This is a genomic window from Mycobacterium basiliense (genome assembly GCF_900292015.1).
Taxonomy (GTDB): domain Bacteria; phylum Actinomycetota; class Actinomycetes; order Mycobacteriales; family Mycobacteriaceae; genus Mycobacterium; species Mycobacterium basiliense.
This window is the reverse complement of record NZ_LR130759.1, coordinates 3,625,246-3,682,916: the sequence shown is the minus strand read 5'-3', so window position 1 is coordinate 3,682,916 and position 57,671 is coordinate 3,625,246. Positions and strand designations below refer to the sequence as shown.

The following is a 57,671-nucleotide window of genomic DNA, read 5'->3' as shown; positions in this document are numbered from 1 at the left end:
AAGCGCATTTCGGCGGCGTAGCTCACGGTCTGTTCGACGGTTAGTCGCGGGTGTATGCGGTTGTCGAGCGGTACGACGCCAATGCGAGATCGCATCGATTCGGGCTCGGCCGCCACGTCATGACCATCGACGGTCAGCACGCCCGAGGTGTGCGGTCGAGTGCCGGCGAGCATTCCGATCAGCGCCCGGTTGCGGGTGTGCGATGGCCCAACAATGGCGATCAACGAGCCCGGACGTGCGGTGAAGGAGACGTCGCAAATCAGTTCGCACCCTTCGACGGCGAGCCCCAGCTCATAGGCCGCTACCCCGATGGTGCGGGCGCCGGGTTTCAGCGGCAGTCGGTTGGTCCATGGTGCTAGCTCGCCCGAACCGGTGTCGGGGCGAGCGGGGAGCAGCTTTCGGGTCGCGTCGGTCATGCGCTCGACCAGGCCGCGGGCCTTGGGCTGCGCCTGCGCTGGTGACTGCGGCGGTCCTGCCGGTGTGGCCGGCCGCATTGGCCCGCGGGCGGGCGGAGAGCCGCTGGGCGGCAACCGGATTGGCCGGGTAGCCCGGTCGAATGTCGAGCGTGGCGGTGGCGGGATCCGTTGAGTCGCTTCGGTGCGCATCCCTTGTGCGGCCGAACCGGTGTGGATGTGCTGGGTGGCTGACTCCGTTGGACTCGTGTGCGGGGTGCGTTCCACCGGGTGCGACGACGGGTACGCCGGGCCGGCCGGCGAATGGGTGGGCGGCGGCGGACCGGTGGCGGCGCCGGTCTGGAAGGTGAGTCGTGGTCCGTTGTGGGGGTCACCGATGGTGATGGTCTGACCGTCGCGGATGTCGACCGCGGACACCCGGGCTCCGTCGACGAAGATGCCGCTACGCCCGCGGTCGATGACCACCCAGTGGGTTCCGATGAATCGCAGCAACAGATCCGAGACGGGCCACCGCGCATCCCCGGGGTGATCCAAGCGGACATCGTATTGGCTGCCGTAGCCCACACTCAGGTCGCGGCCCGGGGCAAAGATGTACCGCATCGACCCGGCCCACACGGTCAACGGGAAGCCGTTCGGTGTCAAGCTGCCTCGGTCCGCACGGTCGCCACCTTTCGTTATCGACCTGGATCGACCTGGACCCATCCGGTCTGCAGACCGATCGATATCGAACTAACCGTCTACCACGTGGATGGGTCTATTCATCCAGAATGCACCGCTTCGGGTCACAGTGTGCGTCCCGGTGTCGCGGCCGCATTGTCGAGAAGGCGGCGCAGCACCTCGACCGCGTCGGCCAGGACCTTTCGATCCGTTGGCTCGAGCCGGGCCAGTTGCGGTTCGATCGCCGCGGCACGGTCGGCGCGCACCGCGGTCAGTGTGCGCACTCCTTCGGGGGTGATGCGGATGCGTACCGCACGAGCATCCCCAGGGTCGACGGTTCGGACCACCAGTCCGGCCTCTTCGAGTCGCCGCACCTGGGTGGTCATCGTCGGTTGAGAACAGTGATCGACCGCGGCCAGGTCGCCGATGCGGGCTTCGCCGTGGGCTTCGATGGTTGCCAGCAGCCGGGCTTGGGCCGACGGCAGTGGCATCTGGATGCGCTGCGTCGCCAACCGGTTGAGCCGCGCGACCACGCCGAGCAGGTCCGCCCCCAGACCGTGCGCGACCTCGCTGTGGTTAGCGGCGGCGGATGCACTCATGCGTCCATCGTTGCATAGCTTTGCTATGCGAGACTAATCGTGCGCGCGCACAGGCAGATCCGGCCGACAGCTGTGTGCTGCCCCGCCTCCGGGGGCTCGGGCCTGGCAGAATCGATGAAATGACCGTCCCGGGCCCTGCCGTTTCGCGAAATTCGCGACGCGGCGGGCCGTTGCGGCCGGGTGAATTGGCGCAGGCTTCGGTGATGGCTGCGCTGTGCGCGGTGACGGCAATCATCTCCGTCGTCGTGCCGTTTGCCGCAGGTCTGGCGTTGTTGGGTACGGTGCCGACGGGGCTACTGGCCTACCGCTACCGCCTGCGCGTGCTGGTTGCCGCCACGGTTGCCGCCGGCGTGATCGCCTTTCTGATCGCGGGCATGGGCGGGTTTATGGGCGTGGTCCACAGCGCCTATATCGGCGGGCTCACCGGAATCGTGAAGCGCAAGGGCCGGGGCACGCCGACGGTCGTCGTCTGTTCGCTGATCGCCGGATTGATCTTCGGGGCGGCGATGGTCGCCATGCTGGCCGTGCTGGCCCGCCTTCGACACCTGATTTTCGACGTGATGACCGCCAATGTGGAGGGGCTCGCTTCCTTCATGACCCGGATTCACCTGCACGACACCGGCGAAGAAATGAAGCGGTATTTCGCCGAAGGGTTGCACTATTGGCCGTGGGTGATGCTGGGTTACTTCACGTTTGGGATCATGGTCGTCTCGCTGATCGGGTGGTGGGCGTTGTCGCGGCTGTTGGAGCGGCTGCGCGGCGTGCCCGATGTGCACAAATTGGATGCGCCGGCCGGCGACACGGTGGGCCCGATCGGGCCGGTTCCGGTGCGATTGGACAAGGTGCGTTTCCGTTACCCGGGTGCCGCTCAAGATGCGTTACGGGAGGTCAGTCTCGACGTGCGCGTCGGTGAACACGTGGCGATCACCGGGGCCAACGGATCCGGGAAGACCACGTTAATGCTGGTCTTGGCGGGCCGGGAGCCGACGTCGGGCACGGTGGATCGACCGGGCGCGGTGGGTCTGGGCAAGCTGGGCGGCACGGCGGTGGTCCTACAACATCCGGAAAGCCAGGTGTTGGGTACCCGGGTGGCCGACGATGTGGTGTGGGGTCTGCCGCCGGGCACCAAGATCGACGTCGACCGGTTGCTGGCCGAGGTGGGCCTCGACGCGCTCGCCGAACGAGAGACCGGAAGCCTGTCCGGCGGTGAGCTGCAACGTCTGGCGCTGGCAGCGGCATTGGCCAGGGAGCCGGCGATGCTGATTGCCGACGAAGTCACCACCATGGTTGACCAGCAGGGCCGCGACGCCCTGCTGCGCGTGCTCTCCGGTCTGACGAAACGACACCGCACCGCTCTCGTCCACATCACGCACTACAACAACGAGGCCGATTCCGCCGATCGCACACTCGATCTCAGCGAATCCCCGGACAACGCCGACATGGTCGAGACCGTGGCAGCACCGGTGCCCGCCGCCGCGGTGGGGCACGGCGGGCGCAGGCCGGCGCTCGAACTCGTCGGGGTGGGCCACGAATACAACATCGGCACTCCCTGGGCCAAGACCGCCCTGCGAGATGTCAATTTTGTGGTGGAGCAGGGTGACGGGGTGCTGATCCACGGAGGCAACGGTTCGGGCAAGTCCACACTTGCGTGGATCATGGCCGGGCTTACGGTGCCCACCACCGGCAGCTGCCTGCTCGACGGGCGACCCACCCACGACCAGGTTGGGGCGGTGGCGTTGTCGTTTCAGGCCGCGCGCCTGCAGTTGATGCGGAGCCGGGTGGACCTCGAAGTTGCCTCCGCGGCCGGCTTTTCACCCAAGGATGAAGACCGGGTGGCTGCGGCGCTGGGGGTGGTGGGACTGGATTCCACCCTGGCCAAGCGGAGCATCGATCAGCTCAGCGGTGGTCAGATGCGGCGCGTGGTGCTGGCCGGGTTGCTGGCCTGTTCGCCCCGGGCGTTGATCCTCGATGAACCGCTAGCGGGTTTGGATGCCGCCAGCCAGCGTGGTCTGCTGCGCCTGCTCGAGGACCTGCGCCGGGAGCAGGGTCTGACGGTGGTGGTCATTTCACACGACTTTGCCGGAATGGACGAGCTGTGTCCGCGCACCCTGCATCTGCGCGATGGGGTGATGGCGCCGGCGTCGACATCGATGGCAGGAGGGGGTGCCTGATGAGCACCACCGCCACTGCGGCCCAGCGCGGGCCCAAGCGCCCATCGCGACCGGTTGTCCTGCTGGTCCCGGTACCGGGTACTTCGGCCATGCACGACTTGTGGGCGGGCACCAAACTGCTGGTGGTCTTTGGCATTTCGGTACTGCTGACCTTCTATCCGGGATGGGCAACGATCGGGTTGATGGCGGCCCTGGTGCTGACCGCTGCCTGGATTGCCCACATTCCGCGCGGTGCGGTGCCGTCGGTGCCCCGCTGGTTGTGGATCGTCTTAGCCATTGGAGGCTGCACGGCCGCGCTAGCCGGAGGCACTCCGATGATCTCGCTGGGCGGGGTCGAAATCGGACTGGGTGGAACACTGCACTTCTTGCGGATCACGGCACTGTCTATCGTGTTGCTGGCGTTGGGGGCGATGGTTTCCTGGACCACCAATGTGGCCGAAATAGGTCCTGCGGTAGCGATTTTGGGCCGCCCACTGCGAGTGCTGCGGATCCCGGTGGATGAGTGGGCGGTGGCCTTGGCGCTTGCCCTGCGTGCCTTCCCGATGCTGATCGATGAATTTCAGGTGCTCTATGCGGCCCGGCGCATGCGGCCCAAGCGGATACCGACAACCCGCAGGGCTCGTCGGCAGCGGCGTGCGATCGAGGTGATCGATCTGCTGGCCGCCGCCATTACCGTGACACTGCGGCGCGCTGACGAGATGGGTGACGCCATCACCGCTCGTGGCGGCACCGGGCAGCTGTCGGCCCACCCGACGCGGCCCAAGCTGGGGGACTGGGTAACGCTTGCCATCACCGCCGTGGTCGGCGGCGCGGCGGTGGCGATCGAGACGCTGCTGCTCGCCGCCTAGGGTTGCGGCCGCATGCGGTCGATCAGGTTCGACAACACCACGACGCTCTCACTGCGTTCGATATCGGCGCTGGAGCGGATGCGTTCGAGCGCCGTTTCCAGGTGTCGCATGTCGTGGGCCAACACATGCAGGATGGCGTCGGAGGTGCCGGTCACCGTTGCCGCACTGACCACCTCGGGAATATCCACCCACGCCGCCTGCAGCTGATCGGGCGCGATCCTGCCGTGGCAGAAGACCTGAACGTAGGCCTCGGTGTACCAACCGAGCGCGTTACGGTCGACGACTGTGGTGAAGCCCTTGATCACGCCCGTGTCGAGCATCCGGTCGACGCGGCGCTTCACCGCTGGTGCGGACAAATTCACTTTCTGGCCGATCTCGGCGAAGGTGGCCCGGGCATGTTCGGCCAGCTCGAAGAGAATGCGCTCGTCGGTTTCATCCAGGTGGTCCATCACCGCCTCCTTCTGGGCCGCGCAATAAATCGCTATTGATAAGAACATAGCGCAATACATTGATGGTAGATACGCAATGAACGTCGTTTGATTGTGCAGCGAAGGCCAAATATCGTTGGTTTATGACCGATTACTATGTCGCTGCGGACCGTTCGCAGTCGGGCGCGCCGGCATGGCAACAGGCCACGCAGTCCACTCGGGTATCCAGCCCCCGACGCTATGCGATGACCCGACCGGCCTTCTTCGCCGTCGAGTACGCGATCAATCCCTGGATGGATACCGCTACGCCGGTCGACCTTGGGTTGGCCCAGGCTCAGTGGGAGAACCTGCGTCAGACCTACCTTCGGTTGGGCCACCGGGTGGATCTCGTCGAGCCCGCGCCGGGCTTGCCGGACATGGTCTATGCGGCCAACGGCGGGTTCATCGCCGACGACGTCGCTATCGTCGCCCGCTTCAGATACGCCGAACGAGCCGGCGAGTCCAAGTCGTATGCACGCTGGATGTCCGATCAGGGATATCGGCCCCTATCCACTCGCCACGTCAACGAGGGGCAAGGTGATCTGCTCAAGGTCGGCGAAATGGTGCTGGCGGGTTACGGTTTCCGCACCGATCAGCGTGCGCACGCCGAGATCGCGGCCGCGCTGCGGATGCCAGTGGTGTCTCTCGAGTTGATCGATCCGCGCTTCTACCACCTCGACACCGTGCTGGCTGTTCTCGACGATCGCACGATCGCCTACTACCCCCCGGCTTTCAGCGCCGCAGCCCAAGAGCAGTTGCACGCGCTGTTTCCCGACGCGATCCTGGTCAGTAGCGCTGACGCGTATGTGTTCGGGCTCAACGCTGTGTCCGACGGGCGCAACGTGGTGCTGCCGGCCGCGGCGACGGGTTTTGCGCTGCAGCTGCGGAAGGCCGGTTTCGAGCCGATCAGCGTCGATCTATCCGAGCTACTCAAAGGTGGAGGTTCCGTTAAGTGCTGCACGCTGGAGGTACATAAATGACGATTCTGGACGCTCCTACTTCGGTAACGGTTGCTGAAACCGACACCTCCATCGCCTTGGTCGAAAGGCATGCCGCGCATAACTATTCACCGTTGCCCGTGGTCGCGGCCAGCGCCGAGGGAGCGTGGATCACCGATGTCGACGGCCGCAGTTACCTGGATTGTCTGTCCGCATACTCGGCGGTCAACTTCGGCCATCGCAACCCCGAGATCATCGCAACCGCTCATGCCCAACTCGACACCGTCACCCTGGTGAGCCGGGCTTTCCACTCCGATCGACTCGGGCCGTTCTGCGCGGCACTGGCCGATCTGTGTGGAAAAGACATGGTGCTGCCAATGAACTCGGGCGCCGAAGCCGTGGAGAGTGGTCTGAAGGTAGCCCGCAAATGGGGAGCCGAGGTCAAGGGAGTCCCCGAAGGTCAGGCCAACATCATCGTGGCCGACAACAATTTTCATGGACGTACCATCAGCATCGTCAGCTTCTCGTCCGATCCCGTCGCGCGCGGTGGCTTCGGGCCGTTCACGCCGGGATTTCGTTCCGTGCCATTCGGCGACACCGCCGCGCTTGCCCGGGCCATAGACGACAACACCGTCGCGGTATTGCTGGAACCGATTCAAGGCGAGGCGGGCATTATCGTTCCACCCGATGACTACCTGCCCGACGTTCGCGCGCTGTGTTGGGAACACAACGTGCTGATGATCGCCGACGAAATTCAGTCCGGGCTGGCCCGAACCGGTTATACGTTCGCCTGCGACCACTGGGACGTCGTGCCCGACATTTTCCTGCTGGGCAAAGCGCTCGGCGGCGGCGTGGTTCCGCTGTCGGCGGTGGTCGCCGACCGTGACGTGCTGGGTGTGCTGCGCCCCGGCGAACATGGCTCGACGTTTGGTGGCAACCCGCTGGCCACGGCAATCGGTGCCACGGTGGTGTCGATGCTAGCGCGCGGTGAATTCCAGGCCCGTTCGACCGAATTGGGTGCGCATCTGCATCAGCGGTTGGCCGGGCTGATCGGCGACGGCGTGCTGGAAGTGCGGGGCCTCGGGCTCTGGGCCGGCGTCGATATCGACCCGTCGCTGGGCACCGGCAAGGACATCAGCCTCCGGCTGGCCGATCGCGGTGTCCTGGTCAAGGATACTCACGGCTCGACCTTGCGGTTCGCGCCACCGATTGTGATCACCGACCAGGAAATCGACTGGGCTGTGCACCAATTCGCCACCGTACTACGGGAAGCAGGTTCATAATCAGCCTGACCCCGCACCAGGAGGCGCAATTGCCGGCTACTTCGGTCAGTCTGAGAGAACAGATGCTACGGCGCCGCCCGGTGGGCGGCGTTCCTGTCGCAGAAGGGGAGGCGGGCAGCCTCAAACGAAGTTTTGGCACCTTCGAGCTGACCATGTTCGGGGTCGGGTCCACGGTTGGCACTGGAATCTTCTTCGTGCTGTCCGAGGCCGTGCCCCAAGCGGGTCCCGCGGTGATCGTTTCGTTCGTCATCGCCGGTATTGCCGCGGGGCTTGCGGCAATCTGTTATGCCGAATTGGCGTCGGCGGTGCCCGTTTCGGGTTCGTCGTATTCGTATGCCTATGCCACGCTCGGGGAGGCGGTTGCGATGTGCGTGGCGGCGTGTCTGTTGCTGGAATACGGCGTGGCCACCGCGGCAGTGGCGGTCGGCTGGAGCGGATACGTCAACAAGCTGTTGCGCAATGTATTCGGATTCGAGCTACCGAGTGCGGTGTCGCAGGCGCCGTGGGATGTGCAGCCGGATCAGCCACATGGGTATGTGAATTTGCCGGCGGTCATCCTGATCGGTCTGTGCGCGCTGCTGTTGATCCGCGGCGTTAGCGAATCCGCGCGGGTCAACGCGGTCATGGTGCTGATCAAACTCGGTGTGCTGGGCATGTTCGTGATCCTGGCGCTCAGCGCTTATGACACCGATCATTTCAAGGACTTCGCGCCGTTCGGCGTGGCCGGCGTCGGTGCGGCGGCCGGCACCATATTCTTTTCGTTCATAGGTCTCGATGCGGTGTCGACCGCGGGTGAGGAGGTTAACAACCCGCAGCAGACCGTGCCGCGCGCACTGATCGCGGCGTTGTTTGTCGTCACCGGCGTGTACGTGCTTGTTGCGTTCGCCGCACTGGGCACTCAGCCATGGCAGGTTTTTCAGGGCCAGCAAGAGGCCGGCCTGGCCACCATCCTGGACAACGTCACGCACACCGGTTGGGCCAGCACCGTTCTGGCGGCCGGTGCGGTGATCTCGATCTTTACCGTCACGCTGGTCACGATGTACGGCCAGACGCGCATCCTGTTCGCGATGGGCCGAGACGGCCTGTTACCGGTGCGGTTTGCGACGGTCAATCCGCGCACCCAGACCCCGGTGCGCAACACGGTGATCGTCGCGATCGCGGCGGCAATGTTGGCCGCCGTGGTGCCGCTGAACCGGTTGGCGGACATGGTGTCGATCGGCACCCTGACCGCGTTCATCGTGGTGTCGGTTGGGGTGATCATCTTGCGGGTGCGCGCGCCGGAACTGCCCCGAGGGTTCTGGGTGCCAGGCTATCCGGTCACACCGGTGCTGGCTGTGCTGGCCTGCGGGTACCTGCTGTACAGCCTGCATTGGTACACCTGGATCGCGTTTGCCGGTTGGGTGGCCGCCGCGTTGTTGTTCTACCTGCTGTGGGGACGCCATCACAGCAAGCTCAATGACGGGGCGCTGCTCGACGAGCCGCCCCGGGAGGCGCTGTGACCGTCGTCGTTGGGTACGTGGCCGGCCGGGTGGGTCCCTCGGCCTTGCATCTGGCCGCTCGTGCGGCGCGGACACTCAACACATCGCTGACGGTGGCGACCGTCGCGGCAAAGCCGTGGCTGACGCCGTCGCTGGCGCGCACCGACTACCAGCAGTGGGCTGATCGGCTGGCCGCCGACTCGGAGAAGGAGGCGCACCGCTACCTGCGCACCCTCGCCGATGGGGTCGAGGTCACCTACCGCCATCGCGAGCACCGCTCGGTGTCGGGGGGGCTGATTGAAATGGTCGAGGAAGCGGGCGCGGAGATGCTGGTGCTGGGCTCGTTTCCGAACGGCCGGCGCGCTCGGGTATTGATCGGCTCAACCGCCGACTGGCTGTTGCATTCCTCACCGGTGCCGGTGGCGATCAGCCCCCGCCAGTACCATTCCCGCGCCGATCGACTGACCAGGATCACCTGCGGGTACGCGGCTACCGCGGACTCGATCGAGGTGGTGCGGCGCTGTTCGGAGCTGGCCGAACAGTACGACGTGCCGTTGCGAGTGGTCACCTTCGCGGTTCGCGGCCGGACGATGTACCCACCGGAGGTGGGGCTGCACGCCGAATCGTGGGTGCTGGAGGCGTGGGCGGCCCAAGCTCGAGAGCTGCTGGAAAAGCTACGTAGTGACGGTGTGGTAAGCAAAGACGTTGTGCTGCAGGTGGTTACCGGCAACGGCTGGCAACAGGCGCTGGACGTCACCGATTGGCAGGACGGCGAGATCTTGGCATTGGGCACCTCCCCGCGTGGTGAAATCGCCAGGGTATTCCTGGGTTCCAGTAGCGGCAAGATCATTCGCCACAGCCCGGTGCCGGTGCTGGTGCTGCCCGGCTAGCCGCGGCTAGCGTTGTGCCGCGGCATTGGCCGCGGCCTGGGCCTGTCGCAGCGTGGTCGCCACGTCGCCGCGGCCGAGAAACATTTCGTCGAAGTAGGGTTTGAGGGCGTCGTTGCCGGCGGCGAACCCCGCACCTCCCGGTGCTGGAATCCGCGGCCCCTTGAGCACCGCGAAGAACGGTGTGACATCAACACCTTTGGCATTCCAATAGGCGAAGTAGACGGGTTGGGCGGAGAGCACCGCGGGGATGGCCGCACCGCTGCGACCCAGGTATGCGTTGCCTTCGGTGCTGCCCATCCAGGTAAGGACCTGACGTACCGCGTCCGGATGTCGGGTAGCCGAATTGCCTGCCGCAGCAATGCCGTTGGTGACGCTAACCCGGCCCACGGGTCCGATCGGCAGCATCGCCACACCCCAGTGGAAGGTGGCATCGCGCGCCACCGGCGCCAGGCTGTAGGTGCCGGATTGAAACAGCGCCATTTTGCCGGCCAGAAATTGGTTGCGCGAGAAATCACCGTTGTCGTTGGTGTCTGCTGCGGGAGGGGAAACATTGTCGTCGTTGATCAGGCTGACCAGGTAGCGGAAGGCATCGACGGCGGGTGCATTGTCGAAGGCGAACTCGCTGTCACGCATGAAGACACCTCCCGCCGAGCCGATGTAGTTGAGATAGATGCCCTGCGGGTCATTGGCGGCGTTGTAGCCCCACTGACGCACTCGGCGCGCGTCGAAACCCGAGGCGTCAGCGGTATGTCCGTCGGTGTCGACGGTAAGGCGGGCTAGCAGGGGGCGCAGCGTGTCACCGGCGCCGGGGCTCCAGCGCACGGTGTCCAGCTCGGCGGGATCAACACCGGCCTGCGCCAACAGGTCGGCGTTGTAGAACACGGCAATGCCGGCGTCGGTGAGCTGCGGTACGCCCCACAGCGTGCCGTTGCGGGTGAACTGGTCCACCACGGCCGGTTCCCAGTCGCCGGAAGCGATGCTGTTGTCGATCTTGAGCAACCGACCGCTGTCGGCGTAGGGGGCCAGGTAGGCGTTGGACAACCAGAAGATGTCATCGGCGCTGCCACCGGCCACGTCGGTGCGCAGGGTGTCGAAGTAGGTCGAATAGGACACCAGGTTGGTGTGCACCTCGACGTTGGGGTGGGTACGGCTGAACGCGTCGAACGAATGTCGATATGCCGCCGCGATGGGCTCGGCCCACAGACGCACCGTCACCACGGTCTTGGCGCCAACGGGTGCGCCGGAACGGTCCAGCATGACCGCCGTAGCGGCCAGCAGGGCGGCGACGAGGATGAACGCCGCAGCGACCAAGGTGGAAAAACGCGGCCTGGTCATGTTGCGCACCCAGATTGCAAGCGCATCAGTCATTTGAGTCCCGAGACGACGATCGAAGACACGATGTGCCGCTGGGCCGCGACGAAAAGAACGATCAGCGGCAGGATTGCGACCGTCGTGGCCGCCATCACCAGCGTCCACTGGGAGTTGAACCGCGACTGCAGGTCGGCCGTGGCCACCGTCAACACCCGCCACTTGTGGCCGCTGGTGATTACCAACGGCCACATGAAGTTGTTCCACTGCGAGACCACGGTGATCAGCGTCATGGCCGCCAGCACCGGGCGGCTAGAGGGCAGCACCACATGCACCAACACGTCGAGTGTGTTCGCACCGTCGAGCCGCGCGGCGTTGATCAAATCGTTGGGGATGAGGCGGAAGTGCTCGCGCAGCAAGAAGATCGCATAGGGTGACCCGAATAGGAAAGGCAACACCAACGCCCAGAATGTGTTCCGCAGGCCCAGCTGGGCCATCATCAGATACAGCGGCACCACCGTGACCGTCGCCGGCACCATCAACGTCGCGATGTAGACCCAAAACAATCCCTCACGACCGGGAAAGTCCAGTCGGGCAAACGCGTAGGCGGCCAGCACCGAAAAGGTCATCTGGCCGAGCAGAATCACCGCCGTCATCAATGCGGTCACCATCGCCGCGCGGCCGAACCCGGCGCCGGCCAGATCGGCGTAGTTGGACAACGTCGGCGGGTGCGGCAGCTGTAGCGGCGTGCCCGTCGCGAATTGGTGTGCGGAGGTGAACGAGGTCAGCAACCCGAGCAAAAACGGGAGCAACGTGATCACCGCACCCAACAACAGGCCGGCGTAGATCGCCACGTGCGGCAGGGCGCGGCTAGGTGAGGTCATAGCTGATCCGTCGTCGGAAGTACATGTGCTGGACGAAGGTGACTCCGACCAGAATGACGAACAGCACCACGGCCATGACCGATGCCCGCCCGATTGCCGCCGAACCGAACGCCTCGGCGTAGATTTGGTGGGCCACCAGGTCGGTGCTGCCCTCCGGGCCGCCGCCGGTAAGCGCATACACAATATCGAAAATCTGTGCGGTGCTGACGATTCCGGTGACCAAGACAAAAAAGGTTGTCGGTCTCAGCATGGGCAGCGTGATCCGCCAGAAGCGCTGCCAGGTGGTGGCGCCGTCGGTGCGTGCCGCGGAGTGAATGTCGTCGGGGATGGCCAGCAAGCCGGCCAGAAATGACAGCGAGACGTAGCCGACGTTGGTCCAGACGACCACGGCAGCAACCAGCGGTAGGGCAAGATCGGGATCGGTGAGCCATTCGATCCGGCGCCCCAGTAGCGTGCTGACGGCACCGTCGGTGGGCGCCAGGATCCAGCGCCACATCACCGCGATCGCCAGTGGGGCGCAGATCCAAGGCAGTACATAGAGGGTGCGAAAAAAGTTGGTGCCCGGAAGGCGCCGGGCCAGCATAATCGCCGCGAGCAATCCCAGCACCGTTTGCGCTGGAACGACGATTGCCACAAAGATCGCCGTGACCACCAGCGAGTTACCGAAATCGGAGTCAGCGAGCACCGATCGCCAATTGGCCAGGCCGACGTAATGCAGCGGGCCGAGCAGGTCCCAGCGGTACAGGCTGAGCCAGATGACCACCAGAATCGGCAGCAACAAGAAGGCGAGCACGCCGAACAGGCTGGGCGCCAGTAAGGCATATGCCAGCGCGGTGGTCCGACGTGGCGTGGCGCGCATGAATGTATTAAACGCGGTCGCTACGGTTGGAGCCGTGACACCGAACCGGGGAATCGATGCCGACTTCCTGGACCTGCCGCGCCACGCTTTAGCCGACGCCGCGCTGTCGGCTGCCGCCGCGGCCGGGGCCAGCCATGCCGACCTGCGGATTCACCGCATCAGCACCGAGCTCATCCAGCTGCGCGACGGGGAACTGGAGACCGCGATCGTCAGCTGCGATCTCGGCTTGGCGGTGCGGGTGATTGTCGACGGCACCTGGGGGTTCGCCGCTCACTCCGAGTTGGCCCCGTCGGTGGCCGCCGAGACCGCGCGTCGTGCGGTACACGTGGCCACCACGTTGGCGCCGCTGAACACCGAGCGTGTCGTGCTGGCCGCCGAACCGGTTTACCCCGACGCCACCTGGGTGTCCAGCTATCAGATTGACCCGTTCGGCCTGCCGGCCACCGAGAAGATCGCCGTGCTGGAGGAGTACTCGCGGCGCCTGCTGGCCGCCGACGGCGTCGACCACGCCTCGGCCAGCCTGAACGCGGTCAAAGAACAGACGTTCTACGCCGACACCTACGGATCGTCGATCACTCAGCAGCGGGTGCGGTTGTATCCGGCGCTTCAGGCGGTGACCGTCGACGCCGCGGCCGGCAACTTCGATTCGATGCGCACCCTGGCGCCGCCGATGGCCCGCGGCTGGGAAATGGTGGCCGGTGACGACATCTGGAACTGGACCGACGAGCTTGCGCAGCTGCCGTCGCTGCTGGCCGAAAAGATCAAAGCTCCCAGCGTGACTGCGGGGCCCACCGACCTGGTGATCGATCCGACCAACCTCTGGCTGACGATCCACGAATCCATTGGCCATGCGACCGAATACGACCGGGCGATCGGATACGAATCGGCCTACGCCGGTACCTCGTTCGCCACGCCCGATCTGCTCGGTACCCTGCGCTACGGGTCGCCGGTGATGAACGTGACCGCCGACCGCACCGTTGAATTCGGCCTGGCCAGTATCGGTTACGACGATGAAGGGGTGGCCGCGCAACGCTGGGATCTGGTGCGTGATGGGGTGTTTGTCGGTTATCAACTTGACCGGGTGTTCGCGCCGCGGCTCGGCCAGGCGCGCTCCAACGGGTGCTCGTATGCCGACTCGGCCTTTCATGTGCCGATCCAGCGGATGGCCAATGTGTCATTGCAGCCCGGAACAGACGAGCTCAGCACGGCCGATCTGATCGGCCGAGTCGCCGACGGCATTTACATTGTCGGCGACAAGTCATGGTCAATTGACATGCAGCGGTATAACTTTCAGTTCACCGGCCAGCGCTTCTACCGCATCAAAGACGGTCGGCTGGACGGTCAGCTGCGCGATGTCGCATATCAGGCCACCACCACTGATTTCTGGAATTCCATGGAAGCGGTGGGCGGTCCGTCGACCTGGCGGCTGGGCGGCGCGATCAACTGCGGCAAAGCCCAGCCTGGCCAGGCGGCCGCGGTCAGTCACGGTTGTCCTTCAGCGCTGTTCCGTGGCGTCAACGTGCTCAATACCCGTACCGAGGGCGGCCGATGATCAATCCACAGCACGTCGTCAACATCGTCTTGGATCAGGCGGCGCAGCGCGGCCGCGCCGACGAGACCATGGTGCTGGTCGTCGACCGAACCGAGGCGACGCTGCGCTGGGCGGGCAATTCGATGACCACCAACGGGCTATCGACCAGCCGCCGGGTGACGGTTATTTCGATTGTGCGCAAAGGTGATAGCGCGTTCGTCGGTGCGGTGGAGTCCGGTGAAGTGGACCCGTCGGTGCTGCCCGATCTGGTGGCGGCATCCCAGGACGCGGCCCGTTCGGCGCCCGAGGCCGGCGATGCGGCACCGCTGCTGGCCGACGCCGGGATGCCCGTCGATTGGGAGGCACCGGTGCCGGGCACCGGTCCGGAGGTGTTCGCCGATGTCGCGGCCTCGCTGAGTCGAAAGTTCCGGGGTGCCGACCGGCTGTACGGCTACGCCCACCACAGCATTTCGACGACATTTCTGGCGTCGTCAACGGGCTTGCGGCGGCGTTTTACCCAGCCCACCGGGGCGGTGGAAGTCAATGTCAAACGCGGCGATGCCAGCGCCTGGGCGGGGGTGGGCACCCCAAACTTCATCGATGTGCCCACCGATTTGTTGCTCGATCAGCTCTCGACACGGCTGGATTGGGCGCAGCGCACGGTTGCGTTGCCGGCGGGGAGATACGAGACGATCATGCCGCCGTCGACGGTGGCCGACATGATGCTGTATCTGGCGTGGTCGATGTCGGGCCGCGGCGCGCAGGAGGGGCGTACCGCGCTGTCCGCTCCCGGCGGCGGGACCCGGGTGGGGGAGCGGCTCACCGACCTGCCGGTGACCTTGTTCTCCGACCCGATGGCGCCGGGGCTGGCGTGTTCGCCATTCGTCGCGGTGAGCAGCTCCTCGGAGACGGCGTCGGTTTTCGACAACGGGATGGACATCGACCAGGTGGACTGGATCCGCAGCGGGGTGATCAACGCGCTGGCCTATCCACGCGCCACTGCCGCCAAGTTCGACGTGGCCACCGCCGTCGCCGCCGACAACCTGTTGATGACGGGCGGGTCGGCCGATCTGGCCGACATGATCGCGGGCACCGAGCGCGGCCTGTTGCTGACCACGCTGTGGTACATCCGCGAAGTCGACCCCACCACGCTACTGCTGACCGGGCTGACCCGCGACGGGGTCTATCTGATCGAAGACGGCGAGGTAACCGCGGCAGTCAACAACTTCAGGTTCAACGAAAGCCCGTTGGACCTGCTGCGACGGGCCACCGAGGCCGGTGTCAGCGAGACGACCCTGCCGCGGGAATGGGCCGACTGGGCTACCCGCGCGATGATGCCGCCGCTGCGGATTCCGGACTTCCACATGTCGTCGGTCAGTCAGGCGCGATAGCCGATTGCTGTGGTTGCTGCCGCGTTCTAGCGTGTGAGGATGGCGGCTTCGGTTCCGGATGGTCCCGACCTCACGCGGTTGGTGAGGTTGTCGCCTGGCGACGGCCGCCTGGCCGGACTGGCTCGCCGGGTGTGTGCGCGGACGCTGACACTGCCTCCCCTACCGTCCGAGGTGGCCGTGGAGCAACCCGAGTCGGCCGCCGAGGATGCCCTCGCCGAGTTCGCCGAACAATTCTGCGCCGACGTCTCTGCGGTCACCGTCGACCAGCGGTCGCGGTTGGTCGAGTGTCTGGGGAACGGCGCGTTTGCGGCCGTGGTGTCGATCTTCATCGCCGACTTTGTTCCGCGGGTGCGCGCGGGTTTGGAAGCGCTGGATGTCGGCTCGCACTATCTGAGCTGGGTGTGCGGGCCGATCCGGTGGGATCGCCAGGGGGATCCGTGCGATGTGTTGTTCAACGAATTCCTGCCCGGGGTGGCCCGGATGCGCGCCCTCGATCCCGTCGTCTCCGAACTGGTACGGCTACGTGGCGCGGCCGCGCACAACTGCCGGCTATGCAAGTCGCTGCGGGAAACCACCGCCCTGGAGGCCGGTGGTTCCGAAGCGCTCTACGACGAAATCGGGCGCTTCCAGGTCTCGGTTTTGCTCGACGACCGCGCAAAAGCAGCGCTGCGCTATGCCGATGCGTTAATTTGGACCCCTGCGCACCTCGCCGTCGACGTTGCCGCCGAGGTGCGCTCCCGGTTCTCCGACGTCGAGGCCATCGAGCTGACCTTTGACATCATGCGTAACGCCAGCAACAAGGTCGCCGTGGCGTTGGGTGCGGACGCGCCGAGGGTGCACGCGGGCACCGAGCGATATCTGATCGGCGCCGACGGTCAGACGGTGTTCAGTTGACTGATTCAGCTGGCGGTGGTCGCCGACGGGCAGGCGCGGTCACAGCGGTGTTCGCCATCGTGGTGGTTGCCGGCGGTTTGGTCGGCTGCTCTGGGTCGGGTGGCAGGTCCGGGGCACCCAGGGTGCCGGTGCACGGCAACGAGGAATCACGGCTGCCGCCGATCTACCCGGGAACCACGGTGTCGATTCCGCCAACCACAACCTCCGGAGCCGGGCCGCGCACCATTGCCGGCGACGGTACCTACCGGGTAGGCGTGGATATCCAGCCCGGCACGTATCGCTCGCCCGGCGGAAGTGACTGCTATTGGGAGCGGCTGAGGGGCCTTGGCGGCAGCGTGGAGGACGTCATCGCCAACGGTGCCGGGACCGGACAGCAGCTGGTGCAGATAAAGCCCTCGGATGTCGCGTTCAAAACCCAAGGGTGCCCAACCTGGACGCTGGACACAGGCGCTACCAGGACGACGTCGACGACTTCTACTCCTTCGACCACGCCGGTGACCTTGCCCGAGGGCGCCCAGGCCTGTCCCACCGTGGCCGGGCCGGCGGGCGGCTTGACTCAATCGGCGGCGGGATCACCGGCGACATCATGTCCGTTCGCCGAACAGGTCCGGCTCGCGTACGGGGCCGGCGGACCCGCTAGCGCCGCACCTCGCCAGCTTGAGGTGGTCAGTCCGGTGACGGGCCAGACGTACACGATGACCTGCGCCGCCAACGGGTCTGTGGTGGTGTGCAACGGCGGCGACGGCGCGGTGGTTTACGTCTACTAGCGGTGCGCACCGTTCACCTTCTCGCCAGCTCACGTCTTTCTGCCGTACAGGTGCGGATTGTTTTGTAGCACAGCAATGTTCGCTTGTGAGGGCTGATCTTGTCGGCGTAGCGTGGGGGCCGCCACAGACACAGCGCAGGAGAGCAATGCGACCATGAGCGGCGGTGTGCGCCTATTCGATGGCAGGACGTGGACTGTCGAGAGCGCGAATGCGAGTCACGACATCACCGTGAGTATCCATGGCATGCAATTCGCCGACGGCCGCGTCGTATCCAGGGTTGCCGTCGGCGGGCTGAATTCCGACCGGCTGCTCACACCCCGCCGCGCGCGCGTGCTGGCCAGGGCTTTGATCGCTGCTGCCGAAGCTGCCGATAGTCCCGAGACGATAGGCCCAAACACCTAGCGTCTGCGCAGTTTGGCCAATCACGGCCGACGAACGGCCCGCACGCGTTGATCCAGGGCTCGACGGCGAGCAGGATCGGCATGGAGCCGAGCGTGACCACACATCCCCACAGCGGCCGCATGGAGCCGAGCGTGACCACACATCCCCACAGCGGCCGCGACGAGGACCGGCACGCGAAGACGTTCGCCGTGTGGGCGAAGACAATTGCGATAAGTGCCGCACCCGATGCGCCGCCAACGGCTACCGGTGGGAAACGGCGCGGGGGATGCCAGCCCGTCGAGCCGAGCGTCTCGACCGCTTCGAGGTTGCGCACCCGGATCTGCCTCTTGGACATCTGCTCGGGACCCAACGCCAGCGACAGCATCACCGTCGGTAGCAGTGCTTCGGGGACCAGGGCGGCCTCGCTCTCTGCAGTGAGCATGGATGAGTCGACGAGCAGCCGGTTCTGCGTGAGCACCACGGCGTCGGCGGGCACGCGGTCGCCACTTTCTAGCAGCGGAAACCACCTACATCCATTAGTCAGGGAATGCCATGCGCCGGGAGCGCCGGGCTGGTATCGCGCGGGCTCCGGTACACCGCGGCGTCGTTGGCGATGTTTGCGGGCGCTAATGTCTGGGTTGTTCTAACGTGACGGCTGATCGCCGCGGAGCACCTGCCCCACGGCGACTCGGCTAACCTCGCGGATGCCTTAGACATGGGTGGAAGCCCAGACCAGGAGATCGGAGAATCTATCCGTAGTTAGTTAGCACCAGGGGCGGTAGCTCAGTTGGTTAGAGCCGCGGACTCATAATCCGTTGGTCGTCGGTTCGAGTCCGACTCGCCCCACAAGATGAAAGCGCAGGTAGAAGCGCTATAGGTATCTCGACCGATCTATCTGCTGACACCCGGAAATGCCGCCGCGTCAGCACCGCGTCAGCAAGCGGACGACTTAAACCGGCTGACACCGACGCCAGCAACCTTGGTGCGCCGAAGCGCATCAGTTTTCGTGGGGCCAGCAAATATTCGCTTTCACGCATACGGACGCGACGCGCAAGCGGGCCAAAGCCGTGGGCTTGGGTAATGCTGTCGTGACAGGCTAGTACTAGGCTCACGGGTCCACTAGCAAACTATTAAGCGATTTGAAGTAGCCAGATAATGCTGGTAAAAGCGTTCTTGTCTGGCATCGAGCTATCTTTCGATCTACACTCCATACGTGAAACCCGAAACAGAGCTCCGTGACCCGGCCGAGCAGCTAGATGCGGCCGAGGAGCTGGACAGATGCATTCGACGTACGGCGGACGCAGCAGCGCGGAACCTCAACAAGCTGGCTGGATTGCTGGTAGAGGCAAAAGCCGGCGAGATCCATGCAGCCCTAGGGTTTGAGAGTTGGCCGGCGTACCTAGCGAACCGGCTACAGCCGATCACAAAAACCCTGGACCGTAACGAGGTGCGGGAATTGATCGCGGACCTACGCAAGGCCGGAATGAGCGTTCGGGATATCTCGGCCGCAACTAGTGTCCGGCGCGGACTTGTTCTGCGGTCATGGCGCGCAGGGCTTTCCAGGTGAATCAGGTGGCGCGGTCGTAGTCTTCTAGGGTGTAGCCGAGCAGCAGGTACTCGCTGGGAACCCTCAGGCTGGTTGGTTCACCGAATTCGGAAGCAGGCTCGAAGGATTCGTCGCTGATGCTTTGCGGTACGGCGTCAGCGGTGTTGGTGGTGTGATAGCTCAGCAGTTGGGCGATGGCTGATCGTTCTTTGTTCCAGGTAGCAAGAACTGTTCGTAGCTCTTCCCAGATGGCGTTGAGGTCTGTGCCGTCAGCCAAGACCTGGACCAGTGCGTCGCCTTCGGTGTTGTAGCCGGAATCGCCGCCAAAGGGCGCCAGCATGAAACGCTCGTCGAGTGAGTTCAGATCTTGTAGCGCATTCATTTTACGCGCCTTTCCGTTTGTCGACGCCTTGGCACGGCCTGCATAGATAACGGGGTAGGGTCCGCGCCCGTGTCAGCCATGCGACGCCTCGGTCCGGCATGACCGTTTTTACCCGGCCCAGCCGCGTAGACCCGGCGTTGATTCTACCCCACCTGGCCGGGCTGAATGCGTTGTGGTGCACCAGTTTTCGTGTGGAGCGGGTGGTCGGGGTCGGGTATAGTGGGTTGCAATGGGCATCGCGGTCAGCAAATGTCCACGCTTTTTCGAGAAAGGGCCTCAACATTGTCTATTGCGCCGCCTCAATTCAAGCAATACCTCAACGTGCATGAGGCCGCTCTCTATCTGCAGTGACTCGGGTTTTCTTCTGCCACGGTTGAAACGGTGAAGTATCACGCCTACGAATCCGGCAGGTTGCCTAGGCCCAAAATTGTGGGCGGCGGTCTTACTGGTCGCGGGCAGACCTGGAAAGGTTTGTCGAGGACCCATGAGCGGAATACGGAACGGGACCAGCGATCAATGCGGCCACAGCCAGGAACAACCGGCGGCCTAGTTGTATCAACGCTAGGGATCGAGATGATCTGAACGACAGAGCAATTGAAAACGATCGATGACTCGGAAGGAATGCTGAATGACCTGCCCGTATGTAGAGGAAACCTGGGAGCGTATCGAACAGGCGAATAATGCGGTCGACCGTTTCCCGGACTGGACTATAGCGGAGCGCGACCAGATGGAAGCGCTGGCCGACGATCTGAACAAGCAGTTGCTTGAGACAGAACCTTCGCGTGATGAATTATTGAGGGGCATAGGCAAGTCCGAGGCACCGCACTGGCAGCATATTTTCGAAGTGGATCAAAGAGCCAAAGCGCTTGGATGGAAACGAATTTCTAACACTAGCTGCCCCCGCCCGCTGGTAGGCAAGCGCTGCAAGGGAACCCTCTGTTGGTGCGGGGGTATGCGCAGTGGCGAACACGGGCCGTTTGGGGAGTTGAACGATCACGGTGCAACCTGGTTTGACGTGCGACGCAATCGCCAATTCGTGCTTTGGGAGCCCTACGGTGCACGCGCAGAGTATCTCGCTGAACTGATCAATGTCGCGGAGCAGGAAGGCTTGCAAGTACTACACTCCAAACGCGGGAATTGCAGGCACCCAATCGTCAAGCGGGCCAACCTCGCAAGAATGCGGGGTATTGAAAGCCATTGGCTATTTACGCGTATCCGCCAATCGGCAGGCGGATAGCGGGTACGGGCTTGAAGCTCAGAAACAGCAGCTCGAATCATTCTGTGCCGGAAACGAGTACAATCTGGTCACGGTGTTTCTTGATGTCATGAGCGGCAAGAAGACACACAAGCTGTACGGTCGCGCGGCTGCCGTAGCCGCCATCAGGGCGGGCCTAGCAAACGTGTTGTTAGTCAACGCGTTAGACCGCGCTAGTCGGAGTACCTTAGACGGGCTGCAGCTTGTCAAGGATGCGCAAGACGAGGGTTGGCGGGTTCTGAGCCTTGACGGCGTTGACAGTGCCAAGCTCGAAAAGCTCTGGCTTACCGTACGTATGGGGTTCGCCGAGGAAGAACGCGACAAGATCAGTCTGCGTACAAAGCAGGGGTTGGTGAGAGCGCGGCAACGAGGGAAGCAACTTGGCAAGCCGTCAACAATCGACCGACAAGTTGTTGACCGTATTGTGGCGCTTCGCGGTCAGGGTCTTGGAACTAAGGCGATTGCTAAGGCGTTGACAGAAGCCAAAATTCCAGCACCGCGCAGTGACATCTGGAATTTCAGCACGGTGCGTGGTGTTCTCGAGCGTGAGGGTGTGGCGTAGTGGCGTACATCCGCAAGCGCCCGACTGGCAACGTCGACAAGTTCGGTAACCCGATTCTGAGCTATCAGGTTGTGTGGCGTGAGCCTGTCCGCGACCAGTTCGGATCCCCTGCGGCAAGTTCAAGCAAACCTCCGAGACCTTTTCGACCGAGAAGAAGGCCAAGGCACATCTGCGCCAGGTATAAAACCAGCTCGACAGTAGCCGTCATGTTGACCCGTCGTCCGCCAAGGCAAAGGCCAACACACCGCTGGGAACCTATGCACGGCAATATCTGGACAGCTTGGCAGGGACGATAGTGCCAACCACCATCCAGGGCTACGAGAAGATCTACCGCGCCCACATTGCGGCGGTGTTAGGGTCTCGGCCGGTAGCCGCCATCACCACCGCCGAAGTGGCAAGGTTTCGCGCCGATCTGTTGGCGCCACATCCTTGCCGCAGTTTCGTCACGCGGGGCAAGCCCAACCCCCAGCGCCAAGCTGCCATCCGCTCTGGTGGAAAATCCGCAATGGATCAGCGGTCGCCGGCAACGGTGAAGCACATTGTCGGCACGCTCAAGCGGATTCTTGATACAGCCGTGGACGATCAGGCCATCCCGTCCAATCCGGTTGTGGCGGGCCGTCGTCGTACAACCAAGCCTGGCAGCAGAGCGGGGCAGCCGTTCAGGCATCGCCCCCTGACGTCCAGCCAGGTTGCCGCCCTGGCGGCCTACATCAGCAACGTCAAAGGCAATCCCATTTACGCCCTGGTAACGGTGTTCGCGGCCTACACGGGTGTGCGGGCTGCCGAGCTTCAGGGTTTGCAGGTGCAGGACGTCATGTTGTCCGACATGCCGGGCGCGGCTGGCGCTGTGCGTATCAGCCGTACGGCCGCTCGTCGACGGGTAGAACCGGGATCAGCCGACCCAGTGGGTGTACGGTACACCGAAATCCGACGCGTCTACCAACCGGGTAGTGCCTGTAGCGCCGTTGTTGGCCGACGATCTGCGCGAGTACTTGACTAATGTGCATCCCTTCTCGGCAATCAGCACACACGGATACACCTACAGATCGAACGCGCCGCTTTTTCCTGGACGGCGTGCCGGTGACCATTTCTATTGGGCCAAGCCCGTTGTGGTGGACAACCTGTACCACAACTACTTTCAGCCCGCTTGCCAGGCCTTTGGTCTGGGTAGGGTCCGCTGGTACGATCTACGATATACCTTCGCCACCCTGGCCTTGAGCGCGGGGGAGCACTCCATGCAGGTGAGCAAGTGGCTGGGGCCACAGCAGCTCCGTACTGACCCTGAGCACCTACGCTGACTGCATCCGCGAGGACGAAGCGGCAGCGCCCAATCTTGCTCGGCCGGTGGCAAAGGCAGCGAAGAAGGTAGTGCCGCTGCAACGTCGGCACGCGTGAAAGCTTAATCCGCCTCGTTGTCAGATATGTCTTCGATCTCAAGCGGCCACTGGGTCAACCTAAGGATAGCGGCGATTGCCTTTTCGTTAACGATCTCAGCGATTTGTTGAAGGCTAAGAACGGCTTGACCGTCCTGCACCCGGCGGAGCAACACGCGGTTGACCTCAGCTTTGCACTCTGCGTCAGTTCGGATCTGCTGTGCCCGCGCCTGTGCTTCTTCGGCCTCCGCGTCAAGCTTTCCGGCCTCAGCCCGTGTCTTCTCCGCTTGAGCTCTAATCTTGTCTCGTTTGGGGCCTACGTACGAAACGAAGCTGAGCAACGCATAGAGTGATCCTCCGGTAGCCCCGCTGACTGCAAGCTGACCCCAAGTGAAGCCGGTGAGAACAATTTCGAGCGGGTTGCTGTAGGTGATTCGCTCGACTGTCGGCACTAATGACCCGGCATCCGCTAGAGCGTTAAGGAAATACGCAGCCTGGGCCTCGGCCGGAGGCCATAGGCTCGGCGGCCCGAAGGTAGGGCTCGACGGGAATAGGCGTTCGAGGATGCCCTGTATGCGACCCGAACGTCGATAAAGTTTGTCGTCTGGATAGTCGCCGAACGATCGGTATCTCTGCGATTGTAGGTACTCAATCAGTTCGATTCGGGCAGCTTCATCCAGTGGTAGCAAACGCGTTGCGCGGTTCAGTTCTGATTGCCTGTCTAGGGCAACGGCGGTGTTGCTAACCGTGCTGGTGCTCTGGATGAGTTCGGCCACCAGGTCCAGTGGAACGGCAGGACCAACGTCAATGCGAATAGCGACTCGCTGCACCATTGTCAAAATCTAGCAGCAAGCAAGGGGGATGCTCCTCTTCGGCAAGTCCTTGACTCGGGTAGTGGCGATTGAGTAGACCCGCGACTCCGGCGGCGCCAATGTAGTGATAGTGCCCATTGCTACCCGGTACCCAATCATCCAACCTGCTTAAGCCAATCTCGTAGATACAACGTGATGCGGTCTCGCTCGTGCTTCTCCAGGGTGTTATTGTGCGCCACGATGTTCCGCGATTTCTCAAGCTCGGTGAACCGGGCACCGATCCAGTTTTGATCCGGGAATAGGTCCTCGAAATCCGGCCAGTTGTTCTTGATCAAGAGTGCTAGATCGCCAAAGTCTGTGTAATAAATCTCGGCGGCGCCACGCCGCATATGCCAGCGATCTTTGTCTTCCTGCTGCTGGCGTTTGGCAACCTTTTCCCGTAGTGGGTTTGATGCACACTTATTCCACCAATCCGACCCATGCGCCTCAGAGAGGCGATCTGAGATTAGCTCTCGCGCGGCGTTTTCGAAGCAGTGGAGAGCCAAGTAGGCCTCAAGCGCGGCCATTGCATTGGCTCGGATCGCCGAGGAAAAATCTTCCAGCGGCATCACTCTTTGAAGAGCGCTCGGGTCCGTCGCCGCACGGACCGCGTAACCCCCCTGCTCTAGCTCGTTCAAGGCTGTCTCGGCCGAGATACCCCGGAAAAGCCAGTCGCGGAGCGTTGTGTGCATCAGAGGAGTTCGGACTTCAGGGCGTGGAATATGGCCCGATGCACAGCCGGATCGGATACAGGCGGAAGATGCACGTGGATGTCGTGGTGAAGGCGGAGTTGACCGCTCAGGTGGGTCTCGCCCGTGTCCCCTTGGTCGTGCTTCTGAACGACATCGCCTGTACCCAAGTCTTCAGTCTGCCTTGGTGTCTCGGCTTGTGGTTCCTCGGTCCAATCCGCAATCGAACATAGCTTTTGGAAGGTGTTGGCAATCCTTGCCGATATAGATTCGTTCGTTCCGGTGATCGGGGCTACGCGGCGGATGATGTCTGAGACTGGCAGCTTATAAATATCGCGATTGCTGAGGAACAGTTCAGACCAGCCTTGGCGGAGGCCCGCCGCTAGCGCGCGACTACCGTTGTGCCCCTTGTAGTCGTTGTACCGTTCGGTGGGTACGCTGTTCGCATCGATAAAGCCGAGCTGACGCAAGATCTTGATCATCGCTCGGTCGTTCGATGATGAGAAGCCCAGCGTTTTCAAGAATTCAGCCGTGAACTTTGGTGGAGTCCCAGAAGTATGGATTTCTTTGAAGATGGCTGGTATTCGGTTCGGTGCCAACGTGTACGGCAAATCTGTGGCCATCGCATGTGTCCTCTTTACCTTGGGGCGCGCAGAAACCTCCCCAACTGCTAGACCAGGCTACGCGAACGGTTGTTCGACTCAAGCCGACACGCCGTCGGCCTAGTGGGCATGAACCTCGTTCATGCAACTTTCTCCACAGTAGCCACAGCAAGCGCAATTGCAACAGTGACGCGCTGAGTGAATCCCTGAGCCGGTACCGGAGCTGCCCGCTGTTGGCGTTGCATATGCTGGCGTCCCGCACGCGAAACACCGTCTGTACGGAATTCGGTCGACCATGCAGCGGCCGTCCCAACACTCTTCGTCCATGGTTGTGATGCTCTCCACGGTGCACGGACAACATAGCGGCTCTTGGTGACCAGCAATCTCCTTGGTGCACGCCTGTGTCAGCACCGCGTCAGCGAAATTTTGCGTGTCGCCCTACCTTGCGGCATTCGCTGTGCGGACGAGAAGACGGGCACCGTTTGAAGTGGAAGGGGTCAAAGACTAGCGGATTAGCGGCAAGATTGGATCGCCTCGCGATCCAACTTGATTTGCTAGTGCGGGGGACCGAGGTTCTCATAATCCGTTGGTCGCGGGTTCGAGCCCCGCCCGCCCCACGTGAGAGTAGATAGTTAGCATACCTAATCTCAGAAATCCGACCTTTTTCGTACTTCATGGCACGGTCCAACGGCGTAGCGACCTCGGTGTGCACGCACCCGCGAGACATGTATCGATCCTGCGTCATCGACACTTTGGATGAGCGGCCGCGGCGGTTCCGTGCCGTTTCGTTCGGCTCATACTGCACGAGCTGCGTCAGCGACTGAGCCAGGATTGAGCAAGTCGTTCTCGATTAGGAGGACAAGGTCGAGTAGGTCGCGGACGCGGAGTTCTCGCGGTCTCCGAAATCGCGGGTCATGGCGTGGAACTTGGGGCTGATGAACGGATTTGTGACATCTGAGATCGCTTGACGAGGAGTCAGGCTGGAAGGATGTCGTTGTGCCTAAGCCCTACCCTGAGGAGTTTCGCCGTGACGTGGTGCGGGTGGCGCGCGAGCGTGGCCCTGGGGTGTCGGTGGAGCAGGTAGCCCGGGACTTCGGGATCCATCAGACCACGCTCAACGCGTAGCTTCGCGCGGCCGACGCCGATGAAGGCCCGAAGTCGATCGCGGCACCGGATGTGCTGCGCGAGAATCGGGATTTGAAACGGCGCAACCGGCTGTTAGAGCAAGAGAACGAGGTCCTGCGCAAGGCGGCCGCCTATCTGGCGCGAGGATCGCTACCGGGAAAAGGCTCTACCCGCTCGTGAAGGAGCTGGCCGCAGCCGGTGCCTCGATCCGGGTGCCGGTGGCGGTCTCGTGTCGGGTCTTGAAGCTTCACCGCCAGCATTATTACGCCTGGCTGTCGTGTCCGGTCGCCGACGCCGAGTGTGACGAGGCGTATTTGGCGAATGCGATTTTTGACGCCCACCGCGGGGATCCCGAGTTCGGTTACCGGCTGTTGTTCGATCAGGTCCGCGCCGCCGGCCACGACGTCAGTGAGCGCACGGTGTGGAAGATATGCTCGATCAACCAATGGTGGTGTGCGTTGGGCAAGAAACGACGCGGCCGCAAGGGCCTACCTGGCGCCCCGGCGCACGAGGATCTGGTGCGCCGCAACTTCACCGCGCCGGGACCAAATCGGTTGTGGCTGGCTGATATCACCGAACACCCGACCGCCGAGGGAAAGATCTACATCTGTGCGGTCAAGGACGTGTGGTCCAACCGGATCGTCGGATACTCCATCGCCGAGCGGATGACCTCACAATTGGCCGTCGATGCGCTCGAATCCGCCCTAGCCCGCCGCGGCGGCACAGTCGCCGGTTGCACGCTCCACACCGACAGGGGCGGTCAATTTCGTTCCCGCAAACTCCAACAGTCGCTATGGCGCCACCAGATGCTCGGCTCCATGGGACAGGTCGGCTCCGCCGGGGACAACGCCGCCATGGAAAGCTTCTTCTCCCTGCTGCAACCGCAACGTCCTCGACCGCCAACGCTGGCCCACCCGCGACGACCTTCGCATCGCGATCGTCACCTGGATCGAACGCACCTACCACCGCCGTCGACGACAAGCTGGGGCCGATTGACCCCCATCGAATTCGAAGCCATCATGACCCAGACGGCCAACCAGGCCGCCTAACCAACTGTCACAGAATCCTTCAGCAGGCCCGAGGACCACCTGAAGGAGTCGAAACACCCCCGTTTCCGCCGCCCAAGCACGTTAGCGGACTAACGGAACATGCAGAGGAGCAAGTCAACAGCCGAGACGGTCCTGGGGTCAATGACAGAGCAATCGAGAATGCTGTCGAGAATCCGATCGGCCCGCCCAAGTTCAAGCCGGACCAGTACGGCGGGACCTATGTATATGTTGGTCGAGTCGCAACTGTGGTCTTGAATCGAGACGGCCAAGTGGTTACAGCCTGGGCGAACAGCTGTGTTGGATGGAGAAATCCGTGAGCAATGTTCTAGACGCCATTTCGCCGCAATCCCGCGTTGTGATCGTGGAAGAACTAGAGCGTCGTAACCCTGCCCTTCTTGCCGAGCTTCGTGGCTCACAGAAGCCGACCAACGACCAGAGCGACGCGGTTGTGGATCTACTCATTGATGCGATGAGCGCGAACTTCGGTCCGGGCCATATCCCGAATGATCGCGGAAAAGCGATTGATAGCGCAATCGGCCATTACCTTCTGGCCTGGCCAATAGATCGATGATGAGAACAACCGATCCCGGAAGCGTGGGGGGCGGTGGCTGGCCAGGTAGGGGTCCCGCCGACGCACACGGTCGATAGCCGTGTGACCGGCGGCCAGCGGGTTCTGGACTCATCTTCGGGGAACCCGCCACGCGGTTCCAGCAATACGACGGCATCGCTGTGGGTTCCGCTTGTCGAATGCACGCTGAGCCGGACGCAGCAGATGACGTCCGAAGCGGCAATACCAGCGTCTACGAGCAGATCACCGGCCCGCATTAGGCACGTCGTCTTCGGGGAACTCGACGACGCGGCAGTCGCTGCCGGTCCAGGCGGTGACCGACCGTGCGAGGTCGGTTACCTGTTGCTCCCACACGTCCGGAGCCCCATCGTGTTCGAGGTGTGAGGCACGCACTCGCAGGCGCCAGCGTAAATCGGGTCGCAGGACGAGTCTGGTTGTTCTGGGATGGGCGCCAGGTAAGGGCCGAAGGACCGCGCAATGGACCCTTTGCCGGGATCGGCGTTTGCTGCCGGACCAACAGTGGCTGCCATGAAGAATGCAACGATGGAGAATGCGATTGTCGGCACCGTCAATCACTCCATGGTGGCAAAGCGCGCCAGCTATTGCCGCCTTCTGTCGATTTACGGGCAACACAATTTCCTGGAATTGGGCCACTCACTCAATTTGCGTCGGTTGACGCCGGCATAGACCAGATATGCTCGCGGGCAACCGTTTCGGTGCTCATGGGGCGCAGGGCGCTGTACATATCGCCGGTACAGCCGCACCTGGGGCAGACGGCACACCCAAATGCGCGGCGTCAACCTACTGCCATTGCGGCAGGCGTTGTCGAGGGCAGTGACCCGTTTGCGAAGCTTCTCTGAGTTGTCCGACGATCCGCCCAGATAGAGAGGCTGGCCCGACGCCCGACGACTACGCGCCTATCGCCTTTGCGAACTGTTGGGGTGCATAGTTCAGCAGCCCGGGCACGATGCCACCGATGGGTGTGCCACCGATGGGCACGTCATACGACAGCCCTGCGATCACCACCGTCGCGGTATAGGCGTGGGGGGGCACCAGAATCCCATTGACCGGGAAATTGATCACCGCCGAATCCACCACTGGTACCGACAGCGGCACGGTTATGGTGCCTTGCCCGTTGAGAAAGCCGTTGGCAACCACGGCGGGAGCGTCCACGAGGGCGCCGATCGCCGCCGGCCAGTTGCCGGCCTGCACGGCGTTGACCACCGCTGTCACGCTGGTGCCCAAGGCGTTTGCGCTGGTCACCGCTGAACCTGCCGCATCAAGGGTCAACGCCACCGGCAGCCCAAGAGTGGCGTTGATGGTGGGCGGGATGTAGCTCGCGAACTCCACCGAGACGGTCGTGTCCGTGGGCGTCTTGATCACGTTGGCGAAGTTGAATGCGCTGTCTCCGGGGATGCTCAGGATGGGCAGCAGGTCTCCCACGGGACCGAGCACCTTGATATTCGCCAAATCACTGGTGTCCACACCGGTAACGACCAGTTTTGACAGGCCTTCCGCAATGTCGCTCACCGCGCCCCCGACATCGCCGGCCACCAGGGCTTGAAAGGCGGATTGGAAGGCAGGAGGCAAGCCGGCCAGCCCGAGAGCGAAGTCTCTGGTGGCATTTCCGAGCGCCGTGAAGACCAGCTGGCCGTAGCCGAACTGGTTGATGAGTATCTGACCCAGGAAAGGTGCCGGGTTGGCGGCCCAGGTAGCGCCAATGCTTTGTAGATTGGCGACCGTATTTGTGAAGAGGTCTTGGTACGCGCCGCCGGCCGCGGCCGCACTGCCGCTCAGATTGGCTGGCAACAGCGCGGACACGCTGGCCGCGGCGGCGGCGCCGGGTTGGCCGCCGGGGCTGCCGCCGATGCCGCCCGCTCCGTCGGCCCCAGGGGTGGCGCCGGCCCCGCCGGTGCCACCTACCCCACCTTGGCCGCCGAAATTGATAAGGCCGGTGGCGTTGCCGCCGTTACCACCGGTGCCGCCGTCTGCTCCGGTTGTCGCGCCGGTTCCGGTCGCGGCGCCACCGGTGCCGCCGGTGCCACCGGCGCCACCGAGACCGATGATGCTGCTGGCGTTTCCGCCGTTGCCGCCAAGCCCGGCGGCCCCACCGGTCCCGCCGTTGGCGGTGGTGGTGCCGCCGGCACCGCCGGTGCCACCGGCGCCGCCGGTGCCGAAGACGCCGGCGGCGTCTCCGCCGCCACCGCCGTTCCCACCGGCCGCGCCCTGGCCGCCGCCTCCGCCGGCACCACCCGCTCCGCCGGCCCCACCGGTACCGATAAACCCGTTGTAGCCGCCGTTGCCGCCCACACCGCCGGCGCCACTGGCACCGGAGCCGGTAGCTGTCCCGCCTGCTCCGCCTGCTCCGCCGGTACCTCCGGTTCCGAGGAAGCTGCTGCCCCCGGTACCGCCCACACCACCGGAACCGCCGGTGCCGCTACTGGTGGTTCCTCCGCCGGCTCCACCGTTGCCGCCGGCGCCGCCCTTGCCGAAGAACAACCCGTCGGTGCCGCCGTTGCCGCCGTCGCCGCCGTGGCCACCGTAAGACAAACTGCTGCCAGTCCCGCCAGCGCCACCGACCCCGCCGGCTCCACCGTTGCCGAAGAGGCTGGCGTTGCCGCCCACGCCGCCGTTACCACCGTTACCGGCGTTGTAGAACAGCGAACTGTAATCCGCACCCAGGCCTCCGGCCCCGCCAGCACCGCCGTCGCCGTAGAGCAGCCCGCCGTTGCCGCCGTTGCCGCCATCGCCCCCGGCGAAGCCACTATCCGCCGGCGGTGCCGTGCCTTGGCCGCCGGCACCGCCCGAGCCCCACAGCCCGACGCTGCCGCCGTCCCCGGCGGCGTAGGACCCGTGGCCCCCAACGCCAAAGGCCCCTCCGCCGGCCCCGCCGGTGCCGCCGGTGCCGATCAAGGTATTCCCGCCGTTGCCGCCGACGCCGCCCGCACCGGCGCCGCCGCTACCGCCGTTGCCGAACACCGCATTGCCGCCGTTGGCGCCGGCCCCCAGTCCGCTTCCACCGGTGCCGCCGTTACCGAACAGCAGCGCGTTGCCGCCGACCCCCGCGGCGCCGTAACTCGTTGTCCCACTGCCGCCGGCGCCACCGGTGCCGCCGTTGCCGTATAGCACCCCGCCGTTGCCGCCGGCCCCACCGGCCCCACCGGCACCGAGAAGGTAACCGCCGCCGGCCCCACCGTTTCCGCCGTTGCCGATCAACCCGGCGCTCCCGCCGTTGCCGCCGGCCAGCCCGCCGTCCGTTTGGCTATACCCGTTGCCACCGTTGCCATACAGCAGCCCGCCGTCCCCGCCGTTCGGGTTCGCCGCCGTCCCATCGATACCGTTGCCGATCAGCGGGCGCCCCAGCAGCGCCTGGGCGGGAGCATTGACCGCACCCAGCAGGGTTTGGGCGGCGTTGGCGGCCTCGGCGGCGGCATAGGAGCCGGCGGCCGTGCTCAAGGCTTCGACAAACTCGGCGTGAAACGCCGTCGCTTGCGCGCTGAGGGCCTGATAGGCCTGACCGTGCGCGCCGAACACCGCTGCGATGGCCGCTGAGACCTCGTCGGCGGCCGCGGCCAGCACCGACGTCGTCGGAACGGCCGCCGTCGCGTTGGCCACGCCGATAGCCGAACCGATATTCGCCAAATCCGACGCTGCCGCCGCCACAATCTCCGGCGCCGCAATCACATACGACATCTAATGCCACCTGCTCCTTCATCATTGAATTGTCCGCAGCACCAGAATGTATCGCGACGGCCCGGCATTTTCGGCGTTACCGCCGATACTTTCTTGCCCGCGCCGCGATGCGGCCCATGCTTCGTGGTCGCAGTAGGTTATCGGACGGGCCCGCCGCCGAGCCGTTGGGTTGACGTTCGACGTGTCGGCTATCCAGGGTGTGGCATCGTCCTCGTTCGGTGAGCGATCCGGCCGTCCGCTGTCGGTACGGACGTCGTGGCCGGTGGCGGTCGATCGCGCTGGCCATATCTCTGGAGGCGTTGTGGCCCAATGCTTCTCGCAGAGCTGATCCAGCAGCGCCGCCGGTCGAAGGCCTCGTTCAGCGCGGATGGGCAATGCCGCATTGACCCGTGCTCGGGGTTGAGCAGCTTCCGACGGCTAGGGGGATCCTGGAATCGGCCCGCGGCGACAATCATTGCAGCACGGCAAATGCCGTCCGGGTAAAAGCGCTCAGCGGCAGCCCTTCTCGACGGTCGGCGAGGCTTGCCAAAGCTCCTACGGTGCGATCCGGATAACGCCTGGCGGCATGGGGGCGGGCGGCGGTGTGGGCTCTGCCGGGCCGCTGCCACCACCCCCACCGCTGCTACCAGCACTGCCGCCAGCACCGCCGGCGGCACCGCCAGGCTGCGGACCGACAGCGGGAGGCTCCGGTTCCATCTGCTGCGGTGGGGGCGGCGCCTGCGGCGGCAGCTCCGGCGGCGCAGGGGGCAGCTGCTGAGGTGAAGGCGGCTGCTGGCGTGGCGGCGGGGGCTTCGGCGCCTGTGGTGGTATGAGGATGTTTGCCGGTGGCGGCGGCGGCCCCGTGAACTGGGGTGGCTTGGGCGCGATGGTCTCTCCGGCGGGAACGGTTTGGATCGGCGGGGCGACAACAGTGCCATGTGCGGTGCAGCCCGGCCGCTGTCCCCAATCGTAGATTCCGACGAAGACGCCGACGGTGGGTGTGGGCTGCTGCCATGCGGTCGGTGTGTTGGTCATGTCCGGCGCAAACAGGCCCGCCGGCACATCGCTTCCCGAAGTAGCTGCGGTCTGCGGGGAGGCCGCGATTCGGGCTCGGGGTTCGGTTGGTTCCGGCGCGGGGGCGCCTCGGAAGGAAATTAACTTGTTCTGGTTTGCAGGGCAGTAGGCCTGTACGGCCGCGGCGACGAAGCGGGTGAAGGTGCGGGTGAGGCGGTCGCGAGGGAATCGGTTCAGGTTCGAGTCGCTGTTGACGGCAAAGTTCGTCATCGACTCGACTACTCGATCCGCCGGTACGCCGCCGTCGAGTTTGCGACAAACCTCGTGGGCTGTGGCAATGAGGCTTGGTGCGTTCTCCAGGGCGGGGATGCCGTGTTGATCAAGTGCGGCCAGAAACTGGTCGTCCTGGTTCGGGTCGGCCGCTGCTGAGCTGCCGCGCAGGATCGCGGCGCCGATGAGTATCACGGTGGCGGTAATGACGGCGCCCGCGCGTGTAGCGGTGCCGGTGAGCATGGCAGTGGTTTCCGTTCTGTTGGGCCGTTGACTCTCGGATTTGCGTGATGATCGAACTCAGTGTGGCTGTCTGCATAGACTCCTCCGGCTAACATCGTCGTAACATTGCTGTAACATTCGGGAAGGCCCGTGTCAATGGCGATCGGGAAGTTTCGGTTATTTGCCAGGCAATGTTCAGCCGCCACCGTCGGCATCCGTCACCGGGACACCGAACGCCCTGGCGCACTCGGTGTCGGGGCCCGTGTGGGTCGCACCTGACGTCGTCCGAGCAGGAATTTGCTCCGCTGCTGCCACCGGGTGGTCGCCCGGCCAAGCCTGGCACGCCGTGGCGTTTACAAACCGGCCGCGGCGGCGCGTTAGTCGACATCGTGGCGGTCTGCGCTGATTCCACTTGGTTGAGTGACCCGGCTAGCGCCCGCCGGCCCTCGACTCACCGTCCGGCATCCACACCGTTTCGGTGGACGCACCCGTGGATGCTGGGCTGTTTGGCAGCAGGTGTCCGGTGCGCTGCAGGGGTCTGGTGGGCGCGGTCAGGTACACGACTCCGAACCGCGCCGAGCCCGGCTCCGCTGTGGCGACACAACGCGCGGACATCGGCCGGCGGCCGACGCGCGACCACCTATGAGGGGTTTGCCAGCGACTCCGAAAGGCAGCCCGTTGTGAACCCCGGCGCGCTGCCGTTGGCGAACAACGCGAAAATTGGCAGACGACACACCGCCTCCGTTTGGAGGCCAATCACCACCGCAAATATACCGTGAACCGCAGTGTCCGCAGGAAGGTTCAAGGTGGTGGGCAAACACCCAGTCGACGGGATGTCGCGGCGAGAGTTCATGGCCAAAATGGCGGCCGCGAGCAGCGCCGGCGCGTTGATGTCTTTGGCGGGACCGGTAATCGAGAAGGCCTACGGTGCCGGGCCCTGCTCCGGCCATCTCACCGACATCGAGCATTTCGTCTTCATGCTCCAGGAGAACCGGTCATTCGATCACTACTTCGGCACGCTGTCGGGCGTCAATGGATTCAACACGGCCTCACCGGCGTTCCAACAAAAGGGTTGGAACCCTCAGACACAGTCGATTGACCCCGCCGGCACTACGATCCCGTTCCGTTTCGATACCACCAGGGGCCCGTTGCTCAACGGCGCGTGCGTCAACGACCCTGGCCACCAATGGATCGACATGCACCGGGCGTTCAACAACGGTGCCAACGACAATTGGTTGGGCGCGCAGGCTCAAGCGCAAACGCTGCCGGGCAACGTCCCAGTGACGATGGGTTATTACACCCGCCAAGATCAACCGATCCATTATCTGCTGGCGGATACCTTCACTATCTGCGATGGCTACCACTGTTCGTTGATCGGTGGTACCTCGCCCAACCGGCTGTACTGGATGAGCGCCTGGATCGATCCCAACGGCGAGCAGGGGGGTCCGCTGCTGGTAGACCCCAACATCCAACCGCAAGGTCGGTTCAGTTGGCGCACCATGCCAGACAATCTCAGCGACGCCGGCATTAGCTGGAAGGTGTACCAGAACAAGCTTCTTGGGGCGCTCAACAACACCGTCATCGGCTACGACGGCATGCTCAACGACTTCGTACAGGCCCGGGATCCGCGCTCGAACATCGCCCGCTACGGCATCGCCCCGACCTATCCTTTGGACTTCATCGCCGACGTCGCGTCCAACAGGCTGCCCCAGGTTTCCTGGGTGCTGCCCGGGTTCCAGGTGTCCGAGCACCCCGGCGTACCGGTCGCGCCGGCCGTCGGGGGCACAGCGATCGTGAACATCCTCCGTATCTTGCTGTCCAATCCCCAGGTGTGGGAAAAGACCGCGCTGATCGTCAGCTTTGACGAAAACGGGGGGTTCTTCGATCACGTCACACCGACCACCGCGCCCCCGGGAACTCCCGGCGAATGGATTACGGTGCCCGACATCGACGCGGTCACCGGTTCCGGCGGCATCCGTGGGCCGATCGGTCTGGGCTATCGCGTGCCCTGTCTGGTCATCTCGCCCTATAGCCGTGGCCCGATGATGGTGCATGACACCTTCGATCACACCTCGCAGCTGCGGTTGCTCGAGCAACGGTTCGGTGTGCCGGTGCCGAACCTGACCACCTGGCGAAGAAGTGTCACCGGCGATATGACGTCGACATTCAATTTCGCCGTCCCGCCTAACCCGTCGGCGCCTTACTTGGACCACCCCGCATTTAAGGCGGTGCCGCAACAGGTCCAATGCGTTCCCGACACGGTAGCGACTTTTGCGAAGGTAACTCCTCCCTATCGGGTGCCTTTCCCGCAGGTAATGCCCAGTCAGGAAACCTCACCCGCCCGTGGGATTCCCAGCGGTCCCTGCTAAGGCGAAAGCCGCCGGCCGCCGCAAATCGTCCGCGGATGAATGGGCTTCGCGGCTGTGACCGCGTGAGATTACCGCAGTGTCAGCGGGCCAGGTGAGCTCGTCGGGCGGTCAGGATGTAAGCGGGTGGCATATTACCGAGCACTGGGCGGCTGACGACAAGTTGGTCGAACCGTTCGCGTAATAGTGCCCGGAAGCGTCGCGCCCGTGGCGTGCTAAACGCACCCACGTAGTTGATTGTGGTGAACACCCCACATTCGGGATTTATCAGGCTGGTTATGCCGTCCATGATGTCGGTCTGGACATCGTCTGGGATAAGGGAGAAAGGCAAGCTCGTGATGACGGCGTCGACGTGGTACATCCCACGAGCTTCGAGTATGCGGGGGAGTGCTGCTGCGGTGTCGCAGACGACGTCCACCCGTGGGTAGCGCTCGGCCAGCCGTTGGGCGAACGCCGGGTTGAGTTCCACAGCGACGTGGCGACCTGCCCCAGCCAGCCGCCGTTGAATGTAGTGCGTCATCGGCCCGGTGCCGGGGCCCAGTTCGAGGACGTTGGGGTCGCTGAATTCGGAAAGCACGCTGGTCATCGAGCGCGCCAACGCGCGCGACGACGGCAGCACGGCGCCGGTTCTGCCAGGGGAAGTCAGCGCGCAGCGCAAAAATAAGCCGAGGTCTCGCAATCGCGGGATTCGCTCGGTGGGACTGGTCAATTGAGGGGGACTGTAAGTGATAGTAATTAGGAAACTCCTCACGCTTCTCGGCGTCGCAAAAGTGGATAGATCGCCGAGTTCGACAGTGTTCTCTCGCCCCTAGTTACCGAAAGTTACCGGTGTCGCCTGGAACGCATCTGAATGGCAGCTTGGCTTTACCTGTCAATCTAGGTTGACAACATTGCCGGGTTTCGATCGGGTCGGTTCACCCGATGTTTACCGTCCTATTGGTTCACCGCGACCGCAGTCGGGGCCGAGTGCACCGGCAAACCGTCTAATATCGCGGCTCCCGGATAAATCAACCCCGCGTTCGAACACAACCTGCCATCGCCGCTTGGTCCTTCGCGCAATACATTTCGCCATGCAAGCCAAGCGAGCACGCACTCAACGATTGCCGCCGCTTTTGCTGGACTGCGATTCATCCGGCTGTTTATCGTCTATAGCGCGGAGCATGTTTGTGCGAAACGGACACGGCGCCAGTTTCCAGCCGTGGCCGTAGGCGACGTGCTGCCACGATTTCGGGCGGCGACACGAAATGGGTGGACGGTCATGGCGATGACGCGGTTGGGCAGGGGGAAACGACGCGTCACACCGGCGACGTCGTGGAACCTTGGCAGTCGCACGGATTTTCGGGAACTGTGGGCGATCTTGGGTGTCATGCTGGTCGGCCGCTTCATGATCCTGGTCGACGCCACGATCGTCGCGGTGGCTACCCCAACCATCATGGCCGCGCTGAATACCAGCTACGACATGGTCATCTGGGTGACCAGCGCCTACCTGCTGGCGTTCGCGGTGCCGCTGTTGGTCGCTGGACGGCTCGGTGACCGGTTTGGCCAAAAGAACGTGTTTGTGTTCGGCCTCAGCGTGTTTACCGCCGCGTCGGCGTGGTGTGGTCTCTCCGGCAGTGTCGGCATGCTGATCGCGGCTCGCGCGGTACAAGGCATCGGTGCCGCACTGCTCGCGCCGCAGATATTGTCGACGGTCACCCATCTTTGTCCGCCGCAGCATCGCGGTGCGGCGATGAGCCTGTGGGGAGTTACGGCCGGGTTCGCCAACTTGATCGGGCCGCTGGCCAGCGGCGTGCTGGTCTACGCGCTGGGTTGGGAGTGGATCTTCTTCATCAATGTCCCCATCGGCATCGTCGGCCTGGCGCTGGCGGTCTGGTTGATCCCGGTCATGCCGACCCAGCGCCACCGGTTCGACTTGGTCGGTGTCAGCTTGTCCGCAATGGGCATATTCCTGATCGTCTTCGGACTGCAGCAGGGCCAGCCGGCCGGCTGGCAGCCGTGGATCTGGGTGGTGATCGTCGCCGGGGTTGGTCTCATGTCGGCGTTCGTCTACTGGCAGTCGATCAACGCCCGCGAGCCGCTGGTCCCGCTGCGAGTCTTCGGGGATCGGGATTTCACCATGTCCACCCTTGGGGTGGCGGCGATTACGTTCACGATGACGGCGATGACGCTGCCGGTGATGTTCTACGCGCAGGCGGTGTGTGGCCTGTCACCGATCCGCGCGGCGATGCTGACGGCATCGATGGCGCTCGTCAGTGCCTTGCTGGCCCCGATGGTCGGAAAGATCATCGATCGGTCCCGACCGCGGCCGGTGATCGGATCCGGTTTTTCGATGCTGGCGATCGGACTGATGTGGCTTTCGATCGAGATGTCCTCCACGACACCGATGTGGCGGCTGATGGCGCCGTTTATCTTCATGGGGGTCGGCGTGGCGTTCGTCTGGTCCCCGCTGGCGGCCACTGCGACCCGCAAACTGCCGGCGGAGCTGGCAGGAGCAAGCTCGGGGGTCTATGAGGCGAGTAGACAACTGGGCGCTGTCCTGGGCAGCGCCAGCATGGCGGCGTTGATGACATGGCGGATTAGCACCGAGATGCCGACGCTGCCGGGCGGTGTCTTGCCAACGGCCGCACCGGGCCGTACCGGCGCTGCCGTGCTATTGCCGGAATATCTGCGTGCGCCGTTCTCCACGGCGACAGCGCAGACGATGTGGCTGCCCACGCTGGTCGCAGTGTTCGGTATCGCCGCCGCGTTGTTCATGGTCGGGTTCACGGCGGCAGAGGCCCGCGGTGTGGCCGAGCATTCGGGAAGATTTCGGCGGGCGTCGTGAGTTCATAGGTGCTGAGCGTTCGTCGGATCGCAACTCGGATAGGAACGGAGTACCACCCTCATGACCGGTGATCTGCCTGATACCGCACTCGAGCTGCGTTCGTTGGTGACGTCTGGTGGCGCGCTTGAGCTCTCGCTGCACGACGTTCCCCTGCCTGTCCCCAACGCCCACGAGGTGGTGGTGCGGGTGGAAGCCTCGCCGATCAACCCGTCCGACTTGGGTCTTCTGATTGCGGGTGCGGACATGACTGCTGCCACGGTCGCCGGCGCCGCTGAGCGTCCCGTGGTCACCGCCCCGGTGGGAGAGAAGGCTCTAGACGCACTGGCGGCGCGACTCGATAAATCGCTTCCGGTGGGCAATGAGGGAGCGGGCACCGTGGTGGCCGCGGGGTCATCCGCTGCGGCTCAGGCCCTGATGGGAAAGACGGTGGCGATCGCGGGTGGCGCCATGTACGCGCAGTACCGAGCCGTCGATGCGGCCGCATGTTTGGTCTTGCCTGAGGGGACGACGGCACGGGCCGGCGCATCGTCGTTCGTCAATCCGATGACGGCGCTGGGAATGATCGAAACTATGCGCCGCGAAGGGCATTCGGCCCTCGTGCACACCGCCGCAGCATCAAACCTCGGTCAGATGCTGGTCAAGCTCTGCCAAAAGGACGGGATACCGCTGGTCAATATAGTCCGCAAGCCGGCGCAGGAGCGGTTGCTCAGATCGCTCGGCGCAGTCCATGTCTGCAACTCGGCATCGCCATCGTTCTCGGCCGATCTTGTCGAGGCTCTCAAAGCCACATCCGCGACGCTTGCCTTCGATGCCACCGGCGGTGGAACGCTGGCCAGCCAGATCCTCAACGGTATGGAGGTGGCGGCCAACGCGACGGCGGCGGAGTACTCCCGCTATGGATCCAGCGTGCACAAGCAGGTGTACATCTACGGTGCCCTCGACGGCAGTCCCACCGTGCTGCAAAGGAACTTCGGGATGGCCTGGGGCGTCGGCGGGTGGCTGCTTACTCCGTTTCTGCAGAGCGCGGGCGCCGAGGCTTTCGCTCGGCTGCGGGCCCGGGTCGCCGACGAGCTCACCACGACGTTCGCCAGTCGCTACACTCGGGAGGTCTCGCTCGCGGGCATGCTCAAAGCCGATGCGTTCACCGAATACGTCAAGCGAGCGACCGGGGAGAAGTTTCTCGTGACGCCGCACGCGGCCCCCGCGGATAGGGACTAGCGTGGCTCGCGCGCCGAAACCTTTTGAAGTGCACGAGTCGGGTGCGTTCCTACACGGCACCAAGGCCGATCTATCGGTGGGTGACGCGCTGGTGCCCGGGCGCCGGTCCAACTACGGCGTCGCCCGTGTCTCGAACCACGTTTACCTGACCCAAACATTGGATGCCGCGGTGTGGGGGGCCGAACTGGCCATAGGAGAAGGCCGGGGCCGCATCTATATCGTGCAGCCGGAAGGCCCGCTGGAGGATGACCCGAACGTGACGGACAAACGCTTTCCGGGAAATCCGACACGCTCCTACCGCACCCGTGCGCCGGTCAGAGTCGTTGGCGAACTAACGGATTGGGTGGGCCATTCGGCCGAACAGCTGCACGCCATGCGGGACAACTTGGCTGACCTCGAGCGCCGAGGACTTGACGTCATTGACGACTAGGCCATCGGGCCAGGCGCCTGCGCGCCACCCGCGCCCGATCAGTCGGTGAAGTCGATCCGCACCGACACTGGTGTGGTTTCCAGCGCCTTTACCACCGTGGCTCCCAGTCGCCCGAACTTGCGGCCCCGCGCGACGACGTCGTCATCCGGCCGCAACACCGCGACACCCGTGCGCCACTGACTGCCCTGTCGCACACGGATATTCGGGTTATCAACGATGTTTCGTCCCCACCCGGAGCGGGTGCCATGCTGGCAGATGACCCACGCACCCTTGCTATCGAATTGCGCGGATACCGGAACGCGGCGTACCTGCCCGGTCTTGCGTCCGATGGTCTCCAGCTCGGTAGCCAGCGCGGTTCGCAGTCCCAGTGCGCCCATCGCCTTAACTGCCGGGTTGAGCAGGTAGCGGCCCAGCGCACGTTCCCTGCGGAACTTGCGCAGCGTCTTGTGGTCTTTGGTGTTCGTCATGGCGATGTCACCGGCCGGCAAGTGCCGGGGTCGATCGCTGCCTGTTCAGTCCGCTTTGCTTGCGGATGCCGCTGCCCAGCAGGGCGGCTGGCGCGATGCGCTTGAGCAGCGTCAGTTGCCGCGCCTGGCGGCCGGCGGGGTAGCGCAATTTGATGCGCTTATCGGTGGCCGCGGCGTAGGTGGCTTCGGCGACGACTTCGGGCAGTTCGGCGCTACGAATTTTCTCGGCGACCGTGGCTCGGACGGCCGCACGGTTGTCGGCGTAGGCCGCCTGCGGTGTGTCGGCGTCCCACATGTTTGCCTCGAAATCCGTTCGAGTGTAACCGGGTTCAACCAACGACGCGCGCACACCGTACTCGCGAAGTTCGTGGTCCAGCGATTCGGTGTAGCCCTCCACGGCGTGTTTGGACGCCGAGTACAGGGCCGCATAGGGCGCGGGGAGGAAGCCGAGGACCGAGCTGATGTTGATGATGCGCCCGCTGCCACGGCGGCGCATGTGCGGTAGCACCTCATTGGTGAGACGGAGGACGCCGAAGAAGTTGGTGTCGAATAACGAACGGGCCTGCGCGATCGAGCTTTCCTCGCCGGCGCCCAGGATTCCCAAACCCGCGTTGTTGACCAGGACGTCGATGCGCCCGGTCCGGTCGATAACCTCTGCCACCGCCGCACGGACCGCGGTGTCGTCGGTGACGTCCAACGCCAAGGTCTCGACGCCGGGGATCGGGGAGAGGCGCTGAGGTGCGCGTGAGGTGCCGAACACACGGAAGCCCCCGTTAACCAGCTTCCTTGCGATGGCGGCGCCGATACCAGAGGACACTCCGGTGATCAGCGCGACGGGCGGTGTGGATGTCATGGGCGAAGCCTCTCCCTGGGTTATACCGATTGGTCTACCCCAGAGTAGTAGACCAATCGGTATACTGCAAACTATGACCGCTCGCGAACGCCTGATCGACAGCGCCATCGAACTGCTGCGCCGCAACGGGGTGGCCGGCACCGGCCTGGCCGAACTGCTCGAACACAGTGGTACCGCGCGTCGGTCGGTCTACGTCAATTTTCCGGGCGGCAAGTCCGAATTGATGGCCGAGGCCACCCGGACGGCGGGCCGGCACCTGGATTCGACGCTGGCCGGTACCGCGCCGGACGGTGATGGGCGTGAGTTGTTGGCGGAGTTCGTGCAGTCCTGGAAGGACTCGCTGCGCTCCAGCGGCTACACCGCCGGATGCCCAATCGTCGCTGCTGCGCTCGGACGCACGCAGTCGCCCTCGGCCGCCGACGCCGCCGGTGAGGCATTTTCCGCATGGCAGACGATGCTCGCCGAACGCTTGCGGGCCGATGGGGTAGAGATCGACGATGCCCAATCGCTAGCCACCACCGTGCTGGCCGCCATCGAAGGCGCCGTTATCCTGTGCCTGGCCGCACAATGCACCGATCCCATGGACCGGACCGCCCGGATGCTTGACCGGCTCATCGCCCAGTACACGGGTCGGGGCGAACGGGTGCAATGAATCTTCTGGGGCGCAGCCATTTCTCGGCTCGCGGAATAATCCGTTGGCGCGGGTTGTCTCCGGTGATGCTTAGGCGACAGACAGGGGTAGCGTGATGAAGTTCGGGATCTCCACTTTTGTCAACGACGACAGCATCGACGTGGTGTCACTGGCGCGTGCGATCGAGGAGCGCGGATTTGAGTCGTTGGTGGTCGCCGAGCACACTCACATCCCGGCCAGCCGCGAAACGCCCTATCCACTCGGGGGCGAGCTGCCGAGTATCTACTATCGCACTCTCGACCCATTCGTCACGCTGGCCGCGGCCGCGGCGGTGACGACAAAGATCGAGTTGTTCACCGGGATCGCCTTGCTGATTCAGCGCGACCCGATCATCACGGCCAAGGAAGCCGCGAGCATCGACTTGATCTCGGGCGGCCGGTTTGTGTTCGGTGTGGGCGCCGGCTGGAATATCGAAGAGTTACGCGACCACGGCACCGACCCGACGACGCGTGGTGCACTGCTGGACGAACGCATCGAGGCCATCAAGGCGCTCTGGACCGATGAACCCGCCGAGTACCACGGCAAGTATGTGGACTTCCCCCCGTCGTACAGTCGGCCAAAGCCAGTGCGGCAACCCCATCCGCCCATCTTTATCGGCGGCAACTCGGACGCCACGGTCAAGCGTGTGGTTCGCCATGATGCAGGCTGGATCTCCAACCCGCTGCCGGTGCGGGAGCTCACCCGACGCGTCGACCAGCTGCGCAGCGCCGCCGGACATGACGTCCCGCTAGCCATGTTCGGCACGCCCAACAAGCTCGACTACTGGCGCGCCGCCCAAGACTTGGGTTTCGGCCAGCTGGCGTTGCTGCTGCCCACCCGAGGGCGAGACGAGTCGCTGCGACTGCTCGACGACTACGCTAGCCAGCTAGCTCGGTATCGCGACTAGGTTGGCGCGCAGCGCGCGCGAAGCGATTCGTCCGGCGTCCGGGCGCCCGTCAGGCGGACCCGGACAAACCTATAGCCTGCTCCAGGCCTCGGTGAGTACCCCGCGCAGAATCTGCTCGATCCGGTCGAACTCCTGCTGGCCGCTGATCAGCGGCGGCGCCAGCTGCACCACTGGATCGCCTCGATCGTCGGCGCGGCAGTAGAGCCCGGCTTCGAGCAGCGCCGAGGATAGGAACCCGCGCAGCAGCCGCTCGCTCTCCTCGTCGTTGAAGGTCTCCTTGGAAGCTTTGTCCTTGACCAGCTCGATGCCGTAGAAGAATCCCTCACCGCGCACATCGCCAACGATCGGCAGATCGAGCAGCTTTTCGAGCGTGGTGCGGAAAGCGGGCGCGTTTTCCTTGACGTGATCGTTGAGGCCTTCCCGTTCGAAGATGTCGAGGTTGGCCAGCGCCACCGCGGACGACACCGGATGACCGCCGAACGTGTAGCCGTGGGCAAATGTTGTCTTGCCGTCATTGAACGGCTCGAACAGCCGGTCGGTGGCGATCATCGCGCCAATCGGCGAGTATCCGGACGTCATGCCCTTGGCGCAGGTGATGATATCGGGACGGTATCCAAAGTCGTTGCATGCGAACATCGATCCGACCCGACCGAACGCGCAAATCACCTCGTCGGAGACCAGAAGTACGTCATATTCGTCGCAGATCTCCCGGACCCGCTCGAAGTAGCCTGGCGGCGGCGGGAAGCACCCGCCCGCGTTTTGCACGGGCTCCAAAAACACCGCGGCAACGGTATCGGGTCCTTCGAACTCGATGGCCTCGGCGATTCGATTGGCCGCCCACTGGCCGAACTCCTTCGAGTCGTTCGCATACGGTTTGGGTGCGCGGTAGAAGTTGGTGTTCGGGACCCGCACGCCGCCGGGTGTGATCGGCTCGAAGGGGGCCTTGAACACCGGCAGCCCGGTGACGGCCAGGGCGCCGTGCGGAGTGCCGTGGTAGGCGGTGAAACGCGAAATTGCCTTGTACTTCCCGGGTTTGCCGGTTTGTTTGAAGTATTGCTTGGCAAGTTTCCAGGCCGACTCGACGGCCTCGCCACCGCCGGTGGTGAAAAACACGCGGTTGAGGTCACCCGGTGCGTAACTCGCCAGGCGTTCCGCGAGCTCGATCGCGCTCGGAGTTGCATATGACCACAACGGGAAGAAGCTAAGCTTCTCCGCCTGCCGAGCGGCCGCCTGGGCGAGTTCGGTGCGGCCGTGGCCGGCCTGCACCACGAACAGTCCCGACAGGCCGTCGAGGTAACTCTTGCCGCGGTCGTCCCAGATGGTGACGCCTTCGCCGCGGGTGATGATCGGCGGCGTGATGCCCGCGCCGTGCCGGGAGAAATGCCCCCACAGATGGCGGTTTGCTTTGGTTGACAGTTCGGTCATTGGACTCCCCAGTTATATTGCTGCTTAACGAGTTTGAGGTATACGAGCGTCTCGGTCGAGAGCACGCCGGGCAAGGCTCTGATTTGGTGGTTCAGTAGGTCGAGCAGGTCGCCATCGTCTTTGCAGACAACCTCGGCGATCACGTCAAATGTTCCCGCGGTCAGCACAACGTAGTCGATCGCGGGAATCGCTGCCAACTGCGTTGCCAGCTCTCGGGTGTCCCCGGTGGTGCGAATACCGATCAGCGCCTGGCGGGCGAACCCTAGCTGTATGGGGTCGGTGACCGCCACGATTTGCATCACTCCGGTGTCGGTCAACCGTTGCACCCGTTGGCGGATGGCTGCCTCGGAGAGGCCGACGGATTTGGCGATCGTCGAGTAGGGGCGCCGGCCGTCTTCCTGCAACTCCTTGATGATGGCTTTGGACAGATCGTCGAGGGGAGTGGGAGAGCCGTGGCCAGTGGGGCGCGAAGGTTCCGGTTGGCTGCCCACCGAACCGCCGGGACTGGTCATGACCAACATTATGCACGAAATCAGTCGACAATATTCGCATCTGCCACTGAAAACATCAGGAAGATGAAAAATTACTGTGGAATCCGTAGCAGAACGGCTTGTGGTCGGCTATCTTGACGCCATGACAGCGACGATGTCGGTGGCCGGAAGCTGGGTCAACGGCGGGGCCCGCTCCACGACCGGGCGCCCGCACGCGGTGGTCAATCCCGCGAACCAGGAGACCGTGGCCGAGTTGACGCTGGCCACACCGGCCGATGTCGACGGCGCCGTCGCAGCGGCGCGTCGCGCCCTGCCGCAGTGGGCCGGTGCGACCCCCGCGGAACGTTCGGCCGTGCTGGCCAGGCTTGCCGAGCTGGTCGAGCAGCGCGCGCCCGAACTCGTCACGGAGGAGGTGCGCCAAACCGGCAAACCCCTGCGGCTGGCCGAAGAATTCGACGTACCGGGCAGCATCGACAACATCAGGTTCTTCGCCGGCGCCGCGCGGCGCCTGCAGGGCCAGGCCACCGCGGAATACTCCGCCGACCACACGTCGAGCATCCGGCGGGAAGCGATCGGCGTGGTGGCAACTATCACGCCGTGGAACTATCCGCTGCAGATGGCGGTGTGGAAGGTGATGCCGGCCCTGGCGGCCGGCTGCACCGTCGTCATCAAGCCGAGCGAGCTCACTCCGCTCACCACACTGACGTTGGCGTTGCTGGCCGCCGAGGCCGGCCTGCCCGATGGTGCGTTGAACGTCGTCACGGGGTTGGGCGCCGAGGTGGGGACGGTACTGGCGGCTCACCCGGGCGTCGATCTGGTCACCTTCACCGGTTCTACCGCGGTGGGCCGCAAAGTGATGGCGGCCGCAGCCACGCATGGGCACCGCACGCAGCTGGAGCTCGGTGGCAAGGCCCCCTTCGTCGTGTTCGACGACGCCGACCTGGATGCCGCAATACACGGAGCGGTGGCCGCTGCGCTGATCAACTCGGGGCAGGACTGCACCGCGGCCACGCGCGCCATCGTCGCTCGCGACGTCTACCATGACTTTGTCGCCGGGGTTGCTGATGTGATGTCGACGGTCGTGATCGGCGACCCCATGGACCCCGACACCGATATCGGGCCGCTCATTTCACTCGCCCATCGCGACAAGGTTGCCGGCATTGTGGCCAGGGCGCCGGGGGAGGGGGCCCGCGTCGTCATCGGCGGTAGGACACCGGATTTGGCCGGCGCCTTCTATCCGCCGACATTGCTGGCCGACGTCGATGAACGGTCGCAAGCCTATCGGGACGAGATCTTCGGCCCGGTTCTCACGGTACGTCCGCACGACGGCGACGACGACGCGCTGCGCCAGGCCAACGACACCGACTACGGTCTGGCGGCCTCGGCATGGACTCGTGACGTTTACCGTGCGCAACGGGCCTCCCGCGAAATCTCGGCCGGCTGCGTATGGATCAACGATCACATCCCAATCATCAGCGAAATGCCGCACGGCGGCGTGGGTGCGTCCGGGTTCGGCAAGGACATGTCCGACTATTCGTTCGAGGAATACCTCACCGTCAAACACGTCATGAGCGACATCACTGGATTCGCCGAAAAGCCATGGCACCGAACGGTTTTTGCTTACCGAACCTGATGTGCGCAGCCGTCGAATTCGGCAGAAAGGTCTAGATTCAGCGTGGCTAGTTTCCAAGCTCCGGGTAGGTGGGCATCGGTGGTGCCGCAATGACGACGACACCGATGCGGATCTTGTTGGTCGGGGCGGGCGGTGTCGGCGCGGCATTCTGTTCGATTGCTCAGCGCCGCAACTTCTTCGAGCACGTGGTGGTCTGCGACTACGACGAGGGAAAAGCACGTCGTGTCGTCGAAGCGGTGGCCGATCCGCGGTTTTCCCCAGCGGCCCTTGACGCCGGATCCGCCGAAGCGGTGGCCGCTGCGGCGCGTCGCCACCAGATCAGCCATGTGATGAATGCCGTCGACCCGCGGTTCGTGATGCCGATCTTTGACGGGGCGCTGGCTGCCGGCGCCGACTACCTCGACATGGCCATGAGCCTGTCTCAGCGACATCCCGAACGCCCCTATCGGCTGACCGGGGTGAAGCTCGGCGACGAGCAGTTCGCCGCCGACGAGCGCTGGCGCGCGGCTGGTCGGCTTGCGCTGGTGGGGATGGGGGTCGAGCCAGGGCTTTCCGATGTGTTTGCCCGATACGCCGCCGATCACCTGTTCGCCGAGATCGACGAACTGGGCACCCGCGACGGCGCCAATCTCACCGTCGACGGGTACGATTTTGCGCCGTCGTTCTCGATCTGGACCACTATCGAGGAATGCCTCAACCCGCCGGTGATCTGGGAGCAGGACCGTGGCTGGTTTGTTACCGAGCCTTTCAGTGAGCCTGAGGTTTTCGATTTCCCGGCCGGTATCGGCCCAGTGGAATGCGTGAACGTGGAACACGAGGAAGTGCTGCTGATGCCCCGCTGGGTGAAAGCCAAGCGCGCTACCTTCAAATACGGTCTGGGTGCCGAGTTCATCGAAGTACTCAAGACGCTACGCAAGCTGGGGCTGGATCGAACCGAGAAGATCACCGTCGGCGGCGTGCACGTCAGCCCGCGCGACGTCGTCGCGGCCTGTCTGCCCGATCCGGCCACCCTCGGACCGAAGATGCATGGCAAAACCTGTGCAGGGCTGTGGGTGACGGGGACCGGAAAAGACGGCAACCCGCGATCGACATATCTGTATCACGTCGTCGACAACCAATGGTCGATGAGCGAGTACGGACATCAGTGTGTGGTTTGGCAGACCGCGATCAATCCCGTTGTGGCGCTGGAACTGTTGGCCAATGGGACCTGGAACGGCGCGGGCGTGCTGGGCCCGGAAGCATTCGACTCGGTGTCCTTCTTGGAGCTGCTTAGTGCCTACGGCTCGCCGTGGGGCCAGCAGGAGGTACCAACCCGCGGTTGAACGCCAAGCCAAACGCGGTTTCGATTTGCCAGATCATCGACAGTGGGGCACCTTGACGCTGAACGGATAAACCTGCCGTCAACCGAGCCAAGGAGATTGAGTGAGCCAAGGTGAGCCCACCAGCACCGCCGTGGAAGGCAAGGGGCTCAAAGGCGGTGCCGTGGGGTTGCTGTCCAGCATTGTCATCGGGACGGCCTCCACCGCGCCCGCCTACAGCCTGGCGGCGACCTTGGGACTCATCGTGGCTAGCCGCGGCGAACTGCTCTGCGGTGTCAAAGCGCCGGCGATTGTGCTGCTGTCGTTCGTCCCGATGTACATGATCGCGGTCGCCTACCAAGAACTGAACAAGGCCGAACCCGACTGTGGGACGACATTCACGTGGGCGTCGCGCACCTTCGGGCCGATCACCGGATGGCTCGGAGGCTGGGGCATCATCGCCGCCGACGTGATAGTGATGGCCAACTTGGCCGAAATCGCCGGCTCGTACTCGTTCACGTTCGTTGGCGAACTCGGCTGGCATTCGGCGATCAACCTGGCGCACAGCACGTTGTGGTCCACCGTCGCCGGCGTTATCTGGATCGTGGTGATGACCTACATCTGCTACCGCGGCACCGACGTATCGGCCCGGCTGCAGTACGTGTTGCTGTCCGTCGAACTCGTGGTGCTGGTCGCTCTGGCTGCGGTCGCGCTGACCAAGGTGTATACCAACCACGGCGAACCGGGTTCGATACGGCCCTCGTTGTCCTGGCTGTGGCCCAGCGGTCTGGACTTTGGTACCCAGATGGCCCCGGCACTGCTCATCACGATCTTCATCTACTGGGGGTTTGACACCGCGGTGGCGTGCAACGAGGAAACCGAGGACCCTGGCCGCACTCCCGGGCGGGCGGCCGTGATTTCAACATTCCTGTTGCTAGCCACCTACGCCGTGGTGACGGTGGCGAGCATCGCGTTCGCCGGCGTCGGCGTTGAGGGCATTGGCCTGGGCAATCCGGATAACGCCGACGATGTTTTCGCCGCGATCGGGCCGGCGCTGTTCGGGGACGGCGTCCTCGGCAAGCTTGGGCTGCTGTTGCTGTCCGCATCGATCCTGACGTCGGCCTCGGCCTCCACGCAGACAACTATCCTGCCCACCGCGCGCACCACGCTGTCGATGGCGGTGTACAAGGCGCTGCCCGAGTCCTTCGCGAAGATCCACCCCCGCTACCTCACGCCGACCGTGTCGACGATCGCGATGGGCGCGGCGTCGATCCTGTTCTACGTGCTTTTCACGTTGGTCAGCCGGAACCTGTTGAGCGCGCTCATCGGTTCGGTCGGGTTGGTGATCGCGTTCTACTACGGGCTGACCGGATATGCGTGCGCCCACTATTACCGCGCCACGCTCACCAAATCGCTGCGCGATTTCGTGATGCGCGGAGTCGTGCCCCTGCTGGGCGGGGTGGTGTTGACGGTGGTATTCATCTTCGGCCTGATCGAATACGCGAAGGTGGATTGGCTGGTTGAGAACGGCCACAACGTCACAATCCTTGGATTCGGCGCGGTGGCTGTGGTTGGCGTGGGCTCGATGCTGCTCGGCGTGGTCGTGATGGTGGTTTGGTGGGCGGTCGCGCCCGGTTTCTTCCGTGGCCGGACGCTGCATCGCCAGAGCGCTGACCTGCTGCTGGAGCCGGCCGCGTCCCCGACCGCGCACCTGGCGTTGCCCGACTCCGGCGACATGGCGACGGTGATCGCCGAAGACCTGTCCAACTTGCCGGCGGGTGAAACCGCGGTCAATCCGCAGACCGGCGAGCAATTGACCAAGGGCGCCAGCGGGACGTCTTAGACGCCGTGGACGTGTAGCCCTACCGGAACAAGTCAGCTGCCGCTTCCCGGGTGGGCGGCGAGCGCCGAACCAAAGAAATCCCGCACCGCGTCCCAGTGTCGGCGAGCCGCGGCCGCGTCGTAGCCGGGATTGTCCGGCACGGCGAATCCGTGTTCAGCGGTGTACGTTTCGATCGTGTGGTCTACCCCGGCCGCGCTCAGGGCACTCTGCAGCGTTGCGGCCTGATGCGGGGGAAACAATTCGTCGTTGTCCGCTGCGGCGACATACACTTTCGCGCGCATCCGATCAGCCAGCAGATGCGGACTATTCGGGTTGTCCGCGGCTAGCTGACTCCCGTGAAATGACGCGGCGGCCGCGACACGATCCGGACATCGTCCGGCGACGATCAGCGAAATGCGTCCGCCCCTGCAGTACCCACACACACCAAAGGTGTTGCCGCACAATTCTGCCCGCGTGCTCAGATAGTCAAAGTATGCGACGGCGTCGCTGGCCATCATGTCGGGAATGAGGCTGTCGCCCAGTGCCATCATCCGCGCACGCTCGGTGGGATCGGTGAATGCCGACGGCATGGAGAACGACGGGTAGCCCCGATGACGGTAATACATGTCCGGCAGCAACACCGCATAGCCGAAACCGGCCATCGTTGCCGCCATCTTTTGAAAGATGGGTCGAGATCCGCCGACGTCGGGGTACATCACGACACCCGGTACCTTATGGGTGGTCGCGGGCAGAAAGAGGCTCACCGAGCAGCTGCCGTCGGGTGTGAACACGCTGTCTTGCACATGGGGCACAGTGACGTTCTACACGCCCGCGCTCCCTATCCCAACACCATGGCTGCGATGCGCGGGTGGGGCGGCGGCGCGATCGATCCGTGACCTGCGAGGCCATTCATCAGATGGGCGGGTCGTGACCAAATCTTGTCGAAGACTTGACCATTCAGCCCGCGCGTGCCTGCGGCCCCGCCGTGCTGGCGCCCCTAACATCGTCGAGACAACAACGACAATTTGGTCATCTCAAAGGGTGATAGACGCGATGCGGGCAGCTGTTCGGTCTGTTCTGGTGGTGATCGGGATCGCTGCGGCAGTGGTCGCGGGGCCCGCTGATGTGCGCTTGGCCGCGGTGAGTCGGTCGGATGGCTACTTCGCCATCGAATCGATGCTCCCCACGCCGGGCGAGGCGGTGGGTGTCGCACACCCGGTGGTGGTGCGGTTCGGCATGCCGGTCGCTGACCGGCACGCGGCAGAGCGTGCCATTGACGTGAAATCGGCGCCCGCGATGACCGGCAAGTTTGACTGGCTCGACAACAACACTGTGCAGTGGGTTCCGGACCGATTCTGGCCTGCCCACAGCACGGTGGCGCTGTCGGTGGGCGGCCTGTCCACTCATTTCAAGACCGGCGCAGCGGTCGTCGGTGTTGCCGACATCGCCAATCACACCTTCACCGTGACCATCGACGGGGCACCGGCGGACCCATCACCTCGACTACCGGCGCCCCATCACCGGCCGCATTGGGGTGAAGAGGGGGTGATCCCGGCCTCGATGGGTAGACCGGAGTACCCGACCCCGGTCGGCACCTACACCGTCCTGTCGAAAGACCGCTCGGTGATCATGGATTCGAGCAGCGTCGGTATCCCCGTCACCGATGCCGACGGGTACCGACTGACGGTGGATTACGCCGTGCGCATCACAAACCGCGGCCTGTATGTGCATTCCGCCCCGTGGGCTACCCAATCAATGGGGCTGGAGAATGTCAGCCACGGCTGCATCAGCCTGAGTCCCGCCGACGCCGAGTGGTACTTCAACACCGTTCACGTTGGCGACCCGGTTATCGTGCGGGAAGGCGTTGTGCCAGAAGAGAAATCGGCCGATCCCAGCCCCGTGCATGGCGGCACGGCGGACCCGAGCTAACGGCAGTTCACGGGTTGCAGCACGGCGGAAGCGGCGCCGTGGCCGCAGCCAACGTCGCCGGCGCCGGCGCCGGCGGTGGGCCGGGCAGCACCACCGGATCAGCACTCAGTTCCCGGTCTTGATGAGTTGGCACGCCCTTGCCGGTAGCGGCCTGCTGCAATAGCGGCGCGCCGGCCGGCGTGCCATCCGGCCCTCCTGCGGCCGCCGGCAGCGGCGTACCTGCGATTACCGGAGCACCTGCCGGCAGCGGGGCGCCAACCGGCAATGCGCTCGCCGGCAGCGCGGCTGCGCCAGGCAGCGCGGCAGGTAGCGCCGGACCAAGCGGGACCGCCCCAGCGACCGGCGGACCAGGCAGGATCGGCGCGATCACCGGCGGCGCACCAGCGGGCGCGGCAAGCCCCGCCATCTGTTCAAGGCAGGTGGGGCCGCCCAGCGGCAGCGGGGCGCTGGTCGCGCCCGGGCTAGCGGCCAAGGCGGCCCCGAAGAGCCCAGCGCCGGCAGCCAGCATGATGCTGAATTGATCAAACTTTTTCAACGCCACTCTCTCGGGATCGTGCTCATGAAGATAGCTGCGCAATCGAACGGCGCGGGCGGAACTGTATCGCCGTCCTACGGAGTTTCCTAGGCGAGCGGCCGGATTAGTTGCGGAACCGATACCGGGCGCCACCCACCGTAACCGTGTCGTTGTCAAAACGATGAGCATCGGATGGTCGTGGCGCGCTCACAGCTCCAGTGCCGGTGCGGCGCGCACCAAACACATGCCACGGCAATCCCATTGGGGATCCAAAAGCGCGATCACCTGCTAGTTACCAAAGGCTGACGTTGGGTGCCGGCCGGGCATCGCGGACAGCCAACCCCTCGCGTCGACGTCGGGTGTTGGGGGTCCGCGACGTGTCGCAACCCTGGGATGCCGCCCCCGATCGCGATAGGATTTGCGCTGTCAGCGCAATCAAAGACGATTCGGCCACCGGTCGAGTCCAGAAATAGGGGTTGTTCGCCCATGTCGTACGTGGTCGCGGCGCCGCACGTGTTGGCGGCAACGGCCGGGGATCTCGCCGCGATCGGTTCGACGATGCAGTCAGCCAATGCCGCCGCTGCGGTCCCGACGGCGGCGGTGTTGCCCGCCGGCGGTGACAACGTGTCGATGCTGATCGCGGCGCTGTTTGGCGCCCACGCGCAGGCTTATCAGGCCCTTAGCGCCCGAGCGGAGCTGTTTCACGACCGGTTCGTGCAGGCCCTGCAGGCGGGTGCGGGCTCCTACGCCAATGCGGAGGCCGCCAACGCCTCACCGCTGGAGACGGTGCTGGGCGCGGTAGGCATGTCGAGTGAGAATCGGGCCGGTGGTTCACCAATCGGCAACGGCGTGCTGGGCGGCGGGAAGAACGGCGGCGCCGGCGGCCTTGGCGGAATCGGTCAAACCGTCGCAAACGGCTGGAACGCGGACGCGGTCGGTAGTGGCGTGCTCGGCGGGCCACATGACGCTGGCCAGCTCGGCGGCAACGCCGGACCGGTCGGCCCTGGCGGTGCCGGCCCGACCGGACCGGGCGGTGGTGGTTCCGCTCAGCACCTCACCCAATCCAACGCTGTTGGCGCCACCGACAACGGCGCCGCGCTCGGTGCCGGCGTTCAGCACGGTGGTGTCGGGGCCTCGGCCGGCGATACCGCGCCCACCCAGCACAGCAGCGCCAGCGGCGGGGTGGTCACTGACAACGGTGGCGGTAGTGACGGCGTCGGCGTCGGCGTCGGCGTCGCCGGCGATGCCGGTACCGGCGGCCTGGCTGGCCCGGGGGATGCCGGTGCCGCGGGTGCCACCAGCTGGTGGGGCGGCCACGGCCCCGTCGTCGCTGCTAGCCACGGCGGCCCGGGCATGGGCTACGGGACGACCCCGTGGGTCGGCGCACCTTGGGCGGGCGGCGCGATCGCAGATTCCGGTGTCAGCGGCGGCCTGGGTGAGGTTGGGACACCGGCGGCACCGGCGGCCGTCTCGGCGGCGGCCTCAGTACCTGCGACTCAGGCCCCGGCGTTGCACCCGGCTAACCCGCTGCACCCCAGCAACTCTGCGCAGCACGGAGACCCCGGGCGCCGGGTTGAGGCCCAGCGTGACGCCCCGACACTGTTCCTTCCACTGACCAGTCTTCGAGGGTTGCGCCAAAAGCTGAAGAAGCGGTCCGGGTTGCGGGCTCAAAGTGGACGGCTCAGAGACTCCGCCGATAACGAAAGTCGTCGGCCGTGGGGGCGTGACGAGCTGCTGAGCGCCCTTGGTCTTCGACCGCCCGGACACGAATGAGCGGCCGCCGACCCGCCCATGCACGAGCAATTTCCGCTGCCACCCGCGTGGCGAAGACCGAGCCTGGCCGACGGTCGGCGGCGACTGGAGCGCCCGTGGAGTCGTCGACCTTCATGCCTTGACCAACGAGCTTATTTGCCCGAATAGCCGATCGCCCCGGCTGAGAATGGCCGGTAAGCGTGCGTTTACTCATCGAGCCGCAGCAGCCGAGTGGCGTTGCGCCACAACCAGTCCTCGAGGACTTCGCGCCGGACCGGCAGCGCGCGCATCTCGTCGCATAGTTGGGCGTAGGGACGGTTAAAGAGAAACCCGCCGCTGCCGTAGATGACTTTGTCGCGGATGGTCGTCTGCCCGAAACGCATCAGCGGTTCCCATCCGGTGCCCGTCGACGCAAAGTACTTGGGACGGTGTGCGGCCAGCTCCAGGTAGACATTGGGATGTTTCCACGCGATCAGGCATGCCTCGAGCACCCAGGGATAGCCGCCGTGACTCATCAGAATCGTCAGCTCGGGAAACCGGCACGCGACATCGTCGATGTGGCGTGGGTGACCCAGATCGCTGGGCCGAGTCCGAGTCCAATTGGCCGACGTGTGGATGGAAAGTGGGACACCCAGTTCGATGCACTTGGCGTAGAAGGGGGAGTAGGCCGGATCGGATGCGGGGCGCCCAATCATGAAAGGGCGCAGGCTTAGACCGCGGAAACCGTGTTCTAGCACCCAACATTCGAACTCGTCGACGGCCGAGCTGCCGGCCATGATGTCGGCGCCGGCGAACGGTATGAATCGCTCGGGATGGCGCGCCGCCAGTGCGGCCACCGGGGTGTTGTTCACGAAAGTGACTCCGCACGTCGACTTTTCGTCGAACCCCGTGATCAAACTCCGGGTGATGGCGGCGTCGTCGAGGGACTGAAGTATGTGCTCGTCGCTGCAGCGTCGCGTCGCTACATAGTCGCTAAACACCTCGGCGCTGATGGCTTGTTTGCTAAAGACTGCAAAGTACGACAAAAGTTCGGCGGGAAAGCCAGCCCGCAGGTCGTCGATGATCTCGGTGGATGGCACCACCGGCGCCCACATATCGACGACGGGCACCCGTGGCTCGGCCGGGGTCATGGGGTGCTCCGCGGGCCCGACGAACCCTGCAAAAACTCGTCGAACACCGCGTCGTGCTCCACGGCAAAGGCTTGCTCGAAGGTGGCGCTAGGGCTGCTCACCACGTAGCGCTTGGTGAACTCGAGCGCGGCCTGGGGAGCCTCGAGAATGGTGCGCGCGACCGCCAAAGCGTCATCGAGCACCCGCCCGGGTTCGCTGACGTTGTTCACCAAGCCGACCCGCAGGGCCTCGGTCGCGTCGATTCGCCGTCCCGTCAGACACAGGTCACGTGCTACCCCCATGCCGACGATCCACTGCAGCGGGGTAAACAGCGGTGGCGCACCGAATTTGATTTCGGGATGTCCAAATACCGCATTGGTCGAGGCGATTCGAAAGTCGCACAGCACAGACAGATCCATACCGCCGCCCACCGCCGGGCCGTTGACGGCGGCCACCAGCGGCTTGGCGAACTGCCAGACGGCGAGGTGGTAGCGATGCGAGCTGTCCCGAATCCGTGGCGCGAGATCGGCCTGCGCGAATTCGCCGAGGTCGAATCCGGCGCAAAACGTCGACCCCGCTCCGGTGAGCACGACCGCGCGGACTGCCGGATCGGTCGCCCAGTTGTCGAGCTGGTCGCTGATCTCCTCGCGAACCTTGATCGACAGCGCGTTGCGCCGCTCCGGTCGGTCCAGCGTTAGTGTCGCGACGCCGTCGTCGGCTACCTCTGTGGCAATGTCGCGGGTCATCGATCCTGCACCTCCGATCTGTCGAGACACTGAGCATGCGCCCTCGAGGTGCCGGCCGACAAACGCCCTGGCAACGTGAACTCGCATGATGCCGCGTGGGAGTGACTACGACGAGCAGGGGTGTGCGCCGACAGTGGCCCGGGTCGTCGGGCGTGGGGGCCCTGAATCACCAGCGGACGCGCATGCACGTCCGACCCCCACGCCCGACGGGCTCATCAGAGGATGTAGAGCATCTCCTGGTAGGTGGGCAGCGGCCACAAGTCGTCGGCGACAACGCTTTCCAGCGTGTCGGCGGCGTCGCGCACCGCGTCCATCGCCGGTAGCAGCGCTTGCTGCGCATGCCTGGCCTCGGTGAGCGCGGTGTCCGCCGAGTGCTCGGACAGCGCCGCCTTCAGTGTCGCCAGCGCTGCGGAGAGGTCGGCAAGCGGAGCCGAGATCGCTTCGAGTGCCGCCATGCTCGGTTCAACGCCGGCGGCTTTCAGGGTAGCGACGTTCTGGGCGAGTTCGGTCTGGTAGCGGATCGCCGCGGGCAGGATGACCGTGGTTCCCATCTCCAACGTCAGCCGCGCCTCAACCGCGATGGTCAGCGCGTACTGCTCCAGCCGTACCTCGTAGCGGCTGTGCAGCTCGCGTTCGTTGAACACGCCATATTTCGCGAAGAGGTCGATCGACTCCGGCTTGATCAATTCGGGAATGGCGTCCAGCGAAGTCTTGAGATTGGGCAAGCCGCGCTCGGCGGCCTCGATCTGCCAGTTCTCCGAATAGCCGTCGCCGTTGAACACCACCGCACCGTGTTCGCTGATGATCTCGGTGAGCAGCTTCTGCACGGCCTTATCGAAATCCTCCCCGTTCTCGACGGCCTTCTCCAGGATCGTGGCCATGTAGTCGAAAGAGTCGGCCATGATGGTGTTCAGGATGGTCATCGGGACAGCGACCGTTTGCCCAGAGCCCGGCGCCCGGAATTCGAATCGGTTGCCGGTAAACGCGAACGGGCTGGTGCGGTTGCGGTCACCGGGATCGGTGGGTAGCGGCGGCAAGGTGTCGACACCAATGATCATGGTGCCTTTGCCTTTCGACGATGTGGCCGCCCCTTTGGCGATCTGCTCGAACACGTCGGCGAGTTGCTCACCGAGGAAGATCGAGATGATCGCGGGCGGGGCCTCGTTGGCGCCCAACCGATGATCATTGGTGGCCGATGCCACCGAGACCCGCAGCAGCCCGGCGTATTTGTGCACGGCACGGATCACCGCGGCGCAGAACACCAGGAACTGGGCATTCTCGTGCGGGGTGTCGCCGGGGACGAGCAGTGAGCCGAGCTCGGCGTTACCGACCGAAAAGTTGACGTGTTTGCCCGAGCCATTGACGCCGGCGAATGGCTTCTCGTGGAACAGGCATTCCATGCCGTGCTTTTTGGCCAAAGTCTTGAATACCGTCATCAGCAGCTGCTGGTGGTCCGAGGCGATGTTGGCGCGCTCGAACATCGGTGCCACCTCGAACTGGCCGGGAGCCACCTCGTTGTGCCGGGTCTTGGCGGGGATGCCGAGTTTGAACAGCTCGCGCTCGGTGTCCATCATGAAGCCCAGGACCCGCTCGGGAACCGCGCCGAAGTAGTGATCGTCGAACTCCTGGCCCTTGGGCGGCTTGGCACCGAAGACGGTGCGACCCGCGTTGACCAGATCGGGCCGGGCCAGGAAGAAGTGCCGATCGACAAGGAAGTATTCCTGCTCGGGGCCGCAGAACGAGACGACCTTGTTGGGGTCCTTGTGGCCGAACAGCCGCAGAATCCGCTCGGCGTGCACGCCCATGGCCTGCTGGCTGCGCAGCAGCGGAGTCTTGTAGTCCAGGGCATCCCCGGTCATCGAGACGAAGATTGTTGGAATGCAGAGGGTATTGCCGTTCGGGTTTTCCAGGACATAGGCCGGGCTGGTGACGTCCCAGCCGGTGTAGCCGCGCGCCTCGAAGGTGCTGCGTAACCCACCCGAGGGGAAGCTGGAGGCGTCGGGTTCGCCCTGAATAAGGGTCTTACCGGCGAATTCGGCCAGCGTCTGTCCATCGGAGGTGGGTTCTAAGAAGCTGTCGTGCTTCTCGGCGGTCAGCCCGGTCATCGGGTAGAAGACGTGGGCGTAGTGGGTGGCGCCCTTCTCCAGCGCCCAGTCCTTCATCGCGACGGCGACGGCGTCGGCGATCGCGGGGTCCAGCCTGGCGCCCCTCTCGATCGTCGCCAGCACCGACTTGTAAACCGATTTGGGTAGGCGGGCCTGCATCTCGGCTTTGGTGA

Annotated in this window: 46 protein-coding genes, 1 tRNA gene and 4 pseudogenes (2 of these 51 only partly in view); 28 read left to right on the top strand and 23 right to left on the bottom strand. The window is 64.4% G+C overall.

Annotated features, from left to right (window positions below):
* On the bottom strand, nt 1-1,013 hold the 5' portion of the coding sequence (locus MB901379_RS15500) for an ABC transporter permease (RefSeq protein WP_174237106.1). Its footprint begins 1,387 nt before the window's first position; 1,013 of the gene's 2,400 nt are visible here — the first part of the coding sequence; the start codon lies at nt 1,011-1,013; the stop codon falls past the left edge of the window.
* Nucleotides 1,014-1,195: 182 nt separating this feature from the next.
* Nucleotides 1,196-1,669, bottom strand: coding sequence for a MarR family winged helix-turn-helix transcriptional regulator (locus MB901379_RS15495; protein WP_158017461.1), 474 nt, complete (start codon nt 1,667-1,669; stop codon nt 1,196-1,198).
* A 119-nt stretch (nt 1,670-1,788) separates the two neighbouring features.
* On the opposite strand from MB901379_RS15495, the gene MB901379_RS15490 reads away from it, so the two are divergent.
* Together MB901379_RS15490 and MB901379_RS15485 are read left to right on the top strand one after the other, a co-directional pair.
* Nucleotides 1,789-3,840, top strand: a complete 2,052-nt coding sequence (locus tag MB901379_RS15490) for an ABC transporter ATP-binding protein (RefSeq protein ID WP_174237034.1) — start codon at nt 1,789-1,791, stop codon at nt 3,838-3,840.
* Nucleotides 3,840-4,688: an energy-coupling factor transporter transmembrane component T family protein gene (locus MB901379_RS15485; RefSeq protein WP_158017459.1), complete on the top strand. Its 849-nt coding sequence runs from the start codon at nt 3,840-3,842 to the stop codon at nt 4,686-4,688. The genes MB901379_RS15490 and MB901379_RS15485 overlap by 1 nt, the downstream gene beginning before the upstream one ends.
* Here MB901379_RS15485 and MB901379_RS15480 read toward each other — a convergent pair.
* Nucleotides 4,685-5,137, bottom strand: a complete 453-nt coding sequence (locus tag MB901379_RS15480; RefSeq protein WP_158017458.1) for an Lrp/AsnC family transcriptional regulator — start codon at nt 5,135-5,137, stop codon at nt 4,685-4,687. The two genes, MB901379_RS15485 and MB901379_RS15480, sit on opposite strands and share 4 nt — an antisense overlap.
* Before the next feature lie 122 nt (nt 5,138-5,259).
* Between MB901379_RS15480 and ddaH the strand changes: the two genes are divergently transcribed.
* From ddaH to MB901379_RS15460, 4 genes are read left to right on the top strand one after another with little or no spacing between them, the layout of a single operon-like run.
* Nucleotides 5,260-6,135, top strand: coding sequence for a dimethylargininase (ddaH, locus tag MB901379_RS15475; protein WP_158017457.1), 876 nt, complete (start codon nt 5,260-5,262; stop codon nt 6,133-6,135).
* A complete protein-coding gene (rocD, locus tag MB901379_RS15470; protein WP_158017456.1) occupies nt 6,132-7,376 on the top strand; it encodes an ornithine--oxo-acid transaminase in 1,245 nt (414 codons plus the stop codon). The genes ddaH and rocD overlap by 4 nt, the downstream gene beginning before the upstream one ends.
* Nucleotides 7,377-7,405: 29 nt before the next feature.
* Nucleotides 7,406-8,875 (top strand): amino acid permease, encoded by a 1,470-nt coding sequence (locus MB901379_RS15465; RefSeq protein ID WP_158017455.1) that lies wholly within the window; start codon nt 7,406-7,408, stop codon nt 8,873-8,875.
* A complete protein-coding gene (locus MB901379_RS15460; protein ID WP_158017454.1) occupies nt 8,872-9,744 on the top strand; it encodes a universal stress protein in 873 nt (290 codons plus the stop codon). The genes MB901379_RS15465 and MB901379_RS15460 overlap by 4 nt, the downstream gene beginning before the upstream one ends.
* 6 nt (nt 9,745-9,750) lie before the next feature.
* On the opposite strand, the gene MB901379_RS15455 is transcribed toward MB901379_RS15460, so the two are convergent.
* Genes MB901379_RS15455 through MB901379_RS15445 form a run of 3 tightly spaced genes read right to left on the bottom strand, consistent with a single transcriptional unit; the run spans nt 9,751 to nt 12,795 of the window.
* Complete coding sequence (locus MB901379_RS15455) at nt 9,751-11,079, bottom strand: ABC transporter substrate-binding protein (RefSeq protein WP_158017453.1); 1,329 nt, start codon at nt 11,077-11,079, stop codon at nt 9,751-9,753.
* 29 nt (nt 11,080-11,108) lie between these two features.
* A complete protein-coding gene (locus MB901379_RS15450) occupies nt 11,109-11,936 on the bottom strand; it encodes a carbohydrate ABC transporter permease (protein ID WP_158017452.1) in 828 nt (275 codons plus the stop codon).
* Nucleotides 11,923-12,795 (bottom strand): carbohydrate ABC transporter permease, encoded by an 873-nt coding sequence (locus MB901379_RS15445; protein WP_158017451.1) that lies wholly within the window; start codon nt 12,793-12,795, stop codon nt 11,923-11,925. Before MB901379_RS15445 ends, MB901379_RS15450 begins: the two co-directional genes overlap by 14 nt.
* Before the next feature lie 34 nt (nt 12,796-12,829).
* Here MB901379_RS15445 and MB901379_RS15440 point away from each other — a divergent pair, with 34 nt between their 5' ends.
* From MB901379_RS15440 to MB901379_RS15425, 4 genes are read left to right on the top strand one after another with little or no spacing between them, the layout of a single operon-like run.
* The gene (locus MB901379_RS15440; RefSeq protein ID WP_158017450.1) at nt 12,830-14,347 is read left to right on the top strand and encodes a TldD/PmbA family protein; all 1,518 of its coding nucleotides are present in this window, start codon (nt 12,830-12,832) and stop codon (nt 14,345-14,347) included.
* Complete coding sequence (locus MB901379_RS15435; protein ID WP_158017449.1) at nt 14,344-15,717, top strand: metallopeptidase TldD-related protein; 1,374 nt, start codon at nt 14,344-14,346, stop codon at nt 15,715-15,717. Before MB901379_RS15440 ends, MB901379_RS15435 begins: the two co-directional genes overlap by 4 nt.
* Nucleotides 15,718-15,756: 39 nt before the next feature.
* Entirely contained in the window at nt 15,757-16,611 is an 855-nt protein-coding gene (locus MB901379_RS15430; RefSeq protein WP_158017448.1) for a carboxymuconolactone decarboxylase family protein, read from the top strand.
* Nucleotides 16,608-17,378 (top strand): hypothetical protein, encoded by a 771-nt coding sequence (locus tag MB901379_RS15425; protein WP_232021876.1) that lies wholly within the window; start codon nt 16,608-16,610, stop codon nt 17,376-17,378. The genes MB901379_RS15430 and MB901379_RS15425 overlap by 4 nt, the downstream gene beginning before the upstream one ends.
* A gap of 676 nt (nt 17,379-18,054) precedes the next feature.
* Here the strand turns inward: MB901379_RS15425 and MB901379_RS25205 are convergent.
* Nucleotides 18,055-18,276, bottom strand: a pseudogene (locus tag MB901379_RS25205) (hypothetical protein); the annotation flags it as partial.
* A 255-nt stretch (nt 18,277-18,531) separates the two neighbouring features.
* On the opposite strand from MB901379_RS25205, the gene MB901379_RS15415 reads away from it, so the two are divergent.
* Nucleotides 18,532-18,605, top strand: a tRNA-Ile gene (locus MB901379_RS15415).
* 722 nt (nt 18,606-19,327) lie between these two features.
* On the opposite strand, the gene MB901379_RS15410 is transcribed toward MB901379_RS15415, so the two are convergent.
* The gene (locus MB901379_RS15410; protein WP_158017447.1) at nt 19,328-19,687 is read right to left on the bottom strand and encodes a hypothetical protein; all 360 of its coding nucleotides are present in this window, start codon (nt 19,685-19,687) and stop codon (nt 19,328-19,330) included.
* Nucleotides 19,688-20,315: 628 nt separating this feature from the next.
* Between MB901379_RS15410 and MB901379_RS24730 the strand changes: the two genes are divergently transcribed.
* From MB901379_RS24730 to MB901379_RS24725, 3 genes are all read left to right on the top strand, one after another.
* Nucleotides 20,316-20,924 (top strand): hypothetical protein, encoded by a 609-nt coding sequence (locus MB901379_RS24730; protein ID WP_232021874.1) that lies wholly within the window; start codon nt 20,316-20,318, stop codon nt 20,922-20,924.
* Entirely contained in the window at nt 20,875-21,504 is a 630-nt protein-coding gene (locus MB901379_RS15405) for a recombinase family protein (protein WP_232021873.1), read from the top strand. Before MB901379_RS24730 ends, MB901379_RS15405 begins: the two co-directional genes overlap by 50 nt.
* 295 nt (nt 21,505-21,799) lie before the next feature.
* Nucleotides 21,800-22,504: a tyrosine-type recombinase/integrase gene (locus MB901379_RS24725; protein ID WP_232021872.1), complete on the top strand. Its 705-nt coding sequence runs from the start codon at nt 21,800-21,802 to the stop codon at nt 22,502-22,504.
* A gap of 399 nt (nt 22,505-22,903) precedes the next feature.
* Here MB901379_RS24725 and MB901379_RS15395 read toward each other — a convergent pair whose 3' ends face one another.
* The 3 genes from MB901379_RS15395 to MB901379_RS15385 form a co-directional block, all read right to left on the bottom strand.
* Entirely contained in the window at nt 22,904-23,710 is an 807-nt protein-coding gene (locus MB901379_RS15395; protein WP_158017445.1) for a hypothetical protein, read from the bottom strand.
* Nucleotides 23,711-23,844: 134 nt separating this feature from the next.
* Entirely contained in the window at nt 23,845-24,297 is a 453-nt protein-coding gene (locus MB901379_RS15390; RefSeq protein WP_158017444.1) for a Swt1 family HEPN domain-containing protein, read from the bottom strand.
* Between the two features lie 122 nt (nt 24,298-24,419).
* Nucleotides 24,420-25,040, bottom strand: a complete 621-nt coding sequence (locus MB901379_RS15385) for a DUF5343 domain-containing protein (RefSeq protein WP_158017443.1) — start codon at nt 25,038-25,040, stop codon at nt 24,420-24,422.
* A gap of 975 nt (nt 25,041-26,015) precedes the next feature.
* On the opposite strand from MB901379_RS15385, the pseudogene MB901379_RS15375 reads away from it, so the two are divergent.
* The 3 genes and pseudogenes from MB901379_RS15375 to MB901379_RS23910 all read left to right on the top strand — a co-directional run bounded on the left by MB901379_RS15375 (nt 26,016) and on the right by MB901379_RS23910 (nt 28,448).
* A pseudogene (locus tag MB901379_RS15375) lies at nt 26,016-27,193 on the top strand (IS3 family transposase).
* A gap of 301 nt (nt 27,194-27,494) precedes the next feature.
* Nucleotides 27,495-27,764, top strand: a complete 270-nt coding sequence (locus MB901379_RS15370; protein ID WP_158017442.1) for a hypothetical protein — start codon at nt 27,495-27,497, stop codon at nt 27,762-27,764.
* A 474-nt stretch (nt 27,765-28,238) separates the two neighbouring features.
* On the top strand, nt 28,239-28,448 hold the full coding sequence (locus MB901379_RS23910; RefSeq protein WP_162334291.1) for a hypothetical protein: 210 nt from the start codon (nt 28,239-28,241) through the stop codon (nt 28,446-28,448).
* Between the two features lie 222 nt (nt 28,449-28,670).
* Here the strand turns inward: MB901379_RS23910 and MB901379_RS15355 are convergent, their stop codons facing one another.
* Nucleotides 28,671-31,454 carry a PE family protein gene (locus MB901379_RS15355; RefSeq protein ID WP_158017440.1) on the bottom strand — a complete coding sequence of 928 codons (2,784 nt, stop codon included), beginning with the start codon at nt 31,452-31,454 and terminating at the stop codon, nt 28,671-28,673.
* A gap of 534 nt (nt 31,455-31,988) precedes the next feature.
* Nucleotides 31,989-32,960 (bottom strand): DUF732 domain-containing protein, encoded by a 972-nt coding sequence (locus MB901379_RS15350; protein WP_158017439.1) that lies wholly within the window; start codon nt 32,958-32,960, stop codon nt 31,989-31,991.
* Between the two features lie 812 nt (nt 32,961-33,772).
* Between MB901379_RS15350 and MB901379_RS15345 the strand changes: the two genes are divergently transcribed.
* Entirely contained in the window at nt 33,773-35,308 is a 1,536-nt protein-coding gene (locus tag MB901379_RS15345; protein ID WP_158019210.1) for a phospholipase C, read from the top strand.
* 79 nt (nt 35,309-35,387) lie between these two features.
* Here the strand turns inward: MB901379_RS15345 and MB901379_RS15340 are convergent, their stop codons facing one another.
* Entirely contained in the window at nt 35,388-35,891 is a 504-nt protein-coding gene (locus tag MB901379_RS15340) for a class I SAM-dependent methyltransferase (protein ID WP_232021869.1), read from the bottom strand.
* A gap of 780 nt (nt 35,892-36,671) precedes the next feature.
* Here MB901379_RS15340 and MB901379_RS15335 point away from each other — a divergent pair.
* From MB901379_RS15335 to arr, 3 genes and pseudogenes are all read left to right on the top strand, one after another.
* Nucleotides 36,672-38,075, top strand: a pseudogene (locus MB901379_RS15335) (MFS transporter); the annotation flags it as partial.
* Nucleotides 38,076-38,189: 114 nt separating this feature from the next.
* Nucleotides 38,190-39,347: a zinc-binding dehydrogenase gene (locus MB901379_RS15330; RefSeq protein WP_158017437.1), complete on the top strand. Its 1,158-nt coding sequence runs from the start codon at nt 38,190-38,192 to the stop codon at nt 39,345-39,347.
* A gap of 1 nt (nt 39,348) precedes the next feature.
* Nucleotides 39,349-39,777 (top strand): NAD(+)--rifampin ADP-ribosyltransferase, encoded by a 429-nt coding sequence (arr, locus tag MB901379_RS15325; protein ID WP_158017436.1) that lies wholly within the window; start codon nt 39,349-39,351, stop codon nt 39,775-39,777.
* Nucleotides 39,778-39,815: 38 nt separating this feature from the next.
* On the opposite strand, the gene MB901379_RS15320 is transcribed toward arr, so the two are convergent.
* On the bottom strand, nt 39,816-40,244 hold the full coding sequence (locus MB901379_RS15320) for a nitroreductase/quinone reductase family protein (protein ID WP_158017435.1): 429 nt from the start codon (nt 40,242-40,244) through the stop codon (nt 39,816-39,818).
* Nucleotides 40,245-40,251: 7 nt separating this feature from the next.
* Nucleotides 40,252-41,097, bottom strand: a complete 846-nt coding sequence (locus tag MB901379_RS15315; protein WP_158017434.1) for an oxidoreductase — start codon at nt 41,095-41,097, stop codon at nt 40,252-40,254.
* A gap of 73 nt (nt 41,098-41,170) precedes the next feature.
* Here MB901379_RS15315 and MB901379_RS15310 point away from each other — a divergent pair, with 73 nt between their 5' ends.
* Entirely contained in the window at nt 41,171-41,749 is a 579-nt protein-coding gene (locus MB901379_RS15310) for a TetR/AcrR family transcriptional regulator (protein WP_158017433.1), read from the top strand.
* Nucleotides 41,750-41,843: 94 nt separating this feature from the next.
* On the top strand, nt 41,844-42,674 hold the full coding sequence (locus tag MB901379_RS15305; protein ID WP_158017432.1) for an LLM class F420-dependent oxidoreductase: 831 nt from the start codon (nt 41,844-41,846) through the stop codon (nt 42,672-42,674).
* Between the two features lie 69 nt (nt 42,675-42,743).
* Here MB901379_RS15305 and MB901379_RS15300 read toward each other — a convergent pair whose 3' ends face one another.
* A complete protein-coding gene (locus MB901379_RS15300) occupies nt 42,744-44,099 on the bottom strand; it encodes an aspartate aminotransferase family protein (protein ID WP_158017431.1) in 1,356 nt (451 codons plus the stop codon).
* On the bottom strand, nt 44,096-44,611 hold the full coding sequence (locus tag MB901379_RS15295; protein WP_158017430.1) for an Lrp/AsnC family transcriptional regulator: 516 nt from the start codon (nt 44,609-44,611) through the stop codon (nt 44,096-44,098). Before MB901379_RS15295 ends, MB901379_RS15300 begins: the two co-directional genes overlap by 4 nt.
* A 121-nt stretch (nt 44,612-44,732) precedes the next feature.
* Here MB901379_RS15295 and MB901379_RS15290 point away from each other — a divergent pair, with 121 nt between their 5' ends.
* The 3 genes from MB901379_RS15290 to MB901379_RS15280 all read left to right on the top strand — a co-directional run bounded on the left by MB901379_RS15290 (nt 44,733) and on the right by MB901379_RS15280 (nt 49,364).
* Nucleotides 44,733-46,223 (top strand): gamma-aminobutyraldehyde dehydrogenase, encoded by a 1,491-nt coding sequence (locus MB901379_RS15290; protein ID WP_158017429.1) that lies wholly within the window; start codon nt 44,733-44,735, stop codon nt 46,221-46,223.
* 104 nt (nt 46,224-46,327) lie between these two features.
* A complete protein-coding gene (locus MB901379_RS15285; RefSeq protein WP_158019208.1) occupies nt 46,328-47,545 on the top strand; it encodes a saccharopine dehydrogenase family protein in 1,218 nt (405 codons plus the stop codon).
* 100 nt (nt 47,546-47,645) lie between these two features.
* A complete protein-coding gene (locus MB901379_RS15280) occupies nt 47,646-49,364 on the top strand; it encodes an APC family permease (protein ID WP_158017428.1) in 1,719 nt (572 codons plus the stop codon).
* A 32-nt stretch (nt 49,365-49,396) separates the two neighbouring features.
* Here the strand turns inward: MB901379_RS15280 and MB901379_RS15275 are convergent, their stop codons facing one another.
* Nucleotides 49,397-50,155: a dienelactone hydrolase family protein gene (locus MB901379_RS15275; RefSeq protein ID WP_158017427.1), complete on the bottom strand. Its 759-nt coding sequence runs from the start codon at nt 50,153-50,155 to the stop codon at nt 49,397-49,399.
* 241 nt (nt 50,156-50,396) lie between these two features.
* Between MB901379_RS15275 and MB901379_RS15270 the strand changes: the two are divergent.
* A pseudogene (locus tag MB901379_RS15270) lies at nt 50,397-51,203 on the top strand (L,D-transpeptidase); the annotation flags it as partial.
* A gap of 76 nt (nt 51,204-51,279) precedes the next feature.
* Here the strand turns inward: MB901379_RS15270 and MB901379_RS15265 are convergent.
* On the bottom strand, nt 51,280-51,813 hold the full coding sequence (locus tag MB901379_RS15265; protein WP_158017426.1) for a hypothetical protein: 534 nt from the start codon (nt 51,811-51,813) through the stop codon (nt 51,280-51,282).
* A gap of 459 nt (nt 51,814-52,272) precedes the next feature.
* Between MB901379_RS15265 and MB901379_RS25050 the strand changes: the two genes are divergently transcribed.
* Entirely contained in the window at nt 52,273-53,559 is a 1,287-nt protein-coding gene (locus MB901379_RS25050; protein ID WP_158017425.1) for a PE family protein, read from the top strand.
* Between the two features lie 185 nt (nt 53,560-53,744).
* Here MB901379_RS25050 and MB901379_RS15255 read toward each other — a convergent pair whose 3' ends face one another.
* The 3 genes from MB901379_RS15255 to MB901379_RS15245 form a co-directional block, all read right to left on the bottom strand.
* Nucleotides 53,745-54,668: an amidohydrolase family protein gene (locus tag MB901379_RS15255; RefSeq protein ID WP_158017424.1), complete on the bottom strand. Its 924-nt coding sequence runs from the start codon at nt 54,666-54,668 to the stop codon at nt 53,745-53,747.
* A complete protein-coding gene (locus MB901379_RS15250; RefSeq protein ID WP_158017423.1) occupies nt 54,665-55,393 on the bottom strand; it encodes an enoyl-CoA hydratase/isomerase family protein in 729 nt (242 codons plus the stop codon). Before MB901379_RS15250 ends, MB901379_RS15255 begins: the two co-directional genes overlap by 4 nt.
* A 215-nt stretch (nt 55,394-55,608) precedes the next feature.
* On the bottom strand, nt 55,609-57,671 hold the 3' portion of the coding sequence (locus MB901379_RS15245) for a glutamine synthetase III family protein (RefSeq protein ID WP_158017422.1). The gene runs 115 nt beyond the window's last position; the window shows 2,063 of its 2,178 coding nt (coding positions 116-2,178); the start codon falls outside the window, past its right edge; it ends in the stop codon at nt 55,609-55,611.

What these genes read in the sequence shown, in the direction of transcription:
- MB901379_RS15480 (WP_158017458.1), bottom strand. Translation starts at nt 5,137, where the DNA reads ATGGACCACCTGGATGAAACCGACGAGCGCATTCTCTTCGAGCTGGCC.
- MB901379_RS15430 (WP_158017448.1), top strand. Translation starts at nt 15,757, where the DNA reads ATGGCGGCTTCGGTTCCGGATGGTCCCGACCTCACGCGGTTGGTGAGG.
- MB901379_RS15330 (WP_158017437.1), top strand. Translation starts at nt 38,190, where the DNA reads ATGACCGGTGATCTGCCTGATACCGCACTCGAGCTGCGTTCGTTGGTG.
- MB901379_RS15495 (WP_158017461.1), bottom strand. Translation starts at nt 1,669, where the DNA reads ATGAGTGCATCCGCCGCCGCTAACCACAGCGAGGTCGCGCACGGTCTG.
- MB901379_RS15485 (WP_158017459.1), top strand. Translation starts at nt 3,840, where the DNA reads ATGAGCACCACCGCCACTGCGGCCCAGCGCGGGCCCAAGCGCCCATCG.
- MB901379_RS15310 (WP_158017433.1), top strand. Translation starts at nt 41,171, where the DNA reads ATGACCGCTCGCGAACGCCTGATCGACAGCGCCATCGAACTGCTGCGC.
- MB901379_RS24730 (WP_232021874.1), top strand. Translation starts at nt 20,316, where the DNA reads ATGACCTGCCCGTATGTAGAGGAAACCTGGGAGCGTATCGAACAGGCG.
- rocD (WP_158017456.1), top strand. Translation starts at nt 6,132, where the DNA reads ATGACGATTCTGGACGCTCCTACTTCGGTAACGGTTGCTGAAACCGAC.
- MB901379_RS15340 (WP_232021869.1), bottom strand. Translation starts at nt 35,891, where the DNA reads ATGACCAGCGTGCTTTCCGAATTCAGCGACCCCAACGTCCTCGAACTG.
- MB901379_RS15305 (WP_158017432.1), top strand. Translation starts at nt 41,844, where the DNA reads ATGAAGTTCGGGATCTCCACTTTTGTCAACGACGACAGCATCGACGTG.
- MB901379_RS15315 (WP_158017434.1), bottom strand. Translation starts at nt 41,097, where the DNA reads ATGACATCCACACCGCCCGTCGCGCTGATCACCGGAGTGTCCTCTGGT.
- MB901379_RS15395 (WP_158017445.1), bottom strand. Translation starts at nt 23,710, where the DNA reads ATGGTGCAGCGAGTCGCTATTCGCATTGACGTTGGTCCTGCCGTTCCA.
- MB901379_RS15490 (WP_174237034.1), top strand. Translation starts at nt 1,789, where the DNA reads ATGACCGTCCCGGGCCCTGCCGTTTCGCGAAATTCGCGACGCGGCGGG.
- MB901379_RS15410 (WP_158017447.1), bottom strand. Translation starts at nt 19,687, where the DNA reads ATGAATGCGCTACAAGATCTGAACTCACTCGACGAGCGTTTCATGCTG.
- MB901379_RS15390 (WP_158017444.1), bottom strand. Translation starts at nt 24,297, where the DNA reads ATGCCGCTGGAAGATTTTTCCTCGGCGATCCGAGCCAATGCAATGGCC.
- ddaH (WP_158017457.1), top strand. Translation starts at nt 5,260, where the DNA reads ATGACCGATTACTATGTCGCTGCGGACCGTTCGCAGTCGGGCGCGCCG.
- MB901379_RS15350 (WP_158017439.1), bottom strand. Translation starts at nt 32,960, where the DNA reads ATGCTCACCGGCACCGCTACACGCGCGGGCGCCGTCATTACCGCCACC.
- MB901379_RS15255 (WP_158017424.1), bottom strand. Translation starts at nt 54,668, where the DNA reads ATGACCCCGGCCGAGCCACGGGTGCCCGTCGTCGATATGTGGGCGCCG.
- MB901379_RS25050 (WP_158017425.1), top strand. Translation starts at nt 52,273, where the DNA reads ATGTCGTACGTGGTCGCGGCGCCGCACGTGTTGGCGGCAACGGCCGGG.
- MB901379_RS15450 (WP_158017452.1), bottom strand. Translation starts at nt 11,936, where the DNA reads ATGACCTCACCTAGCCGCGCCCTGCCGCACGTGGCGATCTACGCCGGC.
- MB901379_RS15290 (WP_158017429.1), top strand. Translation starts at nt 44,733, where the DNA reads ATGACAGCGACGATGTCGGTGGCCGGAAGCTGGGTCAACGGCGGGGCC.
- MB901379_RS15370 (WP_158017442.1), top strand. Translation starts at nt 27,495, where the DNA reads ATGGAGAAATCCGTGAGCAATGTTCTAGACGCCATTTCGCCGCAATCC.
- MB901379_RS15250 (WP_158017423.1), bottom strand. Translation starts at nt 55,393, where the DNA reads ATGACCCGCGACATTGCCACAGAGGTAGCCGACGACGGCGTCGCGACA.
- MB901379_RS23910 (WP_162334291.1), top strand. Translation starts at nt 28,239, where the DNA reads ATGGACCCTTTGCCGGGATCGGCGTTTGCTGCCGGACCAACAGTGGCT.
- MB901379_RS15385 (WP_158017443.1), bottom strand. Translation starts at nt 25,040, where the DNA reads ATGGCCACAGATTTGCCGTACACGTTGGCACCGAACCGAATACCAGCC.
- MB901379_RS15355 (WP_158017440.1), bottom strand. Translation starts at nt 31,454, where the DNA reads ATGTCGTATGTGATTGCGGCGCCGGAGATTGTGGCGGCGGCAGCGTCG.
- MB901379_RS15435 (WP_158017449.1), top strand. Translation starts at nt 14,344, where the DNA reads ATGATCAATCCACAGCACGTCGTCAACATCGTCTTGGATCAGGCGGCG.
- MB901379_RS15285 (WP_158019208.1), top strand. Translation starts at nt 46,328, where the DNA reads ATGCGGATCTTGTTGGTCGGGGCGGGCGGTGTCGGCGCGGCATTCTGT.
- MB901379_RS15300 (WP_158017431.1), bottom strand. Translation starts at nt 44,099, where the DNA reads ATGACCGAACTGTCAACCAAAGCAAACCGCCATCTGTGGGGGCATTTC.
- MB901379_RS15320 (WP_158017435.1), bottom strand. Translation starts at nt 40,244, where the DNA reads ATGACGAACACCAAAGACCACAAGACGCTGCGCAAGTTCCGCAGGGAA.
- MB901379_RS15295 (WP_158017430.1), bottom strand. Translation starts at nt 44,611, where the DNA reads ATGACCAGTCCCGGCGGTTCGGTGGGCAGCCAACCGGAACCTTCGCGC.
- MB901379_RS15345 (WP_158019210.1), top strand. Translation starts at nt 33,773, where the DNA reads ATGTCGCGGCGAGAGTTCATGGCCAAAATGGCGGCCGCGAGCAGCGCC.
- MB901379_RS15445 (WP_158017451.1), bottom strand. Translation starts at nt 12,795, where the DNA reads ATGCGCGCCACGCCACGTCGGACCACCGCGCTGGCATATGCCTTACTG.
- MB901379_RS15455 (WP_158017453.1), bottom strand. Translation starts at nt 11,079, where the DNA reads ATGACCAGGCCGCGTTTTTCCACCTTGGTCGCTGCGGCGTTCATCCTC.